The following is a 57,671-nucleotide window of genomic DNA, read 5'->3' as shown; positions in this document are numbered from 1 at the left end:
GCGCGCCGCCGCCCGGTACTTCCTGACCGGCGAGCGGTTCGACGTGGCGGAGGCCGAGCGCATCGGGCTGGTCACGCTGGCCGCCGAGGATGTGGACGACGCGCTCGTCCCCGTACTCGACGGGCTGCGGCGGGCCTCGCCGCAGGGGCTGGCGGAGTCCAAGGCGCTGGTCACGGCTACTGTGCTCCAGAGTTTCGACCAGCACGCCGACGACCTCATCGCCCGCTCCGCACGGCTCTTCGCCTCCGACGAGGCCCGGGAGGGGATGACGGCCTTCCTCGAACGACGGGACCCCGCATGGGCGTTGTGACACCGGGCGCCGGCCCGGGCCCCAAACAGGACCGCAGCCGCGCCACCCGCCGACGCCTCCTGGAGGCCGCGGTGGCCTGCCTCGCCGAACACGGCTGGGCCGGGTCCACCGTCGCCGTCGTCGCGGAACGGGCCGGGGTCTCGCGGGGCGCGGCCCAGCACCACTTCCCCACCCGCGAGGACCTGTTCACCGCCGCCGTCGAGTACGTCGCCGAGGAGCGCTCCGCCGCCCTGCGCGCCGTCCCCGACCAGGACCGCGCCGCCGTCGTCGCCGCCCTGGTCGACCTCTACACCGGCCCCCTCTTCCGCGCCGCCCTCCAGCTCTGGGTCGCCGCGTCCAACGAGGAGCAACTGCGCCCCCGCGTGACGGAGCTGGAGGCCCGGGTGGGCCGCGAGACCCACCGCATCGCCGTCCACCTCCTCCGTGCCGACGAGGCGGAACCCGGGGTGCGGGAGACCGTGCAGGGGCTGCTGGACATGGCCCGGGGGCTCGGCCTCGCCAACGTCCTCACCGACGACACCGCCCGCCGCCGCAAGGTGGTCGCCCAGTGGGCGGCGCTGCTCGACACGGCCCTGGGGCCTGTCTGACCGTTCCCGTCCGCCGGGCGTGGCCGGACACGCCCCGGGCCGAGCGTTCCCCGGCGGGAAACGGCTTGGTGACCGCGGGACGCCCGGATAGGGTCCGCACCATGACCAGCAGCGCCGCGCCCCCGTTCCCCGAGCACGTCGAACTCACGGGTGAGGGGCTCGTCCTGCGCGACTGGACCGAGGACGACCTCGACGCCATGCCGGAGCTGTTCGACCATCCGGACATCGCGTACTGGACGCCGATCGTCTCGCCCTTCGACGCGGAGGCCGCCCGCGCGCGGCTGGCGAAGGCCCGGCAGCTGCGGGCGGACGGCACGGCGGTCCTGCTCGCCATCACGCTCGACGGCGGCGCCCCGCTCGGCGAGGTCATGCTGCGCCGCGCCCCCGAGGGCACGGAGCTGGGTTACGCGGTCGGCCCCGCCCACCGCGGGCAGGGGCTCGCCGGGCGGGCGGTGCGGGTGATGGCCGCGTACGCGTTCGAGGAGCTGGGCGTCGACCGGGTCATCCTGGAACTGGAGGCGGAGAACGCGGCCAGCGTCGCCGTCGCCGCCGCGAGCGGCTTCCGGCTGCTCGGCGTACCGCTCATCGAGGGCGAGGAGAAGGGGCGGCCGTACGCCCTCCAGACCTGGGCGCTCGACCGGGCCTGAGTCCCCGGGGCCCCGCCCCTTCAGACCCCCGCCCCCTCCCGGGCCTCCGGGACCGGAAGCTCCGCCACCGCGTCCACCGGCTCGTCCAGCACCCGCAGGGAGCGGGTCAGGTGCAGGGCGGCCGCCAGCGCGGCCATCAGGACCATCAGGAACAGCACCGCGCCCTGCACCCCGAACCGGTCTCCCAGGAAGCCGGCGGCCAGCGGGCCCGTCCACTGCAGGGCCTGCATGCCGAAACGGCTCACGGCGGAGACCCGGCCGCTGTACTCGTCGGGGACGAGCCGGACCTCGTACGACTCCAGGATCACGTTCAGCGGGACCATCGCCGCCGTCGCCACGAGCAGCACCGCGCCGATCTGCCAGGGCTCGGGGACCAGCGCCACCACGGCGAACGACTCCACGAAGACCCAGGCGGAGACCAGCAGGGCGGTCCGGGCGCGGACCTTGGCCAGCAGGAGCGGGCCGATCACCGCGCCGACGACCCCGCCGACCAGGGCCGTCGCGTTGACGAAGCCGATGGTCTGCGGGTCGCCGCCCCGGTGCTTCACGAGGGCGATCAGCAGCAGGAAGAAGCCCTGGGCCACCGCGTTGAGCAGCGCCACCCAGATCACCGTGAACCGCAGATAGGCGTGGTCGCGGACGAAGCGGTAACCGGCCGCCACGTCCCGGCCGATGCCGGGGCGCTCCGCCCCCGGTTCGCGGTCCGGGCCGAGCGGGCGGCGGATGAGCGCGGCGCCCAGGGACGCGAAGAGGAACGACACCGCGTCCGCCAGGAAGGGCGCCCAGCGCGCCGCCGAGAACAGCAGCCCGCCCAGCGGGGCGCCGATGACCCGGGCCGCCATGTCCCGGCCCATCGAGCGGGCGGTGGCCTCCCCGATCTGCTCCTTCGGCACGATCCGGCGCAGGGAGGGGATCGTCGAGCCCGAGGTGATCCCGGACGCGGCGCCGGCCACGCAGGCCAGGGCGGACAGCAGCCACAGCGCGAACTCGCCCCGGTGGACGGCGTACGCGACCGCGCCGAGCGCCGCCGCCTGCACCAGGGGGCCGGTGATCAGGATGAGCCGGCGGGAGACGCGGTCCGCGAGCGCGCCGCCGACGAGCGTGGTCGCGAGGGTGCCGACCATCGCGGCGGCGGTGATCACCCCGGCCCGGGCGACCGATCCGGTGGCGTACAGGATCAGCAGCGGGAAGGCGATGTTCGAGACGCTGGTGCCGAGCGCGGAGAGGCCGTGCCCCGCCCACCAGCCGACGTAGTCCCGGTTGCGCCACAGCGAGACCCGGGCGCCGGCGGGCGGATCGCCCTGGGGCGGCCCCGTCTCCGTACCGTCACGTCGCATGCCCTGGGGTTCCTTTCGGCGGCGGGGGTTCGCGCACGGGCCGATCCGCCGGACGGGCCCCTGGTCCCCTTCGATGCTGCCGGGGCCGAACACCGCCGACCAGGCAACGAACCGGCAGTACCGGGCCGTTCGGCGCGTGCCGTCAGTTGCCGGGTGCCTGCCTGGAAGCGGTTCCCGGGCGTTGGCAGGATCACCGGGGACCGGCCCCCGGCCCGCTCCGGCAGACGTACAGAGGAGACCCGCTATGCCCGCCAGCTCCGGCCCCCACGCCGTCGTCCCGCTCGCGGCGACCGTCGCAGCGGAGGGGGTGGCGGCCGGTGACCCCGGCCGCCCGGAGCGGGACCGGGACGCGGCGGGGCGGGGGCTGCCCGAGATCCGGGCGGCCGTCGCCGCCGCGCTCGGCGGGGTCACCGGGCTGCCGGCCGACGACGTGCCGTGGGACACCGGACTGACCGCGCTGGGCGTGACCTCGCTGGAGATCGGCCGGATCTGCGCCCGGCTCGGCGACGCGCTCGGGCGGCCGGTGCCGATCTCGCAGATCTACCGGCAGCGGACCGCCGCCGGGCTCGCGGAGTGGATCCACGCCACGGACGGGCTGCCGCACGCGGCACCCGGCGGGGACGCGGAGGCCGGTGACGACGCACGCGCCCCGCTGTCGCCGACGCAGACCTTCATGTTCATGAAGCACGTCTTCAAGCCCGACGACCTGTCGCTGCACTCGGTGCGCTGCTGGCGCATCGAGGGCCGCCCCGACCGGGCCGCGCTGGCCGCCGCCGTGGAGTACCTGCACCGCCGGCACCGCTATCTGAGCGCCGAATACCTCTTCCAGGAACAGCCCTACGTACGCCCCGCCGAGCTGCCCGTCCCGCCGCTCGGCGCGTTCCTCGCGGACACCGAGGAGGAGGCGAAGGACGTCTTGGCCCGCGAACTGGCCAAGCCCTTCCGGCTGGTGCGCGGCGACGTGTGGCGGCCGGTCTTCGTGGCGGTGCGCCAGGCGCACGTCACCCTCTTCGGGTACGCCGTCCACCACGTGGCGTTCGACGGCGGTTCGTCCGAGGTCCTGGCGCACGACCTGTCGGCCGCCTACAACGCGTACGCCGAGGGCCGGACCCCCGACCTGGAGCCCGCCCCCGGGCCGCGCGAGGTGGCCGAGGCGCTGGAGGCGCACCTGCCGTACGTGGACCTCGACGCCCAGCGCGAGTACTGGCGGCGCACGATCAACGGCATGACCCCGCTGGAGTACCCGGGCGGTGCGGAGGCGCCGCGCGGGACGCCCTGCCGGATGATCGACCTGCCACTGCCCGCCGGGCTCGCCGACGGCGTCAAGGGGCTGGCGGAGCTCCACGGGGTCAGCCCGTTCGCCGTGTACCTGAGCGCGTACGGGCAGGCCATGGCGGAGCTCATCGGCGATCACGACTTCGGTGTCGGCACGCCCGTCAACCGGCGCGGCAACAGCGTTCTCAGCCGGGCCGCGGGCTGCCTCATCGACATCCTGCCGCTGCGGCCCAGGACCGACCCGGGCGCCTCGCCCGCCGCGTCGATCGCCGCCACCGCCGCGGCCGTCGCGGAGGCGTTCTCGGCACAGGACCTGTCGATCTCGGAGATCGCCGGGCTCCAGCTGAAGACGGAGTCCACGGACCGCAACCGGATGTTCCAGACGATGTTCGTGCTCCAGGACAACGGCCTGGGCGAACTGGCCCTGAAGGGGCTGCCGTCCCAGTTCTTCCGGCCGCGCTACCCCGGGGTCTCCGGCGAGGTGCACGCGGAGGTCTGGCCGGCCGCCGGGACGCACGGGCGGCTGGTGATCGGCTACCACCCGGACCGGACGTCCGGCGCCTTCTGCGACCGGCTCGCCGAGGCCATGCTCGCCCGGCTCACCGGATACCTGGCCTGATCCGATGACGAAGCCCGGGGACAACCCGTGGATCGGCAGCCGGTTCGGGGCCGTGGACCGGCCGCGTACGCGGGTGGTCTGCCTGCCGCAGTCGGGCGCGGGGCCCGCCGCGTTCACCGCCTGGCGGCCGCATCTGCCGCCCGGCGTCGAGATCGCCACCGTGACGCTGCCCGGCCGCGGCCCCCGGACCACCGAGCCGCTGCCCCCGGACCCGGACACCGTGACGCGCCGGCTGCTCGACGGTCTGCTCCCCGAATTCGACGTGCCGTACGTCCTGTTCGGTCACAGCCTGGGCGCGCTGCTGGCCCACGCGGTGACCGTGCGGGCCGCCCGGGAGGGGGTGCCCGCACCGGCCGCGCTCGTCGTGTCCGGGTCGCGGGCGCCGCACACCCCGCCCGGCGCTTCGGTCGCGGAGTACGACGACCGGGGCCTGGCCGACTGGCTGACCCGGATCGGCGGGCTGCCGCCGGAGCTGCTGCGCCACAACGCGTACGCCGCGTACGTGTTCCGCACGGTCCGCGCCGACCTGGCGCTGGCCGAGCGGATCGTGACCGCCGGGCCGGTACGGGTCGGCTGCCCGCTCCATGTGTTCGGAGGGGTGGACGACACGCTCGCACCGCCCGCCCTGATCGAGGAGTGGCGCGCCTGCGCCGGCGGCGGGCACAGCACGACGCTGCTGCCCGGCGGGCACGGCTTCCCGCAGTCCGAACCGGCGGCGACCGTCGCCGCACTGGCCGGTGTCCTGCCGGCCCCCGTACCTCCACACCCACCACAGGAAGGACCGCCCCGGTGACCACGACCGAGCAGACCGAAGCCATCCGTACCCAGGTGAGGGCCTATCTGACCGAGGAACTGGCGACGCCCGTCGCCGACGACCTCAACATCTTCGGCGCGGGCCTCGCCAACTCGCTGTTCACCATCCAGCTCGTGACCTACGTGGAGCGCGCGTTCGGCGTCCAGGTCGGCACCGACGAGCTGGACGAAGTGCACTTCTGCTCCGTCGACGCGATCACCGCGTTCGTGGCCGCCAAGCCGTCGCGCTCCGCCGCCTGACCACCCCGCCCGCCCTCTCCTGCCGGAGGCTCCACGTGAAGCCGTCGCCCCTCGAAGCGGCCCTGCCCCTGTCGCCGTTGCAGGAAGGGATGCTCTTCCACGCCCTGTACGACGAGGAGGGCGTCGACGTCTACACGATCCAGGTCGCCTTCGGGCTGAGCGGCGCGCTCGACGCGGACCGGCTGCGGGTCGCGTGCGGGGCGCTCCTGGAGCGGCATCCGGTGCTGCGGGCGGGCTTCCAGCAGCGGAAGACGGGCGAGCCCGTCCAGCTGGTACGGCGGCGGGCCGCGGTGCCCTGGACGGACCTCGACCTGCGCGCGCTCCCGGCGGACGAGCAGCGCGACCGGCTCGCCCGCTACCAGGCCGACGACCGGGCCCGGGGCTTCGACATGGGCCGCCCGCCGCTGATCCGCTTCACCCTGGCCCGGCTCGCCGACGACGAGCACGTCATGGTGCTGACGTACCATCACATCCTGCTCGACGCCTGGTCGTTCCAGATCGTGCTGCGCGACCTGCTGGTGCTGTACGCGGCCGGGGGCGAGGGCGGGGCGCTGCCGCCCGCGGTCCCCTTCGCCCGGTACCTCTCCTGGCTCGCCGGGCAGGACCGGGCCGCGTCCGAGGACGCCTGGGCCGAGGCGCTGGCCGGGCTCGGGGAGCCCACCCTCGTCGCGCCCGGCGCCGACGCGGCCGGGGGCGCCGCGATGCCCCGCATGGCCGCCGCCGAGCTGACCGAGGAGACGACCGGGGCGCTCACCGCCGCCGCCCGCGCGGCCGGGCTCACCCTCAACTCCGTGGTGCTGGCCGCCTGGTCGCTGGTCCTCGGCGGGCTGACCGGGCGCTGGGACGTGGTCTTCGGGCAGACCGTGTCCGGCCGCCCGGCCGGGCTGGACGACGTCGAGGACATCGTCGGCCTGCTCATCAACGCCGCCCCGGTGCGGGTGCGGCTGGACCCGTACGAGGCGCTGGGGGCGCTGGCCGCCCGCATCCAGCGGGAGCAGTCGGCGCTCGAACCGCACCACCACGTGGGCCTCGCCGACGTCCAGCGGCGGGCCGGGCTCGGCGAACTCTTCGACACCTCCGTGGCGTTCGGGAACGCCCCGATGAGCTGGGACGACGTGCGCGCCCCGGCCGGCGGGCTGCGGCTGACCGCCGTCGAGGGCGACGGGTCGGCCGGCTCCACCCACTACCCGCTGAGCCTGATGGCCGTCCCCGGCAAGCGGCTGCGGCTTGAGGTCAACTACCGGCAGGACCTGTACGAGCGGGCCGAGGCCGTGAGCGTCGCCGCACGCGTCCGCCACCTCCTGGAGACCTGGCTCACCGCCCCGGACACCCCGGTGGGACGCGTCGCACTGCTCACCCCGGACGAGCGCGACCGGGTGCTGCGCACCTGGAACGACACCGCGCACCCGGTCGAGGACACCACCCTGCCCCGGATGTTCGCCGAGCAGGCGGCCCGTACGCCCGACGCCGTCGCCCTCGTCGCCGAGGACGCCACGCTGACGTACGCCGAGACCGCCGAACGGGTCGGCGCCCTGGCCGCACGGCTGCGCGGGCACGGGGTCCGGCACGGCGACACCGTGGCCGTCGCGCTGCCCCGGTCGGCCGCCCTGGTCGTCGCCCTGCACGCGGTGCAGGCGGCGGGCGCCGCCTACGTGCCGGTCGACCCGGACCTGCCGGCCGAGCGGATCGGGTGGCTCCTGGAGGACGCCGCCCCCGCGCTGCTGCTCACCGGGACAGCGACGGCCGCCGCACTGCCGGAGACGGGAGTGCCGCGGCTGCTGCTGGACGTGCCGGAGGACCCGGTGGACGTCTCCGCCGCGCCGGACGGACCGCGGGGGGAGAGCGCGGCCTACGTCATCTTCACGTCCGGGTCGACCGGGCGGCCCAAGGGCGTCATGGTGCCGCACGCCGCCGTGGTCAACCGGCTGCGCTGGATGCAGGACCGCTATCCGATCGGGCCCGGGGACCGGGTGCTCCAGAAGACGCCGTGCGGGTTCGACGTCTCGGTCTGGGAGTTCTTCTGGCCCCTGCACACCGGCGCCACCCTGGTCGTGGCGCGCCCCGACGGCCACAAGGACCCGGCCTACCTGGCGGAGCTGATCCGGCGCGAGAACGTCTCCGTCGCCCACTTCGTCCCCTCGATGCTCCAGGTCTTCCTCCAGGAGCCGGCCGCCGCGCGGTGCACGGGGCTGCGGCGCGTCTTCTCCAGCGGCGAGGCGCTGCCCGTTGCCGCCCAGAACCGCTTCCTGGAACTCCTCGGGCCGGAGGGCGCCGAGCTGCACAACCTCTACGGGCCGACCGAGGCGGCCGTCGACGTCACGTACTGGCAGTGCCGCCCGGTCACCGGGGCCGGGTCCGTCCCCATCGGCCGGCCCGTCTGGAACACCCGCCTCCTGGTGCTCGACAAGGCGCTGCTCCCCGTCCCGCCCGGCGTGCCCGGCGAGCTGTACCTCGCGGGCGCGCAGCTCGCCCACGGCTACGCGCACCGGCCCGTCCTCACCGCCGAGCGCTTCGTCGCCGACCCCTGCGGGGAGCCCGGCACCCGCATGTACCGCACCGGTGACGTGGTGCGCTGGACGGCCGACGGGGTCCTGGAATACCTGGGCCGCAGCGACGACCAGGTCAAGATCCGGGGCCTGCGCGTCGAGCTCGGCGAGATCGACACCGTGCTGGCGGGACACGCGTCCGTGGGGCAGGTCGCGACCGTCGTCCGCGAGGACCAGCCGGGGGTGAAGCGCCTGGTGGCGTACGTGGTGCCGGCGGGGACACCCGAGGTGGACCCGGCCGCGCTCACCGAGTACGCCGCCGGGGCCCTGCCCGAGTACATGGTGCCCGGAGCCGTCGTCCGGCTGGACCGGCTGCCGCTGACGCCGAACGGCAAGCTGGACCGCCGGGCGCTGCCCGCCCCCGCCGCCGCGGCCGGCTCCGGCGGGCGGGAGCCCTCGGGCCACGCCGAGGAGACCCTGTGCGCGCTGTTCGCCGAGGTGCTGGGCGTCGCGGACCCCGGGGTCGACGACAGCTTCTTCGATCTCGGCGGCGACTCGATCGTCTCCATCCAACTGGTCGCCCGCGCCCGCAAGTCGGGCCTGGTGATCACCCCGAAGGACGTCTTCACGCACCGGACCGTCGCCGCCCTCGCCCGGGTCGCCCGGACGGTCGCCGACCGCCCGGCCGAGCACCCGGACGCGGGCACGGGCCCGCTCGGGCCCACCCCGGTCATGCACTGGCTCCGCGAGCGCGGCGGCCCCTCCGACGGCTTCCACCAGTCCGTCCTGGTCCGCGTCCCGCACCTGGGCACGACCGGCCGGCTGGTCCGGGCGGTCCAGCGGCTCCTGGACCGGCACGACGCGCTCCGCATGCGCCGCCTCACCACCGGACCGGGCGGCCGGGAGTGGTCCCTCGACATCGCCGCGCCCGGCACGGTCCGCGCCGAGGACCTGGTGCGCCGCCGCGAGGTCACCGGGCTGGACCCGGACGCGCTGCGGGCCGCCGTCGCCGAGGAGTCCGCCGCCGCGCGCGACCGGCTCGACCCGGCCGCGCGCCGCATGGCCGAGGCGGTCTGGTTCGACGCGGGCCCCGGCGCGGACGGCCGCCTCCTGCTCACCGTGCACCACCTCGCCGTGGACGGCGTCTCCTGGCGCGTCCTGCTCCCGGACCTGCACCGGGCGTGGAAGAGCGCCGACGACGACGGCGGTACGGCGGAACTCGACCCCGTCCACACCTCGTTGCGCACCTGGTCCGACCGGCTGCACACGGCCGCCCGCGAGCCCTGGCACACGGACCGGCTGCCGCTCTGGGAGGACGTCCTGTCGGGCGGCGACCCCGCCCTCGCGGCCCGCCCGCTCGACCCCGGGCGCGATGTGTACGGGACCGCCCGTTCGCTCACCCTGACCCTGCCGGCCGCGTACACCGAACCGCTGCTGACCAGCGTGCCCGCCGCCTTCCGGGCCGGGGTCGACGACATCCTGCTCACCGCGCTCGCCCTGGCCGTCGGGTCCTGGCGCCGGGCGCGCGGGACGGACGGCGCGGGCGGGGTGCTCGTGGACCTGGAGGGGCACGGGCGCGAGGAGATCGCGGACGGCCTCGACCTGTCGCGTACCGCCGGGTGGTTCACCAGCCTCTACCCCGTACGGATCGACCCCGGCTCCGATGGCCCGAACCGGGCGGTGAAGCGGGTCAAGGAGCAGCTGCGGGCGATCCCGGACCACGGCATCGGCTACGGGCTGCTGCGCCACCTCAACCCGGACACGGCGGGCCGGCTCGCCGCCTACGCGCCCCCGCAGATCGGGTTCAACTACCTGGGGCGGATCTCCGGGCCCGGCGAGGGCGTGTGGGACATCGCGGCCGAGGCGGACGCCGTGGTGCCCGGGACCGACGACGGGCTGCCCATGCCGCACGTCATCGAGGTCAACGCCGCCACCCACGACCTGCCCGACGGACCCCGCCTCACCGCGACCTGGTCCTGGCCCGGCGCCCTGCTCACCGAGGCCGACGCGGCGGAGCTGGGCGAGGCGTGGTTCGCCGCCCTGCGCGACCTCGTCGCCCACACCGCGCGGCCCGGAGCGGGCGGCCTCACCCCCTCCGACGTACCGCTGGTGGACATCGGGCAGGACGAGCTGGAAGCCCTGGAGGCCACCTGGCCCGCGGGCCCGCCCGCCGGACTGCTGCCCGCGACGCCGCTCCAGGAGGGGCTGCTGCACCACGCCCGGTACGACAGCGGGGCCGCCGACGTCTACCACGTCCAGCTCGTCGCCGAACTCGAAGGCGCCCTCGACACCGCCGCCCTGCGCCGCGCCTGCCAGGCCCTCACCGACCGGCACGAGGCCCTGCGCACCGGCTTCCCGCTCCTGGACTCCGGCGAACCCGTCCAGGCCGTCGCCGGACGCGTCGAAGTGCCCTGGACCGAGCTGGACCTGAGCCGCCCCGACGGGTCGTCGCCGCGCCCCCGCCTGGACGCCTTCCTGACCCGCGACCGGCGGGCCCGGTTCGCCATGGACCGCCCGCCGCTGGTGCGCTTCACGCTGCTCAGGACGGGCCCGGACCGGCACGCCCTGGTCTTCACCAGCCACCACATCCTGACCGACGGCTGGTCCACCTCGGTGCTGCTGCGCGACCTGTTCACGCTGTACCTGAGCGGCGGCGACCCCGCCGCGCTGCCCCGGCCCGTCCCCGCCCGGGAGTACGCCGCCTGGCTGGCGGGACGGGACCGCGAGACCGCCCGCGAGGCGTGGCGCACCGCGCTCAAGGGCCTGCCCGGGCCCTCCCTGATCGCCCCCGGCCACGACACCGGCACCCTGACCACGCTCCCCGAGCGCGTCACCGCCGAACTGCCGCAGGACCTCACCGCCGCGCTCACCGCCGCCGCCCGCACGGCCGGGGTCACCCCGAACACCGTGGTCCAGGGCGCCTGGGGGCTGCTGCTCGCCGAGCTGACCGGCCGCCGGGACGTCGTGTTCGGCGCGACCGTCTCGGTCCGGCCGCCGGAGCTGCCCGGCATCGAGGACATGGTGGGGCTGTACATCAACACCGTGCCGGTCCGCGTCGAGGCGGCGGACCCCGCCGAACCGCTGCGTGCCCTGCTCGTGCGCGTACAGGCCGCACAGGCCGAACTGGCCGACCACCACCACCTCGGCCCGGCCGACATCCAGCGCCTCGCGGGCGCCGGACCGCTGTACGACACGTCGATCGTGTTCGAGAACTACCCCAGGGCCGCCGCGCTGCCCGCCGTGCCGGGCGCGGGGCTGCGCGTCGCCGGCTTCCACGGCCGGGACGCCTACCACTACCCGCTCAAGCTGATGGCCGTCCCCGGCGACCGGATGTACCTGGAGGTCAGTCACCGCGCCGAGCTGGTGGACGCCGGACAGGCCGCCGCCGTGCTGGACCGGCTGACCGCGCTGCTCACCGCCTTCGCCGAGGACCCGGAGACCGCGACCGGGGCGCTGCCCGGGACCGCGCTGCCCGTCCTGGACGTGCGTGCCGAGCCGGTCGCACCGCCCGCGCCCGCCGCCGGTCCCCCGGCGCGCACCGAGGCGCTGTGCGCGCTGTTCGCCTCGGTGCTGGGACGCGAACACCACGGCGCCGATGAGGACTTCTTCGACGCGGGCGGCGACTCCCTGCGGGCGCTGCGCCTCGCCGGGCGCGTCCGGGAGGCGCTGGGCGCCGAGCCGGACCTCGTGCAGATCCACCGTCACCGCACTCCGGCCGCCCTGGCCGCCGTGCTCGTACCCGTACACACCGAAGGAAGTCAGTGATGGCGAACCCGTTCGACAACGAGGAGGGGACCTTCGTGGTCCTGGTCAACGACGAGGGGCAGCACTCGCTGTGGCCGTCCTTCGCGGAGGTCCCGGCCGGCTGGACCGTCGCGCTCGGGGAGTCCGACCGGGCGTCGGCGCTCGCGTACATCGAGGCCAACTGGACCGATATGCGCCCCAAGAGCCTCATCGACGCCACCGCGTAACGCCCCGTCCCCTTCGTACGCCCGCTGAGGAGAACGAGCCATGCCCCGCACCCTCCACGACGTCGTGGTCACCGGCATCGGAGCCACCACCCCGCTCGGAGGTACCGCCCCGGCCACCTGGGAGGCGTTGCTCGCCGGCCGCAGCGGCGCGGTCGCGCTCACCGGGCGCTGGGCGAAGGACCTCCCGGTACGGATCGCCGCCCGGGCCGCCGTGGAACCCACGTCCGTCCTGGACCGGATCGAGGCCCGGCGGATGGACCGGGCGGGGCAGTTCGCCGTCGTCGCGCTCCGCGAGGCCTGGGCGGACGCCGGGTTCACCGCCCCGGCCGGGAAGGACGGCGGCCCCGACGCCGACCGGACGGCGGCGGTCGTCGGCACCGCCTTCGGCGGGCTGGGCACGGCCCTGACCAACGAGGAGGTGCTGCGGACGGGCGGGGCCCGGCGGGTCTCCCCGATCGCGGTCCCGATGCTGATGGCCAACAGCCCGGCCGCCCAGGTCAGCATGGTCATCGGCGCCCGTGCCTGCGCGCAGGCCCCGGCCACCGCGTGCGCGGCGGGCGCCGAGGCCGTCGCGGCCGGGCTCGACCTGATCCGGCTCGGGCGCGCCGACGTGGTCGTGGCCGGCGGCAGCGACGCGGCGATCCATCCGCTGGCGATCGCCGGCTTCGCGAACATGACCGCGCTGTCCCGGCGCAACGAGGAGCCGGAGCGGGCCTCGCGCCCCTTCGACGTCCACCGGGACGGGTTCGTGATGGGGGAGGGGGCCGCGGTGCTCGTCCTGGAGCGGGCCGAGCACGCGCGGGCCCGGGGAGCCAGGATCTACTGCGAGGTCGCCGGGGCTGGGATGAGCGCGGACGCCCACCACATGGCCCGGCCCGAGCCCACCGGGAGGTCCCTGGCCCGGGCGATGGAGCGGGCGCTCGCGGACGGTGGCCTGACCACCGCGGACGTGGTCCAGATCGGGGCGCACGCCACCTCGACCCCGGGCGGCGACATGATCGAGAGCCGGGCGATCGGCGCGCTGTTCGGGCCGGGCGGGGTCCCGGTGTCGGCGATCAAGTCGATGACGGGCCATCTGCTGGGCGCCGCCGGGGCGTTGTCCGCGGTGGCGGCGGTGCTCGCGCTGCGGGACCGGGTGGCGCCGGCCGCCGTCACCATCGAGGAGCTGGACGAGACCGTCGAGCTGGACGTGGTCCGCGCGGCCCCGCGCCCCCTGCCCGCCGGACCGGCCGCCGTGCTGAGCAACGCGTCGGGCTTCGGCGGCCACCAGGTGGCGCTGGCCCTGCGGGCGGGGTGAGGGGGAGGGGGCGCGGGGGGTTCCGGGCGGCGTCAGGCGCCGAGCGTGCGGCCGGACTCCTGGTCGAGCGTGTCGATGTACGCCCTGATCCAGCCGTAGACCCGGTAGCCGTAGCGGGTGCCGCGGTGGACGCGGATCAGTGAGGCGTCGGCGAGTTCGGCCAGGCCGCAGACGACGCTGCCCGCCGTCCAGGCGCCCGCCGGATGGTCGCTCACCACGTCCTCGACGGTGAACGAGTCGAAGGACCGGGCCAGATGGTGCAGCAGGTCCCGCTGTTCGGCGGTGAGCAGGTCGTAGCTCCAGCGCACGCTGTCCGCGAGGGTCCTGTGGTGCGAGACGGCCGACAGGTCGAACCGGTCGAACATGTACAGCGCGGGACCGCTGTACAGCAGGGACTCCAGCGACACGGTCCGGATGCAGTGCGCGGCCGCCTCGATCGCACGCGGCAGCCCGTCCAGGCGCCGGCACAGCTCCGCCACCTGCGGCAGGCGGCTGCCCAGGTCGAGCGTGGGCACGGTGGACCTGGCGCGGCGCAGGAACAGTTCCACGGCCGCGGGCAGGTCTGCCCCGTCCTCGGCGGGGCCTTCGGCCGCCGTGTCCGGGCCCGGTTCGCCCGCCGGGAGCGGGGACACCTCCCAGACGTCCGCGGAGAGAACGGCCAGCGGCCGCCGCGAGGTGATCAGCACCCGCAGTCCGGGGTGCGTCACGACGAGCCGCAGGACCAGCCGGGACACCGTGGCGACGACGTGTTCCGCGTTGTCCACGACGAGCAGCAGGTCCAGTTCCCGGCCGGGCTCGCGGGCGACCGCGTCCGCCAGGACCGCGTCCACGGCCCGGTGCACCTGGTCCCGCGCGGCGGCCGGGTCCGCCGACTCCGGGACGCACGGGCCCAGTTCGACCACGCCGACACCGTCGCGGAAACGTTCCTGGAGGCGGGCCGCGGCGGTCAGGGCGAGCCGGGTCTTGCCGACTCCGCCGGGGCCGGTGAGGACGAGCAGCCTGCCCCGCCGCATGGTGCCCAGGACATGGCGCAGGTCGTCGTCGCGCCCGGCCATGGCCTCGGTGAGCGGGCGGGGGCCGCGCCAGCGGTCGGGGTCGACCGGGTGCGGCCAGCGCCCGGAGGCGTCGCGCTGACGGGGCAGGAAGAGCGGGGTGACCTCGTGGCCGGGGTGCAGGCCCTCGGCGCCGGCGAGTTCGGCGAGCGAGGTCCCGAAGGCGCCCAGCAGGAGGTCGACGGAGGCGCGGCGGGGCCGGTTGTTGGAGCCGGTCTCGATGTTGCGGATGGTGCGCACACTGACCCCGGAGCGCTCCGCCAGCTCCTCCTGGGTCCAGCCGCGCGCCTGTCTTCGCTCGGCGAGCAGGTGGCGCAGCCGGCGGACGTCCGGCGTCGCGGACATGGGCTGTTCGATGGCCTCGATCATGTTCCAGATCCCCCGATTGCTTCTCGTGGCCGTGGTGATGTGACGCCCCGCCCCGTCCGCCCGGGAGCGGACCAGGGCCTTGCCTTCGGATCAGGCCGGGGCGTCCTACGAGGTCACGAGGCGGGGTCGGTGCCGACGTGGGCGATGCGGTTGTTCTCGTCGACGAAGACGACGCGCGGCTCCCGCTTGCCGATCTCGTCCTCCTCCATGGACCCGTAGGCGATGATGATGACGATGTCGCCCGGGGCGACGAGCCGGGCGGCGGCGCCGTTGATGCAGACGACGCCCGAGCCGCGCTCGCCCTCGATGATGTACGTCTCCAGGCGCGAGCCGTTGTTGACGTCCACGATGGCCACCTGCTCGCCGAGCAGCAGGTCCGCCGCCTCCATGAGGTCGGGGTCCAGGGTGAGTGAGCCGACGTAGTTCAGGTCGGCCTCGGTGACCGTCGCCCGGTGGATCTTGGACTTGAGCATGGTGCGGCGCATCGGGAAGTTCCCCCTTCGAGGCGGGCCGGATTCCGGTGAAGCGAATGAGAGATGGAGGGAATCCGGCCAGATGTTGACGTTGGCGTTTCGCGCGGGGGGCCGTCCGTACATGATGGAAGAAAGCCCCGCCGGGTGGATTCTGCTCATGCGAACAGACGCGCGGAAGGGGGTATTGGTGGCAGCATTTTCCCGGTGGCAGCACCGTGCCAAAGAGGTGGCACGGGTTCGGACCGCCGGCCCGCCGCACCCCTTGCCATCTGCGGTGACGCTCGGCTCCGCGGCCGACGTGGCATGAGGCTGCCGCTGGTCCTTTCCTGCCACCGGGGAAACCTTTCCCGCCGCCGCCTTTTCGCTCAGAATGGATCACGGACAGAGCAGAGATACCCGTAGCCGTCCGGTTCCAGGACCACCGGTCGGGCGGGGATGACAATTGGGGGACAAAGTCATGAGCAGCGCTGGTCGAATTCTGGGCTTCGCGACCGCCGCGGTTGTGTTCTCGTTCGTTTCTCTGGGTGCGACCGCCCAGGCCGACACCGGCTCCGGTCCCGCGGACGCCGGGGTCTCGCTGCGCTGCGAGGGCGCCGGCGCGTCCGTGGAGGGGAACCTGAACTGGGACCTGGTGCCCGACGGGAACCTGAACTGGGACTCCGTGCCCGGCGGCCTGGACCTGGACCTCGGTCTCGACGTGGACCTGCCCGACGGGAACCTGAACTGGGACTCGGCGCCCGTCTGCACGGTCGCCGCCGGGGTCAACTAGTCAGATCCAGCCGCGCTGCCCCGCCCGGAGACCGGCCTCGAACCGGCTCCGGGCGTTGAGGCGTTCGCTCAGGTCGGCCGTCATCCTGCGCACCGTACGCAGGGACACGCCGAGGCTCTTGCTCGCGGCGGCGTCGGTGAGCCCCTGGGCGAGGAGCCGCAGCAACTCCTGTTCGCGCCGGGCGAGTCCGTGCTCGTCCAGTTCCTCGCAGCGGTCGTGCCCGTCGCCGAGCGGAACGGCGTCCGCCCAAACCCGTTCGAAGAGTTCGACGAGCGCCTTCACCACCCCGGTCGAGTTGATCTGGACGGCTCCCTTGCGGGTGTGGTCCGGGTCCATGGGCAGGATCGCCACCGTGCGGTCGATCACCGCCATCCGTATCGGCAGCACCGGCACGGTCCGCACCTGGCCGCCGATGCCGGTCAGCCAGCCGGCGTACTCCACGGTCGTGGGGTCGTTGCGCACGCTGTCCAGGTAGACCGTGCGCATCCGCACCCCGCGCCCGATGACGTCGCTGTCGAGCGGCTTGCTCGCGGCCAGGCTCGCGGCCGACTGGCCGCCGCCCGGGTTGAACGTCATGCACTCCTGCCGGGCCGCGTCGGCCAGATCCTGCATGCGCTCCTGCACGGAGTCCATGCCGATCAGGCGCTCCGCGTCCGGCTGCGAACGCGACGGATAGAGATGCCCGAACTCCGCCAGCATCGAGCGGATGTCCGCCCTGGTGCGCTCGTACTCCCTCTGCCGGTCGTGCAGTTCCGTGAGCTGATCGCTCAGCAGGGAGTAGAGGCTCAGGTTCGGGTCCACGGGCCGCAGCTCGTCCTGGTACGGGACGGCCAGAAGCTTGCGGTCGATCAGCTGGTCGACGGCCCGCCGCACCTGCTCCTCGGTCAGATTCAGCCGTTGCCGCACATCGCTCGGCCGCAGCCCGTGGTTCTCGAGGATGAGCCGGTACACATCCTCTTCATGGGATTCGAAGCCCAATCTGCTCAGCATTGTTGTCCCCCACAACGCATACCGAGGGGTGACGCAACAGGTGCGCACCCCTATGGGGCCCTGTCCAATGACCCCTCGACCCGACGGAGTGTAGCTCCGGTGAAGGGTTGGCTGTAGGTGCGTGTATGCGTATATGTCCTACCCTTTTGACGGCACGGTTGGCCTGGTGCCGGTCAAAAGAGGGTCAAGAGACGGTAGGCAGAAGCGAGAAGTCTTCACCTTTCGCGAGCGAATCCTCCACGGCACGCACAAACTCCTCCTGGTGCCGCTCACCCAGCAGTCGGCCGGGTTCCAGCCGTTGCACGAGGCGCTGGAGCGCCAGAATCAGCCAGCCGGCGCCGCGCACCGCGCTCCGCTCCCGCTCACCCCCGTACAGCCACACGTACAGGCAGGACGCCGCCGCGTGCAGCACGCAGTGCCGGGCCGCCGCACGCGACGCCGCCACCGAGTCCGGGGCCCGGCCCGCCCCCGCCACATCGGCGTACAGGGCGGTCCGGTGCGCCGACAACTCCGCGAGCACAGCGGCGAGTTCGGCCGCCGACTCCTCGTCCAGCCGCTTCCGTGCGACGTCCGCCGCCTCCCGCACGGCGTCCGTCCAGCCCCGGGTGATCTCGTCCTGGGCGGCGCTGGTGAGCTGGAGGGCGTCACCGGACGGGGACCACACCGGCGCCTCGCGCGACCAGTCGAACAGCGCGCGCAGCACCTCGCGGCCGCCCTCGGCGGGCCGGTCCGCGACCGCGGCGACCGTCGGCAACTGGGTCGCGATGCTGTGCAGATTGACGTGCGTCGTGCCCTCGAAGACCGTCGTGATGGCGTGGTCGCGCCGCAGCTTCTGCAGGGCCCCCGACGCCACGCCCTCGCGGAGGTAGCCGCGCGCCCCCAGGACCTTGCCCATGTGGTCGAGCACCTCCTCGCCCATCACCGGGACCAGGTACTTCACGACCGACGACCACAGGCTCATCCGCGTCGGCACCACCGACAGGGCCCGCGCCACGGGCAGCGCCACGCACTCGGCGATCAGGAGGTCGAGGTGGGCGCCCACCAGGTGCTCCCGCACCACCGGGATCTCCTTGACCGGCGATCCGTACAGCACCCGGTCATCGGCGTACCGCATCCCGATCCGCAGCGCCGAGTCCATGGTGCCCAGCGACATCGCGCCGATGGCGGTCCGCGTGATCTGGAGGGTCTTCAGCACCGAGGCGAGCCCCCGGTACGGCCGGCCGACCAGTGCCGTGCGGGGGACCCGCGCGTCGTGGAACGTGATCCCGCTCAGGTCGTGGCCGCGCAGACCGGCGCCCTTCAGGAACGGGGTGTTCGTCCACGCCCCGTCCGCCAGCCGCTCCTTGTCCACCAGGAACAGCGAGAGCCCGCGCCCGTCGTGCTGGGCGAGGACGCTGACGAACCGCGACCTGGTCGCGTTGCCGACCGGCCACTTCTCACCGTTGAGGACGACGTGGTCCCCGTCCGAGACCGCCGTCGTGCCGCTCGCCGCGAGGTCGCTGCCGTGGTCGCGCTCCGAGATGCCGAAGCAGGCCATGGCCCCCGAGGCCAGCCCCGCGGCGACCGGGACGCGCTGCTCCTCGGTGCCCCACAGCCACACCGGCGCGGCGCCCAGCAGGGTCGAGCCGAACAGCACGGAGAACGTCAGGTTGCGCCGGGCCAGGGTGCGGGTCAGCAGGAAGGCCGACTCCAGGTTCCGCAGCCGTCCGCCGTCGCCCTCCGGGACCAGGAAGTCGGCGAACCCCCATTCCAGCAGCAGCTTCTTCGCCCCGGCGGGCAGTTCGTCGTGCTCCTCGGCCGCGACGGTCGCGGCGAACGAGAAGGGGCCTCCGCCGTCGGCCGGGTCGCCGAGGAGCCGTTCGAGGGAGGCGACGGTGTCGAGGGTGGGCCGGGCGTGCTCCAGGGTCATCGGAACAGCTCCATGAGGGTGGTGGGAGGTGGCGCCCGCCGGGTTGCGGGGGCGTGGGCGCCCATGCTCGGCGCGCGGGCGCACGGGCCACCAGGCAACCGACCGGCAGCTGTTGATGCCCGCAAATTGCCCAGGGCCTTCCTGGCCGGAGGCCAGGGGGGACGCGAGGGTGTGGGCCGGGGCCGACGGGCCACGGTGGATGAAAGGATCGCGTTCCCGATGACCGACGTTTCCGTTGAGGGCTCGGCCCCTCCGCGCGGCGAGGACGGCACGGCCGACTCGACGCTCTTCACCCTCGACCGGGCCCGCGAGGACCTGATGGAGGTCGACGCCTCCATCCGCGCCTGCCTCACCTGGGACTACAGCGGGCGCGACAGCCGCATCTGGAAGCTGTACCAGCGCAACAAGCAGAACCAGTGGGACGCCGACACGGAGATCGACTGGAGTCACGACGTCCGCTTCGGCGCCCCCCTGTCCGACGACCAGAGCGCCGGCCTCGCCTCGTTCGTCGTCTCCGAGAACAGCCCCGTCCCCCGCGAACTGCTCAACAGCTTCCGCTGGGAGTACCAGGCGTGGATGGTCAGCCAGTTCCTCCACGGCGAACAGGGCGCCCTCGTCACCACGGCCCGGCTGGTGGAGACCGTCCCCGATCTGGAGGCGAAGGTGTACGCGGCCTCCCAGGTCGCCGACGAGGCCCGGCACGTCGAGGCGTTCGCCCGGTACATCGACGAGAAGATCGGCGTCTCCTATCCGATCAACCCCGGCCTCAAGTCCCTGCTGCGCGACCTGCTCGCCGAGTCCCGCTGGGACGTCGTCTACCTGGGCATGCAGGTCATCGTGGAAGGGCTCGCCCTGGCCGCGACCCGGCTCGCCAGCAGCGGCTTCGGCGACCCGCTGATCACCTCGATCACCCGGATGATCGCCAAGGACGAGGCCCGGCACATCGGCTTCGGCGTGGTCTCCCTCACCGGCCTCTACAACGACATGACGACCCGGGAGCGCGACGAGCGCGAGGCGTTCCTCCTGGAGGCCGTCCACCTGATGTCCCGCCGGTTCCTGCTGCGCGAGGTCTGGGAGCGCATGGACCTCGACGTCGAACAGGGCCTCGCCTTCGCCCGTACCGACCCGATGATGTTCGGCTACCGCCAGCTGCTGTTCCAGCAGGTCATCCACGTCCTGCGGCAGCTCGGCCTGCTCACCCCGAAGCTGCGCGAGCTGTTCCTCGCCGAGAACCTGGCCCGGCCCGAGGCCCTGCGCACCGCCGCCTAGGACCCGTCGGGCCCCGCGCCCCGAAGCGGAAGGAGAGGGCCGGCGATGTCCGTCGCCCGTACGCGCCTGCCCGAGGTCGTCGTCACCGGCCTCGGCGCCACCACCCCGCTGGGCGGCGACGCCCCCACCACCTGGCGGGGCATCGTCGCGGGCCGGTCCGCCGCCCGCGCCCTCACCGAGCCCTGGGCCGAGGCGCTGCCCGTCCGGATCGCCGCCCGGGCCGCCGTCGAACCCGACACCGTCCTGGAGCGGACCCGGGCCCGCCGGCTCGACCGGGCCGCCCGGTTCGCGCTCGTCGCCGCCGAGGAGGCATGGGCGGACGCCGGCTTCCGCGGCCCCGCCGGTGACCACGGGCAGCCGCCCGCCGAGCGCGTCGGCGTCGTCATGGGCAGCGGCATCGGGGGCGTCGGCGCCCTCCTGCGCGCCCAGGAGCAGCTGCGCACCGGACGGGTGCGCGCCATCTCCCCGTACACCGTGCCCATGGTCATGGTGAACGGTGCCGCCGGGGCGGTCAGCCTCGCGCTCAACGCCCGGGCCGCCGCCCACTCCCCGGCCGGGGCCTGCGCGGCCGGGGCGGAGGCGGTCGCGGCGGGCCTGGACATGATCCGGCTCGGCCGCGCCGACGTGGTCGCGGTCGGCGGCGGCGAGGCCGTCATCGGCCCCCTGGCGCTCACCGCGTTCGCCTCGATGCACGCGGTCTCCCGGCGCAACGACGACCCGGCGGGCGCCTCCCGCCCCTACGACAAGCAGCGTGACGGGTTCGTCCTCGGTGAGGGCGCCGCCGTCCTCGTCCTGGAGTCCGCCGAGCACGCCCGCGCCCGGGGCGCCCGGGTCTACTGCGAGCTGGCGGGGGCCGGGGTGAGCGCGGACGCCCACCACATGGTGCGGCCCCAACCGGACGGCCTCGGCCTGGCGAGCGCCCTGCGCAAGGCACTCGCGGACGCCGCCCTGACCCCGGCGGACGTGGCGCACGTCAGCGCCCACGCCACGTCGACCCCGCAGGGCGACATCGCGGAGAGCCGCGCGCTCAACCACGTACTGGGGGACTCCGGTTACGCCGTCTCCGCCGTCAAGTCGGCCGCCGGGCACCTGATCGGCGGCTCCGGGGCGCTGGGGGCGCTCGCCGCGGTCCTGTCCCTGCGGGACCGCACGGCCCCGCCCGTCGCGAACCTGGCCGACCTGGACGACGCCATCGCCCTGGACGTGGTCCGCACCGTGCCCCGCGCCCTGCCCGCCGGCGACCTCGCCGCCCTGTCCAACGCGGCGGGCTTCGGCGGCCACAACGTGGTGCTGGCGTTCCGCGCCTGAGGGCACGCGAAGGGGGCCGGTCGGTGACCGGCCCCCTTCCCGTACGCGTACGGGTCAGACCGCCGCCGTGTCCGCGAGCGTGCCGTCGCACAGCTGCTTCCACATCAGCCGTCGGCGCGGCTTGCCGCTCGACGTGACCGCCAGGCCGCTGCGGCGGACGTGGACGAGCAGCAGCTCCGCGTCGGGCAGCGACTCCGTGACGACCTCACGGGCGACCGCGTCCCACTCCGGCTTCGCGCCCTCCATGACCACGGCGGCCGTCGCGACGCCGTCGCGGAAGCCCAGCAGGACCGCCGCCCGGCGCTCGGTGACGCCCAGCTCGTGCAGCCGGCCCTCCAGGCTCTCCGCGAAGACCATCTTGCCGTTCATCTTGATGCCGTCACCGAGCCGGCCGAGGACGAACAGCTGCCCGTCGCGGAGGAACCCGGCGTCGCCCGAGCGCAGCACGCCCGACGCCAGGCTGGTGCCGGAGGCCGAACCGGCCTCGCCGACGTAGCTGTTGCCGCGCACCGAGGTCCCGCCGACGACGATCTCGCCGACGGTGCCGTCGGGCACGGGCCGGTCGTCCTCGTCCAGCACGGAGACCGTGACGCCCTCCATCGGACGCCCGCAGCCCACGATCCGGGCCGTGCCGGGCCGCCCGTCCTCGCCGTCCGGTGCCGAGGCCGCCCAGCCCTCGTCCGGGGCCAGGCCGGTCACCCCGAGCGTCGCCTCCGCGCCCCCGTACGCCGGGGTGAAGACGCCGCGCCGGAAGCCGTACGGGCCGAGCAGTGCCTCGATCGCCTCCAGGGCGTCCGGGTCGATGCGCTCGGCGCCCAGGCTGACCGACTGCAGGGCGCTGAAGTCCAGGCCCTCCAGGGCGGCCGGGCGGACCCGGCGCAGGATGTACGCGAGGCCGAAGTTGGGCATCGCGGTCAGGCCGATCCGGTTCTCGCTGATGCAGCGCAGATAGCGGACCGGGTCGCGCAGGAAGTGCTCGGGCTGCATCAGCCAGCCGTCGCACCCGGTGACCACCATGTTGATCAGGCAGCCGGTGAGGCCGAAGTCGTGGTGCACGGGCATCCAGCTGATGCCGGCGTCCTCGGGCCGCCACCGCAGCCGCCGCCGCATCGCGGTGATGTTGGCGCGCAGCGCGTCGGACGCGACCCGGACGCCGCGCGAGAAGCCGCTGGACCCGGAGGTGAACTGGAGCAGCGCGTGGTCCGGCAGCGGATACGGGGCGGCTGCCGGTTCCACGTCGCGAACCAGCTCGTCGAAGAGCACCGGCTGGCGGATGCCGAGCCCGGCGCACGTCTTGCCGACCGCCTCGAAGGAGTCCTCGTCGCAGATGGTGAGGGCCGGCGCCGCCGTGCGGAAGAGGTGGTCGACGTGGCGCTGGTAGTCCTCGCTCCGCTGGAACGCGAACGGCGGCGCGATCGAGGACGGCGTGGCCCCCGCCGCGAGCGCGCCGAACAGGCTGGCCGCGAAGCCGGGGCTGGAGCGCTGCACCACGACCACCACGTCGTTGCGGCGCACCCCGTGCGCGCGCAGCGCGGCGGCCGTGGTGAGGGTCAGCCGGGCGAGCGACCGGTAGGAGTGGAAGTCCCAGCTGTCACGGGATCCGGCGAAGTGGAGCCCGCGGTCGGCCGGCGCGTCGGTCAGCCATTCCAGCAGGGCGCGGTCGGGATAGCTCTCGGGACGGGTCAAAGCAGTGGTCCTCTCAGCCTCTGCGGGCATTGCTGCGCATCATGCCGAGCGGCGGCGGCCCCCTTCCAGGCAAGAATCCGGTAACTCGCCCCGGCGGCCGACCGGCAGCCGGCGACGCCGGTTGCCGGTCCCTTTCCTGGTGACCGCACGCGCGTTCGGCGAGCATCGACCCACGGCGCCGGCCCGTCGACACCCTGCCGTCGCCGCCCCGCACGCCCCGGGGCGGCCGCGCCCGCCGTCGCCCCGGCGCCCCACGACCGCCGGACGTCCCGCCCTGCGGACCGCGCCCAACACCCCGCGATCCGGCCCAGGGCACCAGACCGAGGCGCGCTGGAACGCGCCGGGAAGGTGGTCGTCGTCCGATGACTCCGCTCGTCACCGAAGGCACCCCGTTTCCGCTGACCGCCGCCCAGCGCGGGGTCTGGTTCGCGCACCGGCTCGCCTCACCCACCTCGACGTTCAACCTGGCCGACTACCTGGAGATCCGGGGACCGGTGGACGCCGGCATCCTCCGGCGCGCGGTCCGCCGGGCCGAGGTCGAGAGCGGCACCTTCGACGTGGTCTTCGGCGAGGGCCCGCAGGGCCCGTACCAGACGGCCGTCGCGCAGGCGGGCGAGCTGCTGCGGGAGATCGACCTCTCCGGCCGCCCGGACCCGCACGCCGAGGCGCTGCGCTGGATGGCCGAGGACCGGCACACCGCCCTGGACATCGTCCGCGACCCGCTGTTCAACGAGGTGCTGCTGAAGCTGGGGCCCGAGCACTTCATCTGGTACAAGCGCTGCCACCACATCCTCATCGACGGCTTCGGCAGCGTGCTCTTCACCCGCCGGGTCGCCGAGCTGTACGCCGCCGAGGCGGCCGGTGAGGAGTCCGCGGGCGCCCCGCTGAACACCCTCGCCGAGCTCGTCTCCGAGGAGGCCGCCTACCGCGCGTCCGACCGCTTCACCCGCGACCGCGCGTACTGGCTCGACCGGTTCGCGGTGCAGCCGGAGACCGCCACACTGTCGGACCGTACGGTGCCGGGCCGGGCCGGAGAGGTACTGCCCACCCGCACCGCCGAGCTGCCCGAATCCGCGCTGGCCGCGCTCCGGACCGCGGGACGCGAGGCCCGGACCACCTGGACGGTGCCGGTGCTCGCCGCGGTCGCCGCGTATCTGCACGGCATGACCGGGCAGCGCGACCTCACCATCGGCGTCCCGGTCGCGGCCCGGCGCACCGACATCGCCCGCAACAACCCCGGGATGATGGCGAACCAGCTCCCGCTGCGGCTCACCGTCGACCCGGCCACCACCCGCTCCCAGCTGCTCCGCCAGGTCGCGGCGCGGCTGGCCGAGCTCCTGGAGCACCAGAACTACCCGTACGACGACCTGCGGCGCGACCTCAAGCTGGTCGGCAGCGGCGGCCACCTCTTCGGGGTGCAGGTCAACATCCTGCCCACCAGCAGCGACCTGCTCTTCGACGGCCACCCCACCTACGCGCGCACCCTCCAGGGCGGCCCGGTCCCCGACCTCAACATCAGCGTCCGCCCCCAGGGCACCGGACAGGGCGCCGCCATCGACTTCGAGGCCCCCGCCGACCGCTACACCGAGGACGAGCTCGCCGCCCACCAGGACCGCTTCCTGCGCTACCTCACCGCGCTGGCCACCGCCCCCGCCGACCTCCCGATCGGCCGGGTCCCGCTCCTCGGCCCCGCCGAGCACGAGCGGGTCCTCGTGGAGTGGAACGACACCGGCCGGCCGGACGCCGGGGCCACCTTCCCCGAGCTGTTCGAGCGCCAGGTCCGGGCCACCCCGCACGCCGACGCCGTACGGGCGGGGGAGACCACGCTCTCGTACGAACGGCTCAACGCGCGCGCCAACCGGCTGGCCCGCCTCCTCGCCCGCAAGGGCGCCGGGCCCGACACCCGGGTCGCCGTCGCCATGGACCGCTCGCCCGAGGCGGTCGTGGCCGTCCTGGCGGTCCTGAAGGCGGGCGCCGCGCACCTGCCGGTCGACGTGTCGTACCCGGCCGAGCGCATCGCGTACATGCTGGACGACGCCCGCCCCGCCCTGATGCTCACCACCCGGCCCGCCGCCGCCCGGCTGGACGGCCTGACGGACCTCCCCGAGCAGCTGTTCCTGGACGAGCTGTTCGTCGGCGACCTCTTCCTCGACGAACTCGTCCTGGACGAGGCGTCCCTGGAGCCGCACGCCGACGACAGCGACCTGACCGACGCGGACCGCACCGCGCCCCTGCGCCCGGGCCACACCGCGTACGTCATCTACACCTCCGGGTCCACCGGACGCCCCAAGGGCGTCCTGGTCCCGCACACCGGGATCGCCGCCCTCGCCTCCACCCAGGCCGACCGGCTCGCGCTGCGGCCCGGCGAGCGCGTCCTGATGTTCGCCTCGCCCAGCTTCGACGCCTCCGTCTGGGAGCTGTGCACCGCGCTCCTCACCGGCGGCTGCGCGGTCGTCGCCCCCGCCGAACGCCTCCGGCCGGGCCCCGCCCTGGCCGCCCTCATCGCCGAGACCGGCGTCAGCTGCCTGCTGCTCGCCCCCTCCGCGCTGTCCGTGATGGCGGAGGGCTCGCTCCCGCCGGGCGTCACGCTCGTCGTCGGCGCCGAGGCGTGCCCGCCCGACCTGGTCGAGCGCTGGTCGCCCGGGCGCCGCATGGTCAACGCCTACGGGCCCACCGAGTCCACCGTCATCACCACCATGAGCGACCCGCTCGCCGGCCGCACCGTGCCCCGGATGGGCCGCCCCGTGCACCGCACCCGGGTGCGCGTCCTGGACGAGGCGCTGCGCCCGGTCCCGGCGGGCGTGGCCGGCGAGCTGTACATCGCGGGCTCCGGCCTGGCGCGCGGCTACCTGAGCCGCCCCGCCCTGTCCGCCGGGCGGTTCGTCGCCGACCCGTACGGGGAGCCCGGGGCCCGGATGTACCGCTCCGGCGACCTCGCGCGCTGGACCGCCGGCGGAGAGCTGGAATACCTGGGCCGCGGCGACGACCAGGTCAAGGTGCGCGGCTTCCGGATCGAGCCCGGTGAGATCGAGGCGGTCCTCGCGGCCGACCCGGCCGTCGGGCACGCCACGGTCGTCGTCCGCGAGGACGCGCCCGGCGTACGCCGCCTCGTCGCGTACGTGGTGCCCCGCCCCGGCGCGGTGCCGGAGCCCGCCGCACTGCGGGAGCTGGCCGCCGCCGGGCTGCCCGAGTACATGGTGCCCGCCGCCGTCGTGGTGCTCGACGCGCTGCCCCTGACCCCCAGCGGCAAGCTGGACCGCAACGCCCTGCCCGCACCGGAGTTCACCGGCGCCGCCGAGAGCCGCGCCCCGCGCGACGCCCGCGAACGGCTGCTGTGCGAGCTGATCGGCGAACTCCTCGGCGCCACCGCCGTCGGCATCGACGACAACTTCTTCGACCTCGGCGGCGACTCGATCGTGGCCGTCCAGTTCGTCACCCGCGCCGCCCGCGCCGGGGTCGGCCTCACCCCGCAGGACGTCTTCACGCACCGCACGGTCGCCGCCATGGCCGCCCACGCGGCGGGCATCGACGCCCCCGGCGACGCGACGCCGGACACCCCGCCGGTGCCCGAACCCGTCGGCCCCGAGGAGGCCGCCGCCCTGCGCGCCCGCTGGGCCGGGCGGAACGCGGAGGCGCTGCTCCCGCTCGCCCCGCTCCAGGAGGGCATGCTCTTCCACGCCTTCTACTCCGGCGCCGCCCTCCGCGACGGCGACGCGGACACCGGCCCCGACCCGTACAACGTGCAGAAGGTCTTCGGGCTCGCCGGGCCGCTCGACACCGAGGCGCTGCGCCGCGCCTGCCGGGGCGTGCTCGACCGGCACCCCGCGCTGCGTGCCGCGTTCGACCGCGCCGGGTCCGGCGTGCCGGTGCAGGTGATCTGCGGCGGCCTCGAACCGGACTGGGCCTTCCACGACCTCGCGGACCTGCCCGCGCCGGAGCGCGCCGCCGCGCTGTCCACGCTGCTCGCCTCGGACAAGGCCCGCCGCTTCCCGATGGACGCGCCGCCGCTCATCCGCTTCGGCCTCGTGCGCACCGCCCCGGACGAGCACCTGCTCGTCCTCACGAACCATCACATCCTGTACGACGGCTGGTCGTTGCCCCTGGTGCTGCGGGACCTGTTCCTGCTGTACGCGGACGGCGGCGCCGGTTCCGCCCTGCCGCCCGCCGTCCCGGTCTCCGACCACCTCGCGTGGCTCGCCGCCCAGGACCGCACGGCCTCCGAGGACGCCTGGCGCACCGCACTCGCGGGCCTGGACGAGCCGACCCTCGTCGCCCCCGGCGCCCAGGCCGCCACCGGCACCCCCGCCCTCGCCGTCACCGAACTGGACGAGGAGCTGACCCGGGCGGTGAACGCGGCCGCCCGCACCCGGGGCCTGACCGCGAGCACCGTCGTCCAGGGCGCCTGGGCGCTGCTCCTCGCACTGCTCACCGGCCGGGACGACGTCGTGTTCGGCACCACCGTCTCCGGCCGGCCGCCGCTGCTCCCGGGTGTGGAGGAGATGGTCGGGATGCTGATGAACACCGTCCCGGTCCGGGTGCGCGTCGACCCCGCGCAGCCGTTCGCCGCGCTCCTCGCCACCGTGCAGTCGGAGCAGGCCGCGCTCACCGGGCACCACCACCTCGGGCTCGCCGCGCTCCAGCGGCTGACCGGGATGCCCGAACTCTTCGACACCAGCACCGTCTTCGAGAACGCCCCGGTGGACCGCGCGTCCATCGGCCGGGCCGTCCCGGGCCTGCGGATCAGCGTCGAGGAGTCCGACGCCACCGGCGCCACGCACTACCCGCTCAGCCTGATCGCCGCCCCCGGCGACCGGATGCGCCTGGAACTCACCTACCGGGCCGACCTGTACACCGGGGCGGAGGCCGACGCGGTCCTCACCCGGCTCCGGCTCGCCCTCGCGGCGTTCGCGGCCGACCCGGACCAGCCGGTCGCCGGAATCCGTCTGCTCACCGCCGAGGAGACGTCCGGGGCGCTCGCGGCGGGCACGGGCCCGGTCCGCGCCTTCCCGGACGCCACCCTGCCCGAGCTGTTCGCGGCCCAGGCCGCCCGCACCCCGGACGCGGTCGCCGTCGTCTGCGGCGCCGAGACGGTGACGTACGCCGGACTGGACGCACGGGCCGGCCGCCTCGCCGCCGCGCTCGCCGCGAAGGGCGCCGGGCCCGGGCGGGTCGTCGGGGTGAGCCTGCCCCGCTCGGTCGAGCTGATCGTCGCCCTGCACGCAGTCCACCGCGCCGGGGCCGCCTACCTGCCGATCGACCCGGAGTACCCGGCGGAGCGCGTCCGCAACATGCTCAGCGACGCCGACCCGGTCCTCGTCATCGACCCGGCCAACTACGCGGCGCTGACCTCGGGCGCCCCGGCCGCCGACGGCCCGGCGCCGGACCGCCCGCTGCCCCTGCACCCGGCCTACGTCATCCACACCTCCGGCTCCACCGGCCGCCCCAAGGGCATCGTCGTGGCGCACGCCGGGGTCGCCAACTACCTGCACTGGATGCAGGACGCGTTCCCGCTCGGCCCCGGCGACCGGGTCCTCCAGCGCACGTCGATGAGCTTCGACCCCTCGGTGTGGGAGATCTTCTGGCCGCTGATCACCGGTGCCGCCGTCGTGATCGCCGAGCCCGACGGGCACACCCGGCCCGGCTACCTGCCCGACCTGATCCGCCGGGAGAAGGTCACCGTCGCCCAGTTCGTCCCCTCCACGCTCGAAGTCTTCGTCCAGGAGCCGGGCGCCGACCGCTGCGACGGACTGCGGCGGGTGTTCTGCGGCGGCGAGGCCATGACCTCCGGCCTGGTGGAACGATTCCGCGCGGTGAGCGGGGCCGCCCTGCACAACCTGTACGGGCCGACCGAGGTGTCCGTCTACTCCACGAGCCACCTGGCGGTCGCGGGCGCCGAACCCGCCGCCGTGCCCGTCGGCCGCCCCGCGTCGAACCTGCGGGTGTACGTGCTCGACGCCCGGCTGCGGCCGGTGCCCCCCGGGGTGAGCGGCGAGATCTGCATCGCGGGGCCCGGTGTCACCCTCGGCTACGCGGGCCGGCCCGGGCTCACCGCGGAACGCTTCGTCGCCGACCCGTACGGCGCGCCCGGCACCCGGATGTACCGCACCGGCGACCTCGGCCGCCGCCGGGCCGACGGGGAGCTGGAGTACCTGGGCCGCGCCGACCACCAGACGAAGATCCGCGGCCACCGCATCGAGCTCGGCGAGATCGAGACCGTGCTGACCGCCGACGCCTCGGTGTCCCGCGCCGCCGTCATCGTCCGGGAGGACCGGGCGGGCGCCCCGCGCATCGTCGCGTACGCCGTCCCCGCCGCAGGGCCCCTCGACGCCGACGCGCTCCGGGAACACCTCGCCGCCTCGCTGCCCGGCTACATGGTGCCGTCCGTCCTGATGGAGGTCGCCGCCCTGCCGCTGACCCCCAACGGAAAGCTGGACCGCAAGGCCCTGCCCGTACCGGAGTTCTCGGCGGCCCCCGCCGGACGCGAACCGCGCGACGCCCGCGAGACGCTGCTCTGCGGCCTGTACGCCGAAGTGCTCGGCCTGGAACGGGTCTCCATCGACGACGACTTCTTCGGCCTCGGCGGCGACTCGATCATGTCGATCCGGCTGGCCGGCCGCGCCCGCACCGAAGGACTCGACCTCACCCCGCGCGACGTGTTCACGCACAAGACCGTCGCCGCGCTCGCCCCCCACGCCAAGGACGTCGCGGCGGGCGAGGGCGCCTGGACCCCCGCCCAGCAGCCCCTCGTCCCGCTCGACCTGGACGAGCTCGAAGAGCTCGAAGCCCAATGGGAGAACTCCAAGTGAAGCAGACCTCGCTGGAAGCGGTCCTGCCGCTGTCCCCCTTGCAGGAGGGCATGCTCTTCCACGCTCTCTACGACACCGAGGGCGTCGACTTCTACAACATGCAGACGCCCCTGGAGCTGGCCGGGGCCCTGGACGCGCAGGCCATGAAGCGCGCCTGCGGGCAGCTCCTGGAACGCCACTCCGGTCTGCGCGCGGGCTTCCTGCAACGCCGCTCCGGCCAGGCCGTCCAGGCCGTGGCCCGCTCCGTCGAGGTGCCCTGGGAGGAGAGCGACCTCAGCGGCTTCGGCGAGAGCGAGCAGCGCGCCCGGCTCACCCGGCTCCTCGCCGCCGACCGCGAGCGCCGCTTCGACCTGGCCCGGCCCCCGCTCGTCCGCTTCACCCTGGTCCGGCTGGGCGCCGAACGCCACGTCCTCGTCATCACCAACCACCACATCCTGGTCGACGGCTGGTCCCTGCCCATCGTGCTGCGCGACGTCTTCCGCCTCTACCGGCGCGCCCGGGGCGACGCGGGCCTGCCCGGCCTGGAGGCGGTCGCCCCGTTCAGCGACTACCTGGGCTGGCTCGACGCCCAGGACCGGGGCGAGGCCGAACGGGCCTGGGCCGAGGCGCTGGACGGCCTCGCCGAGCCGACGCTGGTCGCCCCGGCGGCCACCGCGGGCACCCCGGGCCGCCAGCAGCGCGTCATCGCGGACCTGCCGGCCGAGCTGACCGCGGCGCTCACCACGGCCGGGCGGCAGCGCGGGCTCACCCTCAACACCGTCGTCCAGGGCGCCTGGGCGCTGCTCCTGGCCTCCCTGACCGGGCGCGACGACATCGTGTTCGGGGCCACCGTCGCGGGCCGCCCGCCGCAGATCCCCGGCGTCGACCACATGGTCGGCCTGCTCATCAACACCGTGCCGGCCCGGCTGCGCATCGACCCGGACGAGCCGCTGTCCGCGATGCTGGCCCGGCTCCAGGACCAGCAGGCCCGCCTCGGCGGTTACCACTACCTGGGCCTCGCCGACATCCACCGGACCACCGGGCACACCGAGCTCTTCGACACCACCGTCGCGTTCGAGAGCTTCCCGATCGACCCGCTGGCCGCGTCCAAGGCGATCCCCGGCATGGCCATCTCCATCGTGGAGGCCACCGGCCACGAGGCCCACGAGGGCACCCACTACCCGCTCAGCCTCGCCGTCTACCCGGGCGACGAACTGCGCCTCGAACTCAACCACCGCCAGGACCTCTTCGACACCGCTGCGGCGACCGCCCTCCTCGGCAGGCTCCGGCTGCTCCTCGAAGGCTTCGTCTCCGCCCCGGACACCCCCGCCGGCCGCGTCGACCTGCTCACCGAGGAGGAGCGCCGCCGCACCCTCTACACCTGGAACGACACCGCCCGCGAAGTCCCCGACGCCACCCTCCCCGACGTGTTCGAGGCGCAGGTGCGGGCCACCCCCGAAGCGACCGCCCTCGTCGGCGGCGGGCAGGCCCTCGCCTTCGGCGCCCTCAACGCCCGCGCCAACCGGCTCGCCCGGCTCCTCGCCGCCCGGGGCGCCGGCCCCGACACCCTCGTCGCGCTCGCGCTGCCCCGCACCGCCGACACCGTGGTGGCGATCCTCGCCGTGCTGAAGGCCGGCGCCGCCTACCTGCCGATCGACCCGGAGTACCCGGCCGCCCGGATCACCGCGCTGCTCGCCGACACCGCGCCGGTCCTCCTGGTGACCACGGACGCCGTCGCGGCCGGGCTCCCGGACGGCGGCCCGGACCGGCTCTCCCTGGACGCCCTCGCGGACCGGCTCGACGGCGGTGCCGGAGCGCCCTCGGACGCCGACCTCACGGACGCCGACCGCACCGCCCCGCTCCTCCCCGCGCACCTCGCTTACACCATCTCCACCTCGGGCTCCACCGGCACGCCCAAGGCCGTCGCGGTCGAGCACCGCGCGCTGGTGAACATGTTCCACAGCCACCGGGACCGGTTCTTCGCGCCGGAGTCCGAGGCGGCGGGCGGGCGGCGGATGCGGGTCGCGCTCACCAACGCGCTGGTCTTCGACGCCTCGTGGAGCCAGCTCCTGTGGATGACCGGCGGCCACGAACTGCACCTGGTGGACGACGAGACCCGCAAGGACCCGCACGCGCTGACCGCGTACGTCACCGGGCGGCGGATCGACGTCCTCGACACCACGCCCAGCTTCGCCCGCTCCCTCCTCGCGGCCGGACTCCTCACCGCCGAGGGCCACCGCCCGACCACGCTCGCACTGGGCGGCGAGGCCGTCGGCGACGACCTGTGGGACGCACTGCGCGCCACCGAGGGCCTGAACGGCTACAACCTGTACGGCCCCGCCGAGTGCACCGTCGACGCGATGCTGTGCCGTACCGGCGACAGCGAGCGCCCCGCCATCGGCCGCCCCGCGCACAACACCCGCGTCTACCTCCTGGACGCCCGGCTGCGCCCCGTCCCCGCCGGTACGGACGGCGAGCTGTACATCGCCGGGGCCGGCCTCGCCCGCGGCTACCTCGGCCGCCCCGGGCTCTCCGCCGAACGCTTCGTCGCCGACCCCTTCGGCGCCCCCGGCGCCCGCATGTACCGCACCGGCGACCTCGGCCGGTGGCTGCCCGACGGCACGATGGTGTTCGCCGGGCGCGCCGACGACCAGGTCAAGATCCGCGGCTTCCGCGTCGAACCCGGCGAGATCGAGGCGGTCTGCGCCGCCGACCCGGCCGTGGCACGGGCGGCCGTCCTGGCCCGCGAGGACCGGCCGGGCGTCAAGCGGCTCGTCGCCTATGTGGTGCCCGCCGACGCCTCCGCCGACCTCGCCGGGCTGCCCGGCCGGCTGGCCGGGGTGCTGCCCGCGCACATGGTGCCCGCCGCCGTCGTCACGCTGCCCGAGCTGCCCCTCACGATCAACGGCAAGCTGGACCGCCGCGCCCTGCCCGCCCCGGAGTTCGCGGGTGCGGCCGGAGGGCGGGCGCCGAAGGACGACCGGGAACGGCTGCTGTGCGAGCTGTTCGCCGAGGTGCTGCACGTCGGACGTGTCGGTGCCGACGACAGCTTCTTCGACCTGGGCGGCGACTCGATCCTCTCCCTCCAGCTGGTCTCCCGGCTGCGCAAGGCGGGCCTCGCGCTCACCCCCAAGGACGTCTTCACCCACCGCACCGTCGCCGCGCTGGCCACCGCCGCCACCACGACCGCCGACGCCGAGCCCTCCTTCGTACCGCCGGAGGGGCCGCTCGTCACCCTCGGCGCCGAGGAACGGGCCGAGCTGGACCGGGACTTCCCCGGGCACCTGGACGTCCTGCCGCTGACCCCGCTCCAGCAGGGCATGCACTTCCACGCCCTGCTCGCCGAGGACGGCGTGGACGTCTACAACACCCAGCGCCCCCTGCAACTCGAAGGTGAGCTGGCCGCGGGCGTGCTGCGGACCGCCTGCGAGGCGCTGCTGGCCCGGCACGACAACCTGCGCGCCGCGTTCGTCCGCCCGGCCGGCGGGGCCGCCGTCCAGGTGGTGCCCGCGGCCGTCGCCCTGCCGTGGACGGACCTCGACCTCACCGGGTACGACGAGGAGACCCAGCGCGACCGGGTCGCGGCCCTGCTCGCCGAGGACCGGGTCCGCCGCTTCGACCTGGCCGCACCGCCGCTGGTGCGCGTCACCCTGGTCAAGCTCGCCGACGACCGGCACCTCTTCCTGCTGACCCACCACCACATCCTGCTCGACGGCTGGTCGCTGCCCCTGATGTTCCGCGACCTGTTCGAGCTGTACGCGAACGGCGGCGCCTCCGCCTCCCTGCCGGCCGTCACCCCGTACCGCCACCACCTCGGCTGGCTGGCCGCCCAGGACGGGACGGGCGACCGGCTGTGGAAGGACGCGCTGGCCGGGCTCGACGGGCCGACCCTGGTCGCGCCCGGCGCCGACGCGGCCGCCGCCGTCGTCCCGGACCTCGTCGCGCACCGCCTCGGCGCCGACGAGACCCGGGCGCTCACCGCCGCCGCCCGCGCCCACGGACTGACCCTGAACACCGTCCTCCAGTACGCCTGGGCGGTCGCCCTCGGCCGCCTCACCGGCCGCCGCGACGTCGTCTTCGGCGCCACCGTCGCCGGACGCACCCCGCAGCTGCCCGGCGCCGAGTCCGTCGTCGGCATGCTGATGAACACCATCGCGGTCCGGGTGCGCTGGGAACCCGGCCAGCCCCTGACCGGCGTCCTCACCCGGCTCCAGGACGAGCAGGCCGCCCTCGGCGAGGCCCACCACGTCTCCCTGGCCGCCGTGCAGCAGGGCGCCGGCCACGGCGAACTCTTCGACACGGTCCTCGGGTTCGAGAACACCCCGGTCGACCGGGCCGCCGTCCAGGAGCAGGTGCCCGGTCTCCGGATCTCCGTGGACGACACCGCCGCCCCCGGCGCGACCCACTACCCGCTCAGCCTGGTCGTGGTGCCCGGCGAGCGTCTGAGCCTCGAACTGAACTACCGGGGCGACCTCTTCACGCACGACGAGGCGGACCGGCTGCTCACCGTGGTGGGCCGCGTCCTGGACGCCCTCGTCGCCACCCCGGACCTGCCGACCGGCCGCATCGGCCTGCTCTCCGCACCGGAGCTCGACCGCCTGGTCGCCGAGCCCAACCGGGGGGCCGACGCCCGGGCCGCGACCCCGGCCACCTTCCCCGAGCTGTTCGCCCGGCAGGCCGCCGCCCACCCGGACGCGCCCGCCGTGACCGGCCCCGGGGGCACCCTCACGTACGCCGAGCTGGACGCCCGCGCCAACCGCCTGGCCCGCGTCCTGGCCGCCCACGGCGCCGGCCCGGAACGGCTGGTCGTCGTCGCCATGCCGCGCTCCACGGACTCCGTGGTGTCGATCGTCGCCGCGCTCAAGGCGGGCGCCGCCTACCTGCCGCTCGACGTGGCCTACCCGGCCGACCGCGTGGCGTTCATGCTCCGCGACGCGGCCCCGCACCTCGTCCTCACCACCCGCCAGGCCGCCGAGGGCCTGCCCGCCCAGGAGGACGGCGGCCCCGCCCGGTTGTACGTGGACGAGCTGACGGTCCCCGCGTCGACCTCCGACGCCGACCTCACCGACGCCGACCGGACGGGCCCGCTGCGCCCGGCGTCCGCCGCGTACGTCATCTACACCTCGGGCTCCACCGGTACCCCGAAGGGCGTCCTGGTCACGCACGGCGGGCTCGCCTCGATGATGGCCGCCCAGGCGGACGGGCTCGACGCGAAGCCGCTGGGCAAGGTCCTCCTCTACGCCTCGCCCAGCTTCGACGCCTCGGTGTGGGAGCTGTGCACCGCGCTGCTCACCGGGTCCTGCGCGGTCGTCGTACCGGCCGGTGAGCTCCTGCCGGGGCAGCCGCTCGTGGACACCGTCGCCCGGTACGGGGTGAACTGCCTGCTGCTGCCGCCGTCCTCGCTGGCCGTGGTCCCCGAGGGCGGCCTGCCCGAGGGCGTCACACTCGTCGTCGGCGGCGAGGCGTGCGCGCCCGACCTGGTGGCCCGCTGGTCCGCCGGGCGCCGCATGGTCAACGCCTACGGGCCGACCGAGTCCACGGTCATGGCCACCATGAGCGCGCCCCTGGCCGGCCGCACCGCCCCGCCCATGGGCCGCCCGGTCGCCGGCAGCCGCGTCTACGTGCTGGACGAGACGCTGCGCCCGGTCCCGCCCGGGGTCCCCGGCGAACTGCACATCGCGGGCGCCGGGCTCGCCCGCGGCTACCTCGGCCGCACCGCGCTCACCGCGCAGCGCTTCCTCGCCGACCCGTACGGCGCACCCGGCACCCGGATGTACCGCACCGGCGACCTCGCCCGGTGGACCGCCGACGGGCAGCTGGAGTACCTGGGCCGCAGCGACGAGCAGGTCAAGGTGCGCGGCTTCCGGATCGAGCCCGGCGAGGTCGAGGCCGCGCTCACCGCCGACGCCTCGGTGGACCGGTCCGTCGTCGTCGCCCGCGAGGACGCCCCCGGCATCCGGCGCCTGGTCGGGTACGTCGTCGCCGCACCGGGCCAGCGGGTCAGCCCGGCGGCGCTGCGGGAGCGGGTCGGCGCGGTGCTGCCCGACTACATGGTCCCGGCCGCCGTGGTCGAGCTGGACGCCTGGCCGGTCACCCCCAGCGGCAAGCTCGACCGCAACGCCCTGCCCGCCCCGGACTTCAGCGCCGCGGCGACCGGGCGCGCCCCGCGCGGCGAGGCGGAGGAGCTGTTCTGCGCGCTCTTCCAGGACGTGCTCCAGGTCGACCGGGCCGGGGCGGACAGCAGCTTCTTCGACCTGGGCGGCGACTCCATCACGTCCATCCAGCTCGTCACGCGGGCGCGCAGGGCCGGGTACGAGATCGCCCCGCGCGACGTCTTCGCGGGCCGCACCGTGGCCGGTCTGGCCGCGCTGGCGAAGCGGCTCGGCTCCGAGGCCCGGCAGCCCGCCGCGGTCCCCGAGGAGCCGCTGGTCGCCCTGGACCAGGACGAGCTGGACGAGTTCACCGCGGAGTGGGACGACGACTCCGCCTGAGACCTCCCCGGCGCACGCCCGCGCGCGCCGGGGACCACGCCCCGCGACGAACCGGCAGGGACCCTGCTCGGCCGGTTCCGAGGGCGGCACCACCCCGCGGCCGATGGGGCCGCAACAGGACCGGACCCGACCGGCCCCGGCCGGCCAGAGAGAGGACACGACGATGGCGAATCCGTTCGACGACGAGGAGGGGACCTTCACGGTCCTCGTCAACGACGAGGGGCAGCACTCGCTGTGGCCGTCCTTCGCCGAGGTCCCGGCCGGCTGGACGACCGCGCTGGGTGAGTCCGACCGGGCCTCCGCGCTCGCGTACATCGAGGCCAGCTGGACCGACATGCGCCCGAAGAGCCTGGTCGCCGCCACCGAGGGGAGCGCCCGATGACCGTCCTGGAGAGCGTCGCCGCGTACACCCTCACCGGCCGCGAGACCGCCGAGCTCGGGGAAGGGCTCGCCTCGCTGCGCGACAGCGCGGGCGACCCGTCGTTCCCCGACTTCTACGACCATTCCTGGCAGGCCGTCGAGGTCCTGCCGGCCGGGCTGCGCGCCTTCCTGGAGGACTTCCGGCGCACCGAGCAGTCCGCGGCCTGCCTGGTCCACGGCTTCCCCGTGGACGACGAGGCCCTGGGCGCCACCCCCGCGCACTGGAGCGAGGCGATCGCCATGAAGAACGCCCTCGACCAGGAACTCGCCCTCGCGCTCTGCGGGATGGTGCTCGGCGAGCCGTTCGCCTGGGCCACGCTCCAGCAGGGGCGGCTCGTGCAGAACGTCCTGCCGATCGCCGGCGACGAGGAGAACCAGAGCGGCTACGGCAGCGAATCGCTCCTGGAGTTCCACACCGAGGACGGCTTCCACCCGCAGCGCTGCGACTACCTGATGCTGCTCGGCCTGCGCAACCACGACCGGGTGCCGACCATCGTCGCCTCGGTCCGCGACATCCGGCTCTCCGACGAGGACCGCGACATCCTCGCCTCCGAGAGCTTCCACATCCTGCCCGACACCGAGCACATCCGGCAGATGGAGGCGTGGAACCCGGACCACCCGGCACTCGCCGAGGCCCGGCGGATGCTGGAGCGGCCGGTGCCCAGCGCGGTCCTGCTCGGCGACCGGCTCAGCCCGTACCTGCGCATCGACCGGCCGTTCATGCGCTGCGTGGACGACGACCCCCGGGCCGTAGCCGCGCTGGACCGGCTCATGGAGGAGCTGGAACGGGTCCAGCAGGACGTGGTGGTGGAGCAGGGCTCCCTGCTCGTCGTGGACAACTACCTGGCCGCGCACGGCCGCCGCTCCTTCCGGGCCCGCTACGACGGCACCGACCGCTGGCTGAAGAAGCAGCTGGTCAGCCGCAATCTGCGGCGCGGTCTGAACACGTCCACCACGGACAGCCACCGGGTGATCCTGTGACCGGGGCCCGTACGGTCGTCGTCTCCGGGGCGTCCAGCGGCATCGGCCGGGCGGTCGCCGCCCGGTTCGCCCTGGACGGCGACCACGTCGTCAACCTGGACGTGGCGAAGCCGGACGGCGAGGTCCCCGGCGTCCGGTGGCTCGACGTGGACGTCGCCGACTGGGACGCCGTGGGCGAGGCCGTCGCCGCCGTCCAGGAGTCCACCGGCCGGCTCGACGTGGTGATCGCCAACGCCGGGATCAGCATCCGCCACGGCGTCCTCGAACTCACCGAGGCCGAGGCGCGCAGGACCCTCGACGTCAACCTGATGGGCGTCCTGGCGCTGTGGCGGCACGCCGCCGGGCACATGGTCCGCCAGGGCGACGGCGTGCTCCTCGCCACCGCGTCCGTCAACGGCTCGCGCGGTTACCCGCTCTACGCGGACTACAACGCCTCCAAGGCCGGGGTCGCCTCGCTCTGCCAGACCTTCGCCATGGAGCTGAGCCCGATGATCCGGACCGCGTGCGTGACCCCGGGGGCGGTGCTCACACCGATGCAGGAGGCGGAGTACACCCCGGCCATGCTGGACGAGGTCAACGCGCGGATTCCGGCGCGGCGGCACGCCCTGCCGGAGGAGATCGCCGCCGCCTTCCACTTCCTGGCCTCGGACGGGGCCCGGTTCATCACCGGCCAGGAACTCGTCGTCGACGGCGGCGAGACCGCCGGCGCCACGACGGCCTTCTTCCCCGGCCACACCGGACAGCCGTAGCAGGACGCGCCCGGGGCCGCCGGACCCTCACCTCCGGCGGCCCCGGCCCGCCCACGACCGCAGAACACGACCGCCGTACACGACCGCCGTACACGACCGCCGTACACGACCGCCGAACACGACCGCAGAAATGGAACGATCATGACCGAGCGCCCCGTGTTCGACCCGGCGCACCTCGACACGGCCGACCTGTCCGACCCCCGGCTGCACGCCACGTACGACCTGCGCGAGCTGTGGAGCCACCTGCGGACCGAGTCGCCGGTGCACTGGCACCCGCCGGCCGGGCAGACCGACGGCTTCTGGGTGCTGACCCGTTACGAGGACGTCGCCGCCGTCTACAAGGACAGCCGCACCTTCACCTCCGAGCGCGGCAACGTGCTCGACACCCTCCTCCACGGCGGGGACTCCGCCGCCGGGCGGATGCTCGCCGTCACCGACGGCCGCCCGCACTCCGCTCTCCGCGGTGTGCTCAGCAAGCCCTTCTCGCCGCGCTCGCTGGACGTCGTCGTGGACAGCGTGCGGCGCTCCACCCGCGAGCTGATCCGGCAGGCCGTGGAGCGCGGCAGCTGCGACTTCGCGACCGACGTCGCCGCGCACATCCCACTCGCCGCGATCTGCGACCTGCTCGGCGTCCCGCCGAAGGACCGGGGTCTGATCATCGAGCTGACGTCGTCGGCGCTCTCCTCCACCGACGGCGCCCCCACCCAGGAGGGCACCTGGTCCTCCCGCAACGACCTGCTGCTCTACTTCTCCGAACTCGCCCAGTCGCGGCGCGAGAAGCCGTACGACGACGTGGTGAGCCTGCTCGTCAGCAAGGAGGTCGACGGGCGCCCGCTGACCCACGAGGAGATCATCTTCAACTGCTACAGCATCATCATGGGCGGCCACGAGACGACCCGGCTCGCGATGATCGGCGGCTTCCGCGCCCTGGTCGACCACCCGGACCAGTGGCGGGCCCTGTGCGACGGCGATGTACCGGTGGCCCAGGCGGTCGAGGAGATCCTGCGCTGGACCACCCCCGCCCTGCACAGCGGACGCACCGCGACCCAGGACACCTTCCTCGGCGGCCGGTTCATCGAGGAGGGCGACGTCGTCACCGTCTGGAACGCCTCCGCCAACTTCGACGAGACGGTCTTCCCCGACCCCTACCGCTTCGACCTGGCGAGGACCCCGAACAAGCACCTGAGCTTCGCCCACGGGGCGCACTTCTGCATCGGCGCCTACCTGGCCCGGGCCGAACTCTCCGCCGTGGTCGAGGGTTTGCGCGAGTACGCCGCCGAGCTGGCGGTCACCGGTGAGGAGAGCCGGGTCTACTCCAACTTCCTCAACGGCCTCGCGAGCCTCCCGGTGACCCTGACGTCCAGGGCCCTGACCTCCGCCTGAGCCGCCGCCCCCGGCCCCGTACCGCCGTCCGGTACCGGGGCCGGTACGGCGAGCCCCACCCGCAGCAGCCCGTGCCCGGCCGCCCAGGCCCCCCGCAGCAGCGCAGGGAACGGGGGCCCGCCGGGCACCGGGCCGGCCGGCACCCGCGCGGTGAACGTGCCGTCCGCCGACAGGGAGACCTCCGCGTCGAGCCACCCCAGCGGCAGCCCGGTCAGCGGATGCCAGGCCTTGTACACGGCCTCCTTCACGCAGAACGCCAGCCGGTCCCACGCCACCGGCACCCCGGCGCGCCCCAGCTCCGCGACGGCCGCGCGCTCCCCGGCACCCAGCACCCGCCCCGCCACCCCGTGCGGCAGCGGCGCGTCCGGCTCGGCGTCGATCCCGACCGCCCGGAACGCCCCGGCGGGGGCGACGGCGGCGGCCCGGTACCCCACGCAGTGCGTCAGGCTGCCCACCAGGCCCTCCGGCCACTTCGGCCCGTCGCGGCCCTCCCGCACCAGCGGCGCGGGCTCCCTGCCCAGCCGCCGCAGCGCCTCGCGGGCGCAGCCCCGTACGGTCGTGAACTCGCGCCGCCGCTCCTCGACCACATCCGGGATCAGCGCCTCCTCCTCCGGGAAAAGGCGAATCCCGGCCGCGGCCCCCGTGTCACCGAAGGTCTCGACCAGGATCACCCCGGCGGGCAGCAGCCCGTCCGTCACTCCGAGGTCCGGGGACCGGCGGCCGGCGCGGCCGACTCCCGTACCGGCAGGGTGGAGTCCTTCGCGCGCAGGCCCAGGAAGTACTGCTGGACGAGCAGCGTCACGCCCATGCCCAGCCACAGCGCGTTGATGTTGATCGGCTCACCGGTCGCCACATGCGCGATCGCGCCCACCACGAGCCGCGCCGCGATCGTCGCCAGCCACAGCCACATCGTGCCCATGCCGCCCTTGCGGATCACCTTGCCCGCGGGGGTCCGCCACATCGGCATCGACCGGGCGCGCAGCGCGCCGAACACCACGGAGACGGCGAGCGCCAGCGCCAGGAAGCCGATCCCGCCCGCCGTCGCCTCGCTCGGGCCCGGCGGCACACAGCCCCGCGCCACGAGCAGCGCGCACCAGATGTACATCTGGGGCCTTACCTCCCGTGCGGTGAACTGGGTGATCAGCACCCCCACCGTGATCCCCACGACGAGAACGGTGTTGAACACGACGGCGAAGTCGCCGCTCCCGTCGACGTGGACCGCCGCGAGCTGCGCGGTGGGGGCGGCGGAGCCGTGGGCGAGCAGGCTGAGCATGGGCGTTCCCTTGGGGTCGGGGGTGGGGGGTACGGGTTACGCGGTGCGCGCGAGGGCGTCCGTCAGCGCGGCGACCATCGCGGCGGGGCCGGTGTGGGGGAAGTGGTGACCGCCGGGCAGCAGCGTGAGCGAGAAGCCGGCTCCGGCGCAGTGCCGCCACTCGGGCAGTCCGTCGGCGCGCGTCACCTCGTCGTCGGCGCCACCGAACACGTGCAACGGGCCGGGAAGCGGGTCCGGTTCGGCGAGCAGGTAGCTCTCCGCGAGCCGGAGGTCGGTGCGCATGGGGCGCATGATCTGGTGCAGGAACTCGGGGTGGGCGAGGAGTTCCTCCGGCAGTCCGCCGTTGCGGAGCAGCCAGTCGAGCAGCCCCTCGTCGGACGCCTCGGACATGGTCGCGGGGGGCGGGATGTGCGGGGCCCGGAAGCCGGAGACGAGGGTGGCGACCGGGGCGGGCAGTCCCCGCGCCGCGATCCGGCGGCTCAGCTCGTAGACCAGTGCCCCGCCGAAGCTGTGCCCGAACAGGGCGTACGGCATGGTGAATTCGGGCGTCAGCCCGGCCAGCAGCCGTTCGGACAGCTCGTCGAACCCGTCCGGCATGGGCTCGTCCTGCCGGGTGCCCCGGCCCGGCAGCTCCACGGGGACCAGCTCGATGCCCGGCGGGACGTGCCGCCGCCACCCCGAGAAGGCCCCGGCGCCCGCGCCCGCCTGCGGTACGCAGATCAGCCGGGTGTGCGCGGTGCCGACGGCCAGCCGGCCGGAGACCCAGCGTTCGTCCTGCGGCCGCGCCGTCACACTCATGGGTCCACCTCTGCTGTCCGGTCACGGTCGCACAGCATTGTGGCAGCGGCCCGGGTGCCCTCTCCAGGCAACGATTCCGGCATGCCGCAGGCAACTGGACCGCTCGTCGGAAGCCCGGATTCCGTACGGAGTTGCCGCGCCCTTGCCGGAGTTGTTGCCTGGAGTCCGGTGCTCACCGGCCGCAGCATGGCCAGGGCCTTTCGTCCGGATCAGGTCGGCACCCGAAAGTGGAGAAGTCCCATGACTGACAGCAGCACCGTGATCGACTCCGGCTCGGTGGAGGATCTGGTGAGCAGGCTCGTGCTGCTCGTCGCCCCCCAGAAGAACGAGGACAGCCGGCCCGAGCAGCGCCTCATCTCCGACCTGGGCTACCACTCGCTGGCCCTGGCCGAACTCGCCTTCACCCTGGAGGACCTGTTCGGACTCGAACCGCTCCCGCCGGAGAAGGCGATGTCGCTGGAGAGCGTCGGCGACGTCACCGGGCTCATCGCCGCCGAACTCGACGGCGGCGCCGGGCACCTGCCGAACGACGACGACATCCAGCTGATCTTCGCCCGCTACGGCGTCGAGTGGGCGCCGCAGGCCGCGTAAGGCGCTGCACCCCCCGGAACGGCCGCATGCCGTGCTGTCCCCCGCACACGGCATGCGGTCCGGCGCCCCCTACGGCCGGTTCGGCTCCGCGTACCCCGCGACCTCGCGCGGGCTCCGCGCGCCCGGGCCCACGTAACGCGCCGACGGGCGCACCAGGCGGCCCGTGCGCTTCTGCTCCAGGATGTGCGCCGACCAGCCCGCCGTACGGGCGCAGGTGAACATCGACGTGAACATGGGCGCCGGGACCTCGGCGAAGTCCAGCATGATCGCCGCCCAGAACTCCACGTTCGTCGCGAGCACCCGGTCCGGGCGCCGCGCGTGCAGCTCCTCCAGGGCCGCCTTCTCCAGCGCCCGCGCCACCTCGTAGCGGGGCGCGCCCAGCTCCTCGGCGGTGCGCCGCAGCACCCGGGCGCGCGGGTCCTCGGCGCGGTAGACGCGGTGGCCGAAGCCCATCAGCCGCTCGCCCCTGTCCAGTGCCTTCCGCACGTACGCCGTGGCGTCGCCGGTCCGCTCGATCTCCTCGATCATGCCGAGCACCCGGGACGGGGCGCCGCCGTGCAGCGGGCCCGACATGGCCCCCACCGCCCCGGACAGCGCGGCCGCCACGTCCGCCCCGGTCGAGGCGATGACCCGGGCGGTGAACGTCGAGGCGTTCATGCCGTGCTCGGCGGCGGACGTCCAGTACGCGTCCACGGCCTTCACGTGCCGGGGGTCCGGCTCGCCCCGCCAGCGGATCATGAACCGCTCCACGACCGACTCGGCCTTGTCGATCTCGCGCTGGGGGACCATCGGCACGCCCTGTCCGCGCGCCGACTGCGCCACGTACGACAGCGCCATCACGGCGGCCCGCGCCAGGTTCTCGCGGGCGGTCTCCGCGTTGATGTCCAGCAGCGGTTTCAGCCCCCAGACCGGGGCGAGCATCGCCAGCGCGGCCTGCACGTCCACCCGGACGTCACCGGAGTGCACGGGGATCGGGAACGGCTCGGCGGGCGGCAGACCGGGCTCGAACGCCCCGTCCACCAGCAGGCCCCACACATGGCCGAAGGAGACGTGACCGACGAGATCTTCGATGTCGACGCCCCGGTACCGGAGCGAACCGCCTTCCTTGTCGGGTTCGGCGATTTCCGTCTCGAACGCGACGACTCCTTCGAGTCCGGGTACGAAGTCGGACATCAGGCGGCTCCCTCGGATCGACGGCTGCGCCGGGGGGATCTCCAGCCCGTCCGGCCGCTGCGGCAGGATGGCACCGTGCCCACCCCAGACTCCTCCTTCGATTCCACCACCGATCCGGCCGCGATGCGCGAGCAATACCGATCCGAGACCTTCGCCGAGGACTCGCTCGCGCCCGATCCGATGGACCAGTTCGCGCTCTGGTTCCGCCAAGTCGCCGCCGGCGGCATGCTGCACGAGCCGAACGCCATGGTGGTCTCCACGGCGACCCCCGAGGGCCGCCCCTCGTCCCGCACGGTGCTGCTGAAGATGTACGACGCGCGCGGCTTCGTCTTCTTCACCAACTACGGCTCGCGCAAGGGCCGCGAGCTGGCGGCCAACCCGTACGTCTCGCTGCTCTTCCCCTGGCACCCGCTGGCCCGCCAGGTCATCGTCACCGGCACCGCGGCCCGCGTCCCCCGCGAGGAGACCGTCGCCTACTTCCGCACCCGCCCGCACGGTTCCCAGCTCGGCGCCTGGGCGAGCGACCAGTCGACGGTGATCGGCAGCCGCGAGGAGTTGCTCACCCGCTACGAGGAGTTGTCGTCCCGCTACCCGGAGGGCGAGAAGGTCCCGGCGCCCCCGCACTGGGGCGGCTTCCGCGTCGTCCCCGAGACCATCGAGTTCTGGCAGGGCCACGAGAACCGGCTCCACGACCGGCTGCGTTACGTCCGCGAGGGCGGCGAGGACGGGACATGGCGGGTCGAGCGGCTGTGCCCGTGAATCGCCCCCGACATGCGGAAACCCGCAGGCTCTGGTCCCTCCTTGCGGAGGAGCCGGCCGGATCTACCGGCGAGCCTGCGGGTCGGTGACTGCTTGGGTTTCGGCAGACAGTCCGCCGAGGTGCACGAAGTGCGACGACGGGCTGTCAGCCCGCAGCCACCTCACGAATCCGATAAGACTGCACTTTTCGGATCACCTCCTTTCAACGTGTACGGACAGCTTAGGAACCCCTCCGGGCCCGCACAACCGAATTAACGGCGGACCGATTTCCGGGAAAGTCCCTGTGCCCTGGGTCACGTTCGAGTTCAATGGTCTGACGTGCGGTTATGGCGGACACCTCGCGCAGGGGGACCGGGATGAGTGCTTCCACGAGCAGGGGGACGGCCGGCGCGGAGCTGCTGGCGGCCCTCCTCGACGGCATGGACGCGGCGCTCTGCGCCTTCGACGCGGACGGCACCGTCACCCACTGGAACCGCGAGGCCGAGCGGGTCCTCGGCTGGTCCGCCGAGGAGGCCGTGGGGCGCCCGGGCTTCGCCGGATGGGCCGTGCGCCGGGCCGACGCGGACGAGGTGCAGGGGCGGCTGATGGCCGTCATGGGCGCGCCGGGCCGCCAGGTGCACGAGTTCGCGCTGCTCCGGAAGGACGGCGGCCGGGTCCTCGTGCGCACCCAGTCCGCCGGGGTCCGGGGCGCGGACGGGAAGCCGGCCGGGGTGTACTGCGCGTTCAGCGAGGTCCACGCCCAGATCGACCTGGAACGGGCGATCGCGCTCAGCGAGGCCCTGTTCGAGGACGCCTCCTGGGGCGTCGTCCTGGTCGACGTGGACCTGCGCCCCACCGTCGTCAACGCCCACGCGGCCCGCGCTCTGGGCGGCGGCCGTACGACCCTGCTCGGGCGGCCCCTCGGCGAGGCGATCGCCCAGGGGGTCGAGGAGCTGGAAGGCGCCCTTCAGCACGTTCTGGCCGAGGGGGCGCCGGGCCCGCCCGCCGAGCTGTGGGTGACCCTGCGCGGGGGCGAGGGCACCCGCCGTCGCTGCTGGCGCAGCGGCTTCCTGCGGCTGGCCTCCCCGCTCACCGAGGAGCCCGTGCCGCTGGGCGCCGGCTGGGTCTTCCAGGACGTCACGGAGGCCCGGCTCGCCGCCCAGGAGGCGGACCGGCTGCGGTTCCGCTCCAACCAGCTGCACCGCGCCGCGCGGTCCGCCGCGGAGTGCGAGGACCCGATGGAGGCCGCGATGTCGTCGCTCGACTTCGCGCTGGCCGGGTTCGCCGACCACGCGCTGGTCGACCTGGTGGCGGGGGAGCGCCTGGTCCGGGCGGCGGCCACCCCGGCCGACGCGCCGGGCCCCTGCCTCCCGGTGGCCGGCGGCGGCATCCCCCTGCGGTACGCGCCCGGCCACCCGGCCCTCCAGGCGGTGGACCGCACGGGCTCGGTGCGCACGTCGGCGGGGGCGGGGCGTACGGACGGCGAGTGGGCGCGGCAGCGGCAGTGGCCCCCGGACGCGGTCCACGCGCTCGCCACGGTCCTGCGCAGCCGCGGCCGCACCCTGGGCGTGGTGACGTTCCTCCGCTCCGCGCACCGCAGCGCGTTCGAACGCCCGGACGCGACGTACGCGGAAACGGTGGCCGCCCGGGTGGCGGCCTCGGTGGACCTGCGCATGTCCAGCCCGTCCGGCGATTGAGGACGGAACCGCTGCCGCCGGGAAACGGCGCCCCCGGTCCGGGAAGCCCCAGGCTCTAGTGCCGGTAGAAAATCCGCTCCGCGTACTGCGACATCACGCGCCCGTTCCACTCGTGCCCGCCGTCCACGTTCCCCGACCGCAGCAACGGCGGCTCGATGCCCCGCTCCAGCAGCCGTTCCGCCGCCGCGGCCATCATGCCCTGCATGATCGCGCTGGTGACCACCGTGGACGCCGGCGCGAACGGCGCCTCGATGCCGTCCACCTCCAGCTCCGCGTCGCCGACCGCGATCCCGCTGTCGAGGACGATGTCGCAGTGGTCCCGCAGGAAGCCGCCCGAGCTGTGCCGGGACCGGGTCTCCTCCGCGTACGCGACCGAGGTGACGCCGATGACCTTCAGGCCCAGCGCGCGGGCGTTGAGGGCCATCTCGACGGGCAGGGCGTTGCGCCCGGAGAGCGAGATGATCACGAGCACGTCGCCTGACTTCGCGGGGCTGGAGTCGAGCACCGCGCCCGCGAGGCCGTCCACGCGTTCCAGGGCGGAGCCCAGGGTGGCGGGCATGACGTCCACGCCGAGGGTCCCGGGCACGGCCATGAGGTTCATCAGGGCGAGCCCGCCCGCCCGGTAGACGACGTCCTGCGCGGCGAGCGAGGAGTGCCCGGCACCGAAGGCGAAGAGCCGGCCGCCCGCCTCGACGGTGTCGGCGATCGCGGCACCGGCGGCCGCGATGTTCCCGGCCTCCTCGTCCCGCACCCTCCCCAGCAGGCCGATCGCCGCATCGAAGAACTGACCGGCCAGCTTGCTTTCGCTCATCGGGGAGGACCTTTCCGGCGGGGTGGGATGTCCATGGGGCGTCCGTAACGCCGATCACGTTGCGGTCTGGACCAGTGACCTGTCAATACCGCACGACCCCGGTGGCGACGGCGCGGCACGGTTCCGCGCGCGATGCGTCAGAATTGATGCCAGGGCCAGCGCACGATTGCATCGAGGGGCACGAATGTCCGGACTGATCGACACCACGGAGATGTATCTCCGCACCATCCTCGAACTCGAAGAGGAAGGCGTGGTCCCCATGCGCGCCCGGATCGCGGAACGGCTGGACCAGAGCGGTCCGACCGTCAGCCAGACCGTGGCGCGGATGGAGCGCGACGGCCTGGTCCAGGTCGCGGGCGACCGGCACCTGGAGCTGACCGAGGAGGGCCGCCGCCTCGCGACCCGCGTCATGCGCAAGCACCGGCTTGCCGAGTGCCTGCTGGTCGACGTGATCGGCCTGGAGTGGGAGCAGGTCCACGCCGAGGCGTGCCGGTGGGAGCACGTGATGAGCGAGGCGGTCGAACGCCGGGTGCTGGAGCTGCTCCGCCACCCGACGGAGTCGCCGTACGGCAACCCGATCCCGGGCCTGGAGGAGCTGGGCGAGAAGGCCGAGGCCGACCCCTTCCTCGACGAGGGCATGGTCAGCCTCTCCGACCTCGACCCGGGCAGCGACGGCAAGACGGTGGTGGTCCGCCGGATCGGGGAGCCGATCCAGACGGACGCCCAGCTGATGTACACGCTGCGGCGGGCGGGCGTGCAGCCCGGCTCCGTGGTCAGCGTGACGCAGTCGCCCGGCGGGGTGCTGGTCGGCAGCAGCGGCGAGGCGGCGGAGCTGGACTCCGAGGTCGCCTCGCACGTCTTCGTCGCCAAGAGGTAGACGCGCTTTCCGGGAAACCGGGCACCGGCAGCCGCCGGTGCCCGGTTTCTCTCTTTTTCCGTACCGAACCGCAGCGCTCCGGCGCGGACCGTGCCACGCTGTGGCGGAGGGGTGGCTGAGCGTGCGGGCCACCGCCCGTGCCGCCGGGGAGGGGAGCTGCGATGCACCCGTCGTACGCAGACATGCGGAGGGCCCCGGCGCCGCAAGGCGCCGGGACCCGTCCCTCCCTGTGTCCGACCTGGAGCCCCGAGCTCCCGAGGTCGGTCCCGCGAGCCCTCATCCCCGAGCGGCCCGCCTCCTGCAGAACATCTCCCCTCCGCTGCCGTCGTCAATCCTGGGAAGCCGTCACTCGAACGAGCGGTGTTGGCCGGCAGATCCCGGTTTTCGAATAGAGGTTCGATAGTCTGGCCGGCACGACCACCCGGTGACCCAGGGAGAGAAGGGGGTGCCAGAAGCTATGGCGCGGCGCATCGAAGTGACCGGATCGGACGGCGTACGCCTCGCGGCCTGGGAGTTCGCCGACCCGCCCGCGGCGGGCGCGGACGGCGCCCCGGCCCCCGCCGTCTTACTGCTGCACGGCCTGATGGGCCGGGCCTCGCACTGGGCTTCCACCGCCGACTGGCTCGCCGAGCGGCACCGCCCGGTCGGCCTCGACCAGCGCGGCCACGGCGACAGCGGGAAACCGGCCGACGGCCCCTACACCCGGGACGCCTACGTGGCGGACGCCGAGGCGGTCATCGAACAGCTGGGGCTCGCCCCCGTCACCCTCGTCGGCCACTCCATGGGAGCCCTCACCGCCTGGCAGCTCGCCGCCAAGCGCCCCGACCTGGTCCGCGCGCTCGTCGTCTGCGACATGCGCGCCTCCGCGCTCGGCGCGGCCTCGCAGCGCGAGTGGGAGGACTGGTTCGGGAGCTGGCCGCTCCCCTTCGCCTCGCCCGACGCCGTGCGGCGGTGGTTCGGCGAGGAGGACCCGTGGGTGGAGCGCCCCAGCCCCTCCCGGGGCGCGTTCTACGCCGAGGTGATGGCCGAGCGGGACGGCGGCTGGTGGCCCGTCTTCTCGCGCCGCCAGATGCTGGAGTCCCGCGCCACCTGGGTGTTCGAAGCGCACTGGGAGGAGCTGGCCCAGGTCAGGTGCCCCACGCTGGTGCTGCGCGGGCTGGACGGCGAGCTCGGCCGGGCGGAGGCGCAGGAGATGGTCCGGGTCCTGCCGCGCGGCCGGTACGCCGAGGTGGCCGACGCCGGCCACCTCGTGCACTTCGACCAGCCGGAGGGCTGGCGCGCCGCGGTCGAACCGTTCCTGGAGCAGCTGTCCGAGGACGCGCGGGACGACCGCGAGCCCGTGTCCCCGTAACTCCGCCTTCAGCCCTTGCTGACCGCCGTCAGGATCTCCGGCAGCCGCAGCGCCATGCGCGGGGCCGCCAGCCGCAGCCCGCCCCAGGCGATCAGTGCCCCGTACGCCGCGCCGACCGGCAGCAGCAGCCACAGCCAGTCCGTCCGGTCCGTGACGTGCAGGGTGATCGTCAGCGCGATCACCGGGGCGCTCAGCACGGCCGCCGCGACCATGCCGCCGAGGATGGAGATCCAGGCGAGACCGGCCTGCCCCGGCGCCACGTTCTTGAACGCCCCCTCCTGAGGAATCGAGTACGGGAGGCTCACCGAGGCCACCGAGCCCGTCGCCAGCATCGCGCCCAGCAGCGCGAACGACAGGCCGAGCACCCCCAGCAGCAGCTTCCAGTCGCCGAGCAGCGCCGCCGTCACCACCGCCACGAGCACCGTGTACGGAAGCGTGATCAGCAGCAGCGCCAGGGCCCGGGCGCGCAGTTCGGCGTACGCGTCCCGCGCCGAGGAGATCGTCTGGGCGACCATCCAGAACGCGGAGGTGTCCTGCCCGAACTGGTTGTACATCTGCATGCCGAGCATCCCGGAGGCGAAGCAGGCGAAGTACACCGTGCCCTGGCCCTGGACGGCGTTGATCAGCGGGACGATCAGCCCGACCGCCAGCGCGGTCACCCAGGCCGCCTTCGTCTTCGGGTCCCGTGCCACGTACCGCAGGGACCGCTGCATCACCGTGCCGGTGCGGCCCTCCGGGAGCAGGGCCCACAGGCCCGCGCCGACCCGGCCGGACCTCTCGCGGTCCGGCCCGGCGGCGGCAGTCGTGGAACCGTCCGGTGCGGTCATCAGCTTCGTCAGGCTGCGCCGCCACAGCCACAGCAGCACCGCCGGCGCGGCCGCCGCGCTCAGCAGCTGGACGACGGCCCGCCCGTACGCCCCCTCGGCGGCGGAGCCCACGGACCCGACGGCCGAGGCGGGCGGCACCCAGCGCAGGACGTCCGCCGCCGGGTCGAGCGAGGAGAGCCCGCCGGCCTGCCCGAGGCGCTGGGCCCCGAAGTTGACGACCTGGATGCCCACCGCGATCACCAGGCCGCTGAGGACCGCCAGGTCGCGGCCCTTGCGGGAGGTCAGCAGCCGGGTGTTGGCGGCGGCGACGGCGCGGGCCAGGGCCACGCAGACCAGCAGGGTCAGTGGCACGGCGAGCACCGCGAAGACCACCGCGCCCGCCCCCTCGGCCAGCGCGGCCACCGATCCGGCCGCCAGGCACAGCGTGAACAGCGGGCCGATCCCGATCAGCGAGGAGACCAGCAGCGCGACGATCAGCGGCCGGGGCCGCAGCGGCAGCATCACCAGCCGGGTCGGGTCCAGGGTCTCGTCGCCGGCCGAGAAGAACAGCGGCATCACCGCCCAGCCGAGGGCCAGGACGGCGGTGAGGAGCACCACCACCGAGTCCGCGTGGGCGTGGCCGCGCAGCAGGATCAGCCCGACCAGCTGCCCGGCGGCGATGAGCAGGGCGCCGGCGACCGAGGCGATGTAGGCGGCCCGGCGCCCGGAGGACTGGCGCAGCCCGTTGCGTAGCAGGGCCAGCTTGAGCCGGGCGAATACGGGGATCAGCACCGAAGCACCGGTCGTGGCCCCGGTCCGGGGGCCGGTGCCGGCGGGGGCGTCGAGCACGCTCATCGGTCGCCGCCCAGCCAGTCCAGGGTCGCGCCGGCGTCGCGGTCGCCCGCACCCACCAGCTCCAGGAACGCGTCCTGGAGCGAGGACGCCTCGCCGCGCACCTCGGCCAGCGGGCCCTGGGCACGGATGGCGCCGGCCGCCATGACGGCCACCCAGTCGCACAGCGACTCGACCAGCTCCATCACATGGCTGGAGAAGACGACGGTGGCCCCGGACCGCGTGTAGCGCTCCAGGACCTTGCGGATGGTCTGTGCGGAGACCGGGTCGACGCCCTCGAACGGCTCGTCCAGGAACAGCACTTCGGGGTTGTGCAGCAGGGCGGCGGCGAGCCCGATCTTCTTGCGCATCCCGGTCGAGTAGTCGATGACCAGCTTGTGCTGGGAGCCGGCCAGGTCCAGCACGTCGAGCAGCTGGGTCGCCCGGCTGTCCACCTCCTGGCCGGGCAGCCCGCGCAACCGGCCGGTGTAGGCGAGGAGTTCGCGGCCGGACAGCCGCTCGAAGAGGCGCAGTCCCTCGGGCAGGACCCCGATCCGGGACTTCACCCCGACCGGGTCGCCCCAGACGTCGCGCCCGCCGATCTCGATCCGCCCCTGGTCGGGCCGGAGCAGCCCGGTGACCATGGAGAGCGTGGTGGTCTTCCCCGCCCCGTTGGGCCCCACCAGGCCGATGAACTTGCCGGCGGGCAGGTCCAGATCGATGCCGGCGACCGCGGTCTGCTCGCCGAATCGTTTCCACAACCCCTGGACGCGCACCGCGGGCGGTGCCGGCCGCGGTGCCTCGGTCCCCTCGGTGCCCTCACGTTCTGCCTGGTCCGGCATGTGCACGCCCTTCGAAGTCCCCGTACGTACGTGTCGTACCCGGGGACCACCCTACGAAAGGCGTTCCTGGGCCGTGCCCGGAAGGCCCCGCCCGGCCCGCCCTGCGGGCGGACGGCGCTACTTTCGAAACACGCCCTGACGCGCGTCGGCCGCCGCCCGCCCGCAGGCGTACGCGAGCGGGCCGATCAGCTCCTCGACCTCGGGCAGCCAGCGGTTGGCGGTCGTGGGGGAGCGGGCCCACTGCACCGCGCCCGCCCCGCCGACCCGGGTCGGGGGCGCGACGACGTAACCGCCCTCGCCGACGCCGCGCAGGCCGATCGACGCGGCGTTCCACCCGGCCCGGCGGGCCAGGTCCTCCGCCTTCGCGGCGGCGCCGGGCAGCACGAAGAACTGCATGCGGCGGTCGGGGGTCCGGGTGACCGGGCCGAGCGGCAGGCTCATCCGCTCCATCCGGGCGAGCGCCAGGAAGCCCGCCGACTCCGGCACGTCGACGGCGTCGAACGCGCGCCCGGTGGGCAGCAGCACCGCGGCGCCCGGCCGCCGGGCCCACATCCGGCGGGCCGCCGCGCCGCTGCCGGTGGCCCCGTCCGCCCAGTCGGCCCCGGCGGGGTGGGCGCCGGGCGCGGCGCACGCCTCCTCGCCGCAGGAGCACCGCCGGTCACCGCCGGACGGCTCCAGCCAGGTGCCCGGGCACACGTCCCAGTGCCTCTCCTCCGTGTACCGCACGGCGGCGTCGAGCAGCTGCTCCACGCGCTGCCGGGGGACCTGCGCGGCTTCCATGACTCCGATGGGCTCTTCCACGTCCAGCTCAACTACGGGCTTCACGAAGAGTTACGGCCGCCCGGTGCGCGGTTCCGCACACGGGGCGCACGGATGCACGGGCGGGGGCGCGTGGGAGAGGCACGGGCCCTGGGCGGGTAGCTGCTTACGGGACGTCCGGCAGGGGCGGTTCGGCGCGGCATTTTAGTGACTGGCCGTGACGAATGCGGTAAGTCGCTCGGAAAGTGACCAACACGATGAATCGGCGCATTTCTCAGACATATGTCGGGCAGTGATCCCGCCACCTATCACTGCGGCCTCAGGGGGACACACATGGCAGCCAGGCCACTCGTCGCACGTCAGCCGAACGAACGGCTCCAGACGCTCATCCAGGAAGCCGGATGCTCCAACGCGGGCCTCGCCCGCCGGGTCAACATGGTCGGGGCCGAACGCGGCCTCGACCTCCGCTACGACAAGACGTCCGTGGCCCGGTGGCTGCGCGGCCAGCAGCCGCGCGGCCGGGCGCCGGGCACCATCGCCGAGGCGCTGGGCCGCAAGCTCGGCCGTACGGTCACGATCGACGAGATCGGGATGGCCAACGGCAAGAACCTCGCCTCGGGCGTCGGCCTCCAGTTCGCGCCGACGGTGACCGGGGCGATCGAGCAGGTCTGCGAGCTGTGGCGCAGCGACGTCGGGCGCCGCGACTTCCTCACCGGCTCGGCGGTCGCCTCGTCCGCGCTCGTGGAGCCCAGCCGGGACTGGCTGATCACCGGCGCGGACCCGCAGGTCGCCCGGGCCGCCGGGTCCCGGGTCGGGATGGCGGACGTGGAGGCGGTGCGGGCGACGACGGCCGCGCTGGTCGACCTCGACCACCGCTTCGGCAGCGGCCACGTGCGCCCGGTCCTCGTGCACTACCTCAACAGCGTGGTCTCCGGGCTGCTTTCGGGGGCGTACCGCGAATCGACGGGCCGCCAGCTGTTCGCGGCGGTCTCCCGGCTCACCGAACTCGCCGGCTACATGGCCATCGACACGGGCCAGCCGGGCCTGGCCCAGCGCTACTACATCCAGGCCCTGCGCCTCGCGCAGGCGGCGGGCGACCGCGCGTACGGCGGCTATGTGCTGGCCGCCTCGATGAGCCACCTCGCCGCCCAGCTCGGCAACCCGCGTGAGATCGCCCAGCTGGCGCGGGCCGCGCAGGAGGGCGCGCGCGGCCGGGTCACCCCGCGCGCGGAGGCGATGTTCCACGCGGCGGAGGCGCGCGGCCACGCGCTGCTCGGCGACGCCCGCACCTGCCTGGAGACCGCGGCCCGGGCCGAGGCCGCCCTGGAGCGGGCCGAGCCGGACAGCGGGGACGACCCGGACTGGATCGCCCACTTCGACCACGCCTACCTCGCGGACGAACTCGCCCACTGTCACCGGGACCTGGGGCAGGCGGAGGCCGCCGCGCGCCGGGCGAAGGAGTCCCTGGACGGCCACCCGGAGTCCCGGGCCCGGCGCCGGGGCATCGGCCTCGCGCTGCTGGCCACGGCCCAGGTGCAGCTGCGGGAGGTCGAGCAGGCGTGCCACACGGGGACCCGGGCGATGGAGCTGCTCGGCACGGTGCGCTCGACCCGGGGCGCGGAGTATCTGGAGGACCTCCAGCAGCGCCTGCTGCCGTACGGGGACGAGCCCGCGGTACGGGAGTTCGGGGCGCGCCTCGAACTCCAGGCGGCGTGAGCGGGGGCGGGTGGGCCCTTAACTGCGTCTGGAGGGGCCGCGGCGTTACACCGTGTGTCACGGCCGTGCTGCGGACCGCGGGCACTTGGCGCACCGCGGCTGCCACCCGATAGCGTGAGTCGACGATTCCCTAGTTGACACGCACGTAGGAGTCCCCGTGACACAGAGCGGACAGGGCGACGAGCAGCAGCCCCCTGCTGTACGACCCGCGCACGAGGGTGTCGTGCTGCCCTCGGACGGCGGCGAGCCCTGGACGCCGGGAAGAGCGGCGGACCAGGCGCCCCCGGCCGGCGGCCGGCCGTGGGGGCAGACCTGGGGCCCGCAGGACGGCGGGCAGGACCCGTACGGGCAGCAGCCGCAGCAGCCGTACCAGGCGGGCCCGCAGCAGCAGGGGCCGTACGGACAGCAGCCCGGTGGGTACGGACAGCAGCACGCGTACGGCCAGAACCAGAGCGGCCCGTACGGCCAGGACCAGGGCGCCGCGCCCTTCCCGCCCGCCCCGCAGCAGCCCGCCCGGCCCCAGCCGTACGCTCAGCCGCTGCCGCCCGAGGCCGGGGCCGGGGCGGTTCCGGGCGGGGACGCCGACGCCACGCAGTACATCGCGCCGGTCCCCGGCGGCCCCGCGCCCGGCGGGCTGCCGCCGGAGAACCCCGCGGAGTCCACGCAGTTCCTGGGCCGCGCCGCGCAGGCCCCGCAGGGCGGCGGCGGGGACGCCGAGGCGACCCAGTACATCCCTCCGGTGCCCGGCGGCGCCCCGTACGGCATCCGGCCCGGGACGCCCGGCGAGCGGCAGCCGCCCGCCGAGTTCGACAACCTCTTCCGCAGCGACGCACCCGAAGGCGCGACGCAGCAGATGCCGCGGTTCGACCCGGCCCAGCAGCAGGCCCCGTACCAGCAGCCCCCGCGGCAGCAGCCGTACCAGGCGGGCCCGCCGCCGCAGCAGGGCTTCCAGCAGCCGCCCCCGTACAGCGGCCCCCAGGACGGCCCGGGGCGGGACGAGGGCGACGGCGGACGGCGCAAGAAGTCCGGCGCGGTGCCGCTGATCGCGGCCGTCGTCGTCGGCTGCGCGGTGATCGGTCTCGGCGCCGGCGCGCTGATGAGCGGTGGCGACGACGACAAGGACGCCAAGCAGCCGGTGGCGTCCGCGAGTTCACCGGCCGCCGCGGAAGAGCCCGGCAAGAAGGAGCAGCCCGCCGCCGACCCGGCGAAGCCGCAGGCCGAGGCGCTGGACAAGCTCCTCGCGGACAGCAACAACAGCCGCGCCGCGGTGATCGGGGCGGTCGAGAAGACCAAGTCCTGCACCGACCTGGACACGGCCGTCTCCGACCTCAAGGGCGCCGCGACGGAACGCCGCGACCTGGTCACGCGGCTCCAGGCGCTGTCCGTGGACAAACTGCCGGACCACGACCGGCTGACGGCCGCGCTCACCACGGCGTGGCAGGCGTCCGCGTCCGCCGACGACCACTACGCCGCCTGGGCGGCGCAGGCCAAGAGCAAGAAGGTCTGCAAGCACGGGCACGCGAAGACGACCTCGCACACCAAGCAGGCCACCGTGAAGAGCGCCGAGGCCAGCAAGGCGAAGCAGGAGGCGTCCGGGCTGTGGAACAAGATCGCGGAGAAGTACGGCCTGACCAAGCGCCAGGCGACCGCGCTCTGACCTCCCCGGCCCGCCAGGGCCTGTCCGGCGAATCCTCGCGGGACGGGCCCTGGACCGGTCCGGCGCACCCGCGCCGGTTCAGCGGGTCGCGCTCGCCTCGGCCATGGTCTCCGTGACGTCCACGAAGTCCTTCCGCGCCGCGACGAGCCGCCCGTCGCGCACCACCTGGAACGTCACCTTGCTGTTGACGACGCGGGGGTACGCCTGCGAGCCGATCATGTCCTCGTAGCGCCAGCGCAGCGCGGGCGTGAGGCCCCCGGTGTCGGCGCGGACGCCCTTGCCGAGGGCCCTGGTGAGCTTCGACGCGGTGATCCCGGACTCGTGCATCGACTCGATGACCGACTTCAGCGCGGTGTACGCGATCCAGGTGGTCTGCACGCCGGTGTCGTCCGGGTCGATCCGGTTGTCGCCGAAGGCGTACTCGCGGATCACCTTCCGCATCGGGTCCCACCGGGCATCGCCCGGGGGCGGGTACCAGCCGGTGACGTACGCCCCTTCGAACGGGCTGTCCCGGCCGCCGGTGCGGTCGATGAGCGGCTGACCCACACTGCCGAGCACGGAGGCCACGCGCACGGCGGCGCCCCCCGGTTCCAGCCGCCGGAACGAGTCGAAGAAGGTCTCCGTGCGGTCGCCCAGCACGGACGTCACGCACCCGCCCGCCGCGCCCGCCCCGGAGAGCGCGCGTCGTGCCTCCGCGTCGTACGAGGTGGCGCCCTCGGCGGCCGGTATGTCGAGCGGCAGCGGCCGCCCGGCGCCCTTGAGGCCGGTGCGCAGCAGCCATGCCTGGCTGTCGCCGGCCAGCGTGTCCGGGCGGACCAGCGAGACCCGGTCGCAGTCGTGCGACAGCTGCTCGGCGGTGCCGGCGAGCAGCGCGGACTGGCCCCCGGTCACCGGGTAGGACGCATAGCTGCGGAACTCCTCCTCGGAGGCGCCGTAACCGCCGATGTACGGGATGCCGGCGACCTCCAGCGGGGCCATGTACGCCCGCCCGTGCCGGCTGTACGAGCCGACGACCGCGACCGCCTTCTCCTCGACGGCCTTGCGGGCGCAGTCCCCCGCCCCGGTCCAGGCGTCCTGTTCGTCACAGGTGACGACGCGCAGCTCGTGCCCGTCGATCCCGCCCCGCGCGTTGATCCAGCGCCCGTACGCCCGCGCCATGGCGGTCATCCCCGCCATGTTCTCGGCGTCCGGTCCCGAGGCGCCGCTCGGAGCCCAGGTCACGACGGTGACGGGCTCCCTGGAGTCCCCCGAACCCCCAGGGAGCGCGCCGCAGCCGGACAGCAGCATGGCCCCGGCCGTCACCGCACCGGTGAGCAGTCCGAAGGGGCGGGAGGGATGGGGGCGTCGCCGTCCGGTCATGGACCGAGACCCTTCCCCGCCCCGGGTAACGCCGTGGTGTGGTGCCGTCAACGGCCGGTGACGTCACCGTGAACGCCAGGGGCCGGTCATCGCCGCCGAAAAGGGAACGTACGATCGACAACCGTGCAGCAAGGTTCCGAGAACTCTTCCCGTCGCGGCCGTCGCTCCTCCACCAT

At 74.5% G+C, this 57,671-nt stretch carries 41 protein-coding genes (2 of these 41 only partly in view); 26 read left to right on the top strand and 15 right to left on the bottom strand.

All coding sequences use genetic code 11. The features are described 5' to 3' along the window. The 3 genes from ACN6LM_RS02785 to ACN6LM_RS02775 all read left to right on the top strand — a co-directional run. Positions 1 to 310: the 3' portion of an enoyl-CoA hydratase family protein gene (locus ACN6LM_RS02785; RefSeq protein ID WP_445063651.1), read on the top strand. It extends 428 nt beyond the left edge of the window; only the last 310 of its 738 coding nucleotides appear in the window; the start codon falls outside the window, past its left edge; it ends in the stop codon at positions 308 to 310. Further along, entirely contained in the window at positions 298 to 897 is a 600-nt protein-coding gene (locus ACN6LM_RS02780; RefSeq protein ID WP_445063650.1) for a TetR/AcrR family transcriptional regulator, read from the top strand. The genes ACN6LM_RS02785 and ACN6LM_RS02780 overlap by 13 nt, the downstream gene beginning before the upstream one ends. 101 nt (positions 898 to 998) lie before the next feature. Beyond that, the gene (locus tag ACN6LM_RS02775; protein WP_445063649.1) at positions 999 to 1,544 is read left to right on the top strand and encodes a GNAT family N-acetyltransferase; all 546 of its coding nucleotides are present in this window, start codon (positions 999 to 1,001) and stop codon (positions 1,542 to 1,544) included. 20 nt (positions 1,545 to 1,564) lie between these two features. Here ACN6LM_RS02775 and ACN6LM_RS02770 read toward each other — a convergent pair whose 3' ends face one another. Further along, entirely contained in the window at positions 1,565 to 2,881 is a 1,317-nt protein-coding gene (locus ACN6LM_RS02770) for an MFS transporter (RefSeq protein ID WP_445063648.1), read from the bottom strand. A 244-nt stretch (positions 2,882 to 3,125) separates the two neighbouring features. Here ACN6LM_RS02770 and ACN6LM_RS02765 point away from each other — a divergent pair, with 244 nt between their 5' ends. The 6 genes from ACN6LM_RS02765 to ACN6LM_RS02740 are packed head-to-tail and all read left to right on the top strand — an operon-like array spanning position 3,126 to position 13,582. Further along, the gene (locus ACN6LM_RS02765; protein WP_445063647.1) at positions 3,126 to 4,775 is read left to right on the top strand and encodes a condensation domain-containing protein; all 1,650 of its coding nucleotides are present in this window, start codon (positions 3,126 to 3,128) and stop codon (positions 4,773 to 4,775) included. A gap of 4 nt (positions 4,776 to 4,779) precedes the next feature. Then, positions 4,780 to 5,568, top strand: coding sequence for a thioesterase II family protein (locus ACN6LM_RS02760; RefSeq protein WP_445063646.1), 789 nt, complete (start codon positions 4,780 to 4,782; stop codon positions 5,566 to 5,568). Then, positions 5,565 to 5,828 carry an acyl carrier protein gene (locus ACN6LM_RS02755; protein ID WP_445063645.1) on the top strand — a complete coding sequence of 88 codons (264 nt, stop codon included), beginning with the start codon at positions 5,565 to 5,567 and terminating at the stop codon, positions 5,826 to 5,828. Before ACN6LM_RS02760 ends, ACN6LM_RS02755 begins: the two co-directional genes overlap by 4 nt. A 35-nt stretch (positions 5,829 to 5,863) precedes the next feature. Next, on the top strand, positions 5,864 to 12,079 hold the full coding sequence (locus ACN6LM_RS02750; protein WP_445063644.1) for an amino acid adenylation domain-containing protein: 6,216 nt from the start codon (positions 5,864 to 5,866) through the stop codon (positions 12,077 to 12,079). Further along, positions 12,079 to 12,285 (top strand): MbtH family protein, encoded by a 207-nt coding sequence (locus ACN6LM_RS02745; RefSeq protein ID WP_445063643.1) that lies wholly within the window; start codon positions 12,079 to 12,081, stop codon positions 12,283 to 12,285. Before ACN6LM_RS02750 ends, ACN6LM_RS02745 begins: the two co-directional genes overlap by 1 nt. Positions 12,286 to 12,325: 40 nt before the next feature. Continuing rightward, a complete protein-coding gene (locus tag ACN6LM_RS02740; protein WP_445063642.1) occupies positions 12,326 to 13,582 on the top strand; it encodes a beta-ketoacyl-[acyl-carrier-protein] synthase family protein in 1,257 nt (418 codons plus the stop codon). A 32-nt stretch (positions 13,583 to 13,614) separates the two neighbouring features. Here the strand turns inward: ACN6LM_RS02740 and ACN6LM_RS02735 are convergent, their stop codons facing one another. After that, entirely contained in the window at positions 13,615 to 15,003 is a 1,389-nt protein-coding gene (locus tag ACN6LM_RS02735) for an ATP-binding protein (RefSeq protein ID WP_445063641.1), read from the bottom strand. A 113-nt stretch (positions 15,004 to 15,116) separates the two neighbouring features. Further along, positions 15,117 to 15,488 carry an aspartate 1-decarboxylase gene (gene panD, locus ACN6LM_RS02730; protein ID WP_164404313.1) on the bottom strand — a complete coding sequence of 124 codons (372 nt, stop codon included), beginning with the start codon at positions 15,486 to 15,488 and terminating at the stop codon, positions 15,117 to 15,119. A gap of 445 nt (positions 15,489 to 15,933) precedes the next feature. On the opposite strand from panD, the gene ACN6LM_RS02725 reads away from it, so the two are divergent. Beyond that, the gene (locus ACN6LM_RS02725; RefSeq protein WP_445063640.1) at positions 15,934 to 16,245 is read left to right on the top strand and encodes a hypothetical protein; all 312 of its coding nucleotides are present in this window, start codon (positions 15,934 to 15,936) and stop codon (positions 16,243 to 16,245) included. Here the strand turns inward: ACN6LM_RS02725 and ACN6LM_RS02720 are convergent, their stop codons facing one another. Both ACN6LM_RS02720 and ACN6LM_RS02715 read right to left on the bottom strand, forming a co-directional pair. Beyond that, positions 16,246 to 17,223: a helix-turn-helix transcriptional regulator gene (locus ACN6LM_RS02720; RefSeq protein WP_445063639.1), complete on the bottom strand. Its 978-nt coding sequence runs from the start codon at positions 17,221 to 17,223 to the stop codon at positions 16,246 to 16,248. It lies immediately after the preceding gene. 196 nt (positions 17,224 to 17,419) lie between these two features. Further along, entirely contained in the window at positions 17,420 to 19,144 is a 1,725-nt protein-coding gene (locus tag ACN6LM_RS02715; RefSeq protein WP_445063638.1) for an acyl-CoA dehydrogenase family protein, read from the bottom strand. Between the two features lie 219 nt (positions 19,145 to 19,363). Here ACN6LM_RS02715 and ACN6LM_RS02710 point away from each other — a divergent pair, with 219 nt between their 5' ends. After that, a complete protein-coding gene (locus tag ACN6LM_RS02710; RefSeq protein ID WP_445063637.1) occupies positions 19,364 to 20,413 on the top strand; it encodes a ferritin-like domain-containing protein in 1,050 nt (349 codons plus the stop codon). Between the two features lie 45 nt (positions 20,414 to 20,458). Beyond that, positions 20,459 to 21,721: a beta-ketoacyl-[acyl-carrier-protein] synthase family protein gene (locus tag ACN6LM_RS02705; RefSeq protein WP_445063636.1), complete on the top strand. Its 1,263-nt coding sequence runs from the start codon at positions 20,459 to 20,461 to the stop codon at positions 21,719 to 21,721. 54 nt (positions 21,722 to 21,775) lie between these two features. Here ACN6LM_RS02705 and ACN6LM_RS02700 read toward each other — a convergent pair whose 3' ends face one another. Beyond that, the gene (locus ACN6LM_RS02700; protein WP_445063635.1) at positions 21,776 to 23,407 is read right to left on the bottom strand and encodes an AMP-binding protein; all 1,632 of its coding nucleotides are present in this window, start codon (positions 23,405 to 23,407) and stop codon (positions 21,776 to 21,778) included. Positions 23,408 to 23,769: 362 nt separating this feature from the next. Here ACN6LM_RS02700 and ACN6LM_RS02695 point away from each other — a divergent pair, with 362 nt between their 5' ends. The 6 genes from ACN6LM_RS02695 to ACN6LM_RS02670 all read left to right on the top strand — a co-directional run bounded on the left by ACN6LM_RS02695 (position 23,770) and on the right by ACN6LM_RS02670 (position 40,216). Further along, positions 23,770 to 30,213: an amino acid adenylation domain-containing protein gene (locus ACN6LM_RS02695; RefSeq protein WP_445063634.1), complete on the top strand. Its 6,444-nt coding sequence runs from the start codon at positions 23,770 to 23,772 to the stop codon at positions 30,211 to 30,213. Continuing rightward, entirely contained in the window at positions 30,195 to 36,683 is a 6,489-nt protein-coding gene (locus ACN6LM_RS02690) for an amino acid adenylation domain-containing protein (RefSeq protein ID WP_445063633.1), read from the top strand. Before ACN6LM_RS02695 ends, ACN6LM_RS02690 begins: the two co-directional genes overlap by 19 nt. Before the next feature lie 163 nt (positions 36,684 to 36,846). After that, entirely contained in the window at positions 36,847 to 37,065 is a 219-nt protein-coding gene (locus ACN6LM_RS02685; RefSeq protein WP_445063632.1) for an MbtH family protein, read from the top strand. Further along, on the top strand, positions 37,062 to 38,084 hold the full coding sequence (gene gntD, locus ACN6LM_RS02680) for a guanitoxin biosynthesis L-enduracididine beta-hydroxylase GntD (RefSeq protein ID WP_445063631.1): 1,023 nt from the start codon (positions 37,062 to 37,064) through the stop codon (positions 38,082 to 38,084). The genes ACN6LM_RS02685 and gntD overlap by 4 nt, the downstream gene beginning before the upstream one ends. Then, positions 38,081 to 38,833 carry an SDR family NAD(P)-dependent oxidoreductase gene (locus tag ACN6LM_RS02675; protein WP_445063630.1) on the top strand — a complete coding sequence of 251 codons (753 nt, stop codon included), beginning with the start codon at positions 38,081 to 38,083 and terminating at the stop codon, positions 38,831 to 38,833. Before gntD ends, ACN6LM_RS02675 begins: the two co-directional genes overlap by 4 nt. 141 nt (positions 38,834 to 38,974) lie before the next feature. After that, positions 38,975 to 40,216, top strand: a complete 1,242-nt coding sequence (locus tag ACN6LM_RS02670) for a cytochrome P450 (RefSeq protein WP_445063629.1) — start codon at positions 38,975 to 38,977, stop codon at positions 40,214 to 40,216. On the opposite strand, the gene ACN6LM_RS02665 is transcribed toward ACN6LM_RS02670, so the two are convergent. From ACN6LM_RS02665 to ACN6LM_RS02655, 3 genes are read right to left on the bottom strand one after another with little or no spacing between them, the layout of a single operon-like run. After that, the gene (locus ACN6LM_RS02665) at positions 40,144 to 40,914 is read right to left on the bottom strand and encodes a 4'-phosphopantetheinyl transferase family protein (protein WP_445063628.1); all 771 of its coding nucleotides are present in this window, start codon (positions 40,912 to 40,914) and stop codon (positions 40,144 to 40,146) included. The genes ACN6LM_RS02670 and ACN6LM_RS02665 overlap by 73 nt on opposite strands. Beyond that, on the bottom strand, positions 40,911 to 41,489 hold the full coding sequence (locus tag ACN6LM_RS02660) for a hypothetical protein (RefSeq protein WP_445063627.1): 579 nt from the start codon (positions 41,487 to 41,489) through the stop codon (positions 40,911 to 40,913). The genes ACN6LM_RS02665 and ACN6LM_RS02660 overlap by 4 nt, the downstream gene beginning before the upstream one ends. A gap of 36 nt (positions 41,490 to 41,525) precedes the next feature. Then, positions 41,526 to 42,287 (bottom strand): thioesterase II family protein, encoded by a 762-nt coding sequence (locus ACN6LM_RS02655; RefSeq protein WP_445063626.1) that lies wholly within the window; start codon positions 42,285 to 42,287, stop codon positions 41,526 to 41,528. A gap of 240 nt (positions 42,288 to 42,527) precedes the next feature. On the opposite strand from ACN6LM_RS02655, the gene ACN6LM_RS02650 reads away from it, so the two are divergent. Then, a complete protein-coding gene (locus tag ACN6LM_RS02650) occupies positions 42,528 to 42,878 on the top strand; it encodes an acyl carrier protein (protein WP_445063625.1) in 351 nt (116 codons plus the stop codon). Positions 42,879 to 42,947: 69 nt separating this feature from the next. On the opposite strand, the gene ACN6LM_RS02645 is transcribed toward ACN6LM_RS02650, so the two are convergent. Next, positions 42,948 to 44,051 carry a citrate synthase 2 gene (locus tag ACN6LM_RS02645; protein ID WP_445063624.1) on the bottom strand — a complete coding sequence of 368 codons (1,104 nt, stop codon included), beginning with the start codon at positions 44,049 to 44,051 and terminating at the stop codon, positions 42,948 to 42,950. A gap of 123 nt (positions 44,052 to 44,174) precedes the next feature. On the opposite strand from ACN6LM_RS02645, the gene pdxH reads away from it, so the two are divergent. Next, positions 44,175 to 44,810, top strand: a complete 636-nt coding sequence (gene pdxH, locus ACN6LM_RS02640) for a pyridoxamine 5'-phosphate oxidase (RefSeq protein WP_445063662.1) — start codon at positions 44,175 to 44,177, stop codon at positions 44,808 to 44,810. A gap of 356 nt (positions 44,811 to 45,166) precedes the next feature. Continuing rightward, complete coding sequence (locus tag ACN6LM_RS02635) at positions 45,167 to 46,486, top strand: PAS domain-containing protein (protein ID WP_445063623.1); 1,320 nt, start codon at positions 45,167 to 45,169, stop codon at positions 46,484 to 46,486. Between the two features lie 55 nt (positions 46,487 to 46,541). On the opposite strand, the gene ACN6LM_RS02630 is transcribed toward ACN6LM_RS02635, so the two are convergent. Further along, positions 46,542 to 47,297 carry an SIS domain-containing protein gene (locus ACN6LM_RS02630; protein ID WP_445063622.1) on the bottom strand — a complete coding sequence of 252 codons (756 nt, stop codon included), beginning with the start codon at positions 47,295 to 47,297 and terminating at the stop codon, positions 46,542 to 46,544. A gap of 184 nt (positions 47,298 to 47,481) precedes the next feature. On the opposite strand from ACN6LM_RS02630, the gene ACN6LM_RS02625 reads away from it, so the two are divergent. Both ACN6LM_RS02625 and ACN6LM_RS02620 read left to right on the top strand, forming a co-directional pair. After that, complete coding sequence (locus tag ACN6LM_RS02625) at positions 47,482 to 48,174, top strand: metal-dependent transcriptional regulator (protein WP_164401747.1); 693 nt, start codon at positions 47,482 to 47,484, stop codon at positions 48,172 to 48,174. 457 nt (positions 48,175 to 48,631) lie between these two features. Continuing rightward, entirely contained in the window at positions 48,632 to 49,525 is an 894-nt protein-coding gene (locus ACN6LM_RS02620; RefSeq protein ID WP_445063661.1) for an alpha/beta fold hydrolase, read from the top strand. Between the two features lie 8 nt (positions 49,526 to 49,533). Here ACN6LM_RS02620 and ACN6LM_RS02615 read toward each other — a convergent pair whose 3' ends face one another. The 3 genes from ACN6LM_RS02615 to ACN6LM_RS02605 form a co-directional block, all read right to left on the bottom strand. Then, on the bottom strand, positions 49,534 to 51,186 hold the full coding sequence (locus tag ACN6LM_RS02615) for a transporter (RefSeq protein ID WP_445063621.1): 1,653 nt from the start codon (positions 51,184 to 51,186) through the stop codon (positions 49,534 to 49,536). Further along, positions 51,183 to 52,004, bottom strand: a complete 822-nt coding sequence (locus ACN6LM_RS02610; RefSeq protein ID WP_445063620.1) for an ABC transporter ATP-binding protein — start codon at positions 52,002 to 52,004, stop codon at positions 51,183 to 51,185. The genes ACN6LM_RS02615 and ACN6LM_RS02610 overlap by 4 nt, the downstream gene beginning before the upstream one ends. Before the next feature lie 117 nt (positions 52,005 to 52,121). Then, positions 52,122 to 52,784, bottom strand: coding sequence for a bifunctional DNA primase/polymerase (locus ACN6LM_RS02605; protein ID WP_445063660.1), 663 nt, complete (start codon positions 52,782 to 52,784; stop codon positions 52,122 to 52,124). A 312-nt stretch (positions 52,785 to 53,096) separates the two neighbouring features. On the opposite strand from ACN6LM_RS02605, the gene ACN6LM_RS02600 reads away from it, so the two are divergent. Beyond that, a complete protein-coding gene (locus ACN6LM_RS02600; RefSeq protein WP_445063619.1) occupies positions 53,097 to 54,479 on the top strand; it encodes a transcriptional regulator in 1,383 nt (460 codons plus the stop codon). A 223-nt stretch (positions 54,480 to 54,702) separates the two neighbouring features. Next, on the top strand, positions 54,703 to 56,136 hold the full coding sequence (locus tag ACN6LM_RS02595; protein ID WP_445063659.1) for a hypothetical protein: 1,434 nt from the start codon (positions 54,703 to 54,705) through the stop codon (positions 56,134 to 56,136). Between the two features lie 78 nt (positions 56,137 to 56,214). Here the strand turns inward: ACN6LM_RS02595 and ACN6LM_RS02590 are convergent, their stop codons facing one another. Then, complete coding sequence (locus ACN6LM_RS02590) at positions 56,215 to 57,495, bottom strand: ABC transporter substrate-binding protein (RefSeq protein WP_445063618.1); 1,281 nt, start codon at positions 57,493 to 57,495, stop codon at positions 56,215 to 56,217. A gap of 174 nt (positions 57,496 to 57,669) precedes the next feature. Here ACN6LM_RS02590 and ACN6LM_RS02585 point away from each other — a divergent pair, with 174 nt between their 5' ends. Then, positions 57,670 to 57,671, top strand: a 2-nt sliver of a protein-coding gene (locus ACN6LM_RS02585; RefSeq protein WP_445063658.1) for an SCO4402 family protein. It continues 445 nt past the right edge of the window; a 2-nt sliver of its 447-nt coding sequence is all that appears in the window; its start codon straddles the right edge of the window (only 2 of its three bases are visible, at positions 57,670 to 57,671); its stop codon lies beyond the right edge, outside the window.

The sequence above is a fragment of the Streptomyces sp. SAS_281 genome (assembly GCF_052542855.1).
The sequence above is the reverse complement of the archived record's forward strand: the minus strand, read 5'-3'. Positions and strand labels throughout refer to the sequence as shown.

What these genes read in the sequence shown, in the direction of transcription:
- ACN6LM_RS02780 (WP_445063650.1), top strand. Translation starts at nt 298, where the DNA reads ATGGGCGTTGTGACACCGGGCGCCGGCCCGGGCCCCAAACAGGACCGC.
- ACN6LM_RS02775 (WP_445063649.1), top strand. Translation starts at nt 999, where the DNA reads ATGACCAGCAGCGCCGCGCCCCCGTTCCCCGAGCACGTCGAACTCACG.
- ACN6LM_RS02770 (WP_445063648.1), bottom strand. Translation starts at nt 2,881, where the DNA reads ATGCGACGTGACGGTACGGAGACGGGGCCGCCCCAGGGCGATCCGCCC.
- ACN6LM_RS02765 (WP_445063647.1), top strand. Translation starts at nt 3,126, where the DNA reads ATGCCCGCCAGCTCCGGCCCCCACGCCGTCGTCCCGCTCGCGGCGACC.
- ACN6LM_RS02760 (WP_445063646.1), top strand. Translation starts at nt 4,780, where the DNA reads ATGACGAAGCCCGGGGACAACCCGTGGATCGGCAGCCGGTTCGGGGCC.
- ACN6LM_RS02745 (WP_445063643.1), top strand. Translation starts at nt 12,079, where the DNA reads ATGGCGAACCCGTTCGACAACGAGGAGGGGACCTTCGTGGTCCTGGTC.
- ACN6LM_RS02740 (WP_445063642.1), top strand. Translation starts at nt 12,326, where the DNA reads ATGCCCCGCACCCTCCACGACGTCGTGGTCACCGGCATCGGAGCCACC.
- ACN6LM_RS02735 (WP_445063641.1), bottom strand. Translation starts at nt 15,003, where the DNA reads ATGATCGAGGCCATCGAACAGCCCATGTCCGCGACGCCGGACGTCCGC.
- panD (WP_164404313.1), bottom strand. Translation starts at nt 15,488, where the DNA reads ATGCGCCGCACCATGCTCAAGTCCAAGATCCACCGGGCGACGGTCACC.
- ACN6LM_RS02725 (WP_445063640.1), top strand. Translation starts at nt 15,934, where the DNA reads ATGAGCAGCGCTGGTCGAATTCTGGGCTTCGCGACCGCCGCGGTTGTG.
- ACN6LM_RS02715 (WP_445063638.1), bottom strand. Translation starts at nt 19,144, where the DNA reads ATGACCCTGGAGCACGCCCGGCCCACCCTCGACACCGTCGCCTCCCTC.
- ACN6LM_RS02710 (WP_445063637.1), top strand. Translation starts at nt 19,364, where the DNA reads ATGACCGACGTTTCCGTTGAGGGCTCGGCCCCTCCGCGCGGCGAGGAC.
- ACN6LM_RS02705 (WP_445063636.1), top strand. Translation starts at nt 20,459, where the DNA reads ATGTCCGTCGCCCGTACGCGCCTGCCCGAGGTCGTCGTCACCGGCCTC.
- ACN6LM_RS02695 (WP_445063634.1), top strand. Translation starts at nt 23,770, where the DNA reads ATGACTCCGCTCGTCACCGAAGGCACCCCGTTTCCGCTGACCGCCGCC.
- ACN6LM_RS02690 (WP_445063633.1), top strand. Translation starts at nt 30,195, where the DNA reads ATGGGAGAACTCCAAGTGAAGCAGACCTCGCTGGAAGCGGTCCTGCCG.
- ACN6LM_RS02685 (WP_445063632.1), top strand. Translation starts at nt 36,847, where the DNA reads ATGGCGAATCCGTTCGACGACGAGGAGGGGACCTTCACGGTCCTCGTC.
- gntD (WP_445063631.1), top strand. Translation starts at nt 37,062, where the DNA reads ATGACCGTCCTGGAGAGCGTCGCCGCGTACACCCTCACCGGCCGCGAG.
- ACN6LM_RS02670 (WP_445063629.1), top strand. Translation starts at nt 38,975, where the DNA reads ATGACCGAGCGCCCCGTGTTCGACCCGGCGCACCTCGACACGGCCGAC.
- ACN6LM_RS02660 (WP_445063627.1), bottom strand. Translation starts at nt 41,489, where the DNA reads ATGCTCAGCCTGCTCGCCCACGGCTCCGCCGCCCCCACCGCGCAGCTC.
- ACN6LM_RS02655 (WP_445063626.1), bottom strand. Translation starts at nt 42,287, where the DNA reads ATGAGTGTGACGGCGCGGCCGCAGGACGAACGCTGGGTCTCCGGCCGG.
- ACN6LM_RS02650 (WP_445063625.1), top strand. Translation starts at nt 42,528, where the DNA reads ATGACTGACAGCAGCACCGTGATCGACTCCGGCTCGGTGGAGGATCTG.
- ACN6LM_RS02645 (WP_445063624.1), bottom strand. Translation starts at nt 44,051, where the DNA reads ATGTCCGACTTCGTACCCGGACTCGAAGGAGTCGTCGCGTTCGAGACG.
- pdxH (WP_445063662.1), top strand. Translation starts at nt 44,175, where the DNA reads ATGCGCGAGCAATACCGATCCGAGACCTTCGCCGAGGACTCGCTCGCG.
- ACN6LM_RS02635 (WP_445063623.1), top strand. Translation starts at nt 45,167, where the DNA reads ATGAGTGCTTCCACGAGCAGGGGGACGGCCGGCGCGGAGCTGCTGGCG.
- ACN6LM_RS02630 (WP_445063622.1), bottom strand. Translation starts at nt 47,297, where the DNA reads ATGAGCGAAAGCAAGCTGGCCGGTCAGTTCTTCGATGCGGCGATCGGC.
- ACN6LM_RS02625 (WP_164401747.1), top strand. Translation starts at nt 47,482, where the DNA reads ATGTCCGGACTGATCGACACCACGGAGATGTATCTCCGCACCATCCTC.
- ACN6LM_RS02620 (WP_445063661.1), top strand. Translation starts at nt 48,632, where the DNA reads ATGGCGCGGCGCATCGAAGTGACCGGATCGGACGGCGTACGCCTCGCG.
- ACN6LM_RS02615 (WP_445063621.1), bottom strand. Translation starts at nt 51,186, where the DNA reads ATGAGCGTGCTCGACGCCCCCGCCGGCACCGGCCCCCGGACCGGGGCC.
- ACN6LM_RS02610 (WP_445063620.1), bottom strand. Translation starts at nt 52,004, where the DNA reads ATGCCGGACCAGGCAGAACGTGAGGGCACCGAGGGGACCGAGGCACCG.
- ACN6LM_RS02605 (WP_445063660.1), bottom strand. Translation starts at nt 52,784, where the DNA reads ATGGAAGCCGCGCAGGTCCCCCGGCAGCGCGTGGAGCAGCTGCTCGAC.
- ACN6LM_RS02600 (WP_445063619.1), top strand. Translation starts at nt 53,097, where the DNA reads ATGGCAGCCAGGCCACTCGTCGCACGTCAGCCGAACGAACGGCTCCAG.
- ACN6LM_RS02590 (WP_445063618.1), bottom strand. Translation starts at nt 57,495, where the DNA reads ATGACCGGACGGCGACGCCCCCATCCCTCCCGCCCCTTCGGACTGCTC.